Genomic DNA, 56,777 nt, shown 5'->3' on the forward strand with positions numbered 1-56,777 from the left:
CACCGCCACCACCACTGCTACACGCAGTGAGCACCACCATGGAAGCGGCCGCGACGGCCGGCCATCCTCTGCGCATCTCGCTCATCCTTCACGCTGATCTTCATTGGCTCGTGGAAGCAGCGACCGGTGACCGCAGGCGGCGCTCCGGGCTGTTGGACGCTTAACGTAGACGTCACATCCCGGCCATGTCCATAGACCGGTCAACACTGAAATACAGCGGTTTTGAAGGCATAAGGCGCTACAGAACTAAAACTTTACTTAACTTGATGACGGATTAGTCTCGTTACCGGACTGCGACCGCGCACCACTGGACAACGTTGTCAAAGCAAGCCAGAATCCACCCCGAGGCTAGTAACACTGCGTCACGGCCCCGAGCGGCCCCGAGCGATCCCGGGCGCGCAAAAGCCGCGGTCCCGCCCCCGGACGGACAGGGGCGGGACCGCGGCCGGGGGTGTGTCAGACCGTCCGGGTGAGGCGGTCGGCGAGGAGCTTGGCGAAGCGGGCCGGGTCGGCGAGGTCGCCGCCCTCGGCCAGCAGGGCGGTGCCGTAGAGGAGTTCGGCGCTCTCGGTGAGCGAGGGGTCCTCGGGGCGCTCCTCGTGGGCGGTGCGCAGGGCGGCGACCAGCGGGTGGTCGGGGTTGAGTTCGAGGATGCGGCGGGCGGGCGGGACGTCCTGGCCCATCGCCCGGTACATCTTCTCCAGGGTCGGGGTCAGGCCGTCGGCGTCGCTGACCAGGCAGGCCGGCGAGTTGGTCAGCCGGGTGGTGAGGCGGACGTCCTTGACGTCGGCGAGCGCCCCGCCCAGCCAGCCCAGCAGCGGCGCGTAGGAGCCGGCGTGCTCCGCGGGGACGTCCTCGGCGGGGAGGTCGACGGCGCCGCGGGCGACCGAGGCGAACTCCTTGCCCTCGTACGGGGGGACGCCCTCGACCCAGATCTCGTCCACCGGGTCGGTGAGCAGCAGCACCTCGTAGCCCTTGGCCCGGAACGCCTCCAGGTGCGGGGAGTTCTCGACCTGGGCGCGGCTCTCGCCGGTCATGTAGTAGATCTTGTCCTGGCCGTCCTGCATCCGGGCCAGGTAGTCGGCCAGCGAGGTCGGCTCCTCGCCCGCGGTGCTGGCGAAGGAGGCGACGTCGAGGATCGCCTTGCGGTCCTCGGCCGGGTCGAGCAGGCCCTCCTTGACGGCGGGGCCGAACTCCCGCCAGAAGGTGCGGTACTTGTCCGCGTCGCCGGTCATCATCTCCTTGACCGTGGCCATCACCTTCTTGGCCAGGCGGCGGCGGATCAGCTGGATGTGCCGGTCCTGCTGGAGGATCTCGCGGGAGATGTTCAGCGAGAGGTCGGCGGCGTCCACCACGCCCTTGACGAAGCGCAGGTGGTCGGGGAGCAGCTCGCGGCTGTCCTCCATGATGAACACCCGCTTGACGTACAGCTGGACGCCGTGGCGGCCGTCGCGCTGGAACAGGTCGTGCGGGCGGCGGGCCGGGATGAACAGCAGCGCCTCGTACTCGAAGGTGCCCTCGGCCCGCAGGCTGACGGTCTCCAGCGGGTCGGTCCAGTCGTGCGCGATGTGCCGGTAGAACTCCCGGTACTCCTCGTCCGCGACCTCGGCGCGCGGGCGGGCCCAGAGCGCCTTCATCGAGTTGAGGGTCAGCTCGCCGGCGCCGTCCGGTCCGGCGGTGCGGATCGGGAAGGCGATGAAGTCGGAGTAGCGCTTGACGATCCGCCGGATCGTCGCGGTGTCGGTGTAGTCGTGCAGGCCGTCCTCGCCGTCCTCGGGGCGCAGGTGGACGGTGACCGCGGTGCCCTCGGGGGCGTCCTCGACGGTCTCGACGGTGTAGGTGCCCTCGCCGGCCGACTCCCAGCGGGTGCCGGTGGGCTCGCCGGCCTTGCGGGTCAGCAGGGTGACCTTGTCGGCCACCATGAAGGTCGAGTAGAAGCCGACGCCGAACTGGCCGATCAGCTCGGCGGGTTCCTTGCTCTCGCGCAGCCGGCGCAGGGTCTCGGCGGTGCCGGAGCGGGCGATGGTGCCGATCAGCGCGACGACCTCGTCGCGGGTCATGCCGATGCCGTTGTCCCGGACGGTCAGCGTGCGGGCCTCCGGGTCGGTGTCGACGGAGATGTGCAGGTCGTCGGCGCGCAGCCGCTCCTCGGTGAGGCCGGCCAGCCGCCGCTTGTCCAGGGCGTCCGACGCGTTGGAGATCAGCTCGCGCAGGAAGACGTCCTTGTTCGAGTAGATCGAGTGGACCATCAGCTGCAGCAGTTGCCGTGCCTCGGCCTGGAACTCCAGCGTCTCGGTGCTCATGGGATCCTTTTCGCTCGGGGTGACGGTGCGGGTACGGGAGCACGCGCTCCGTGGCAATCTGGCACACCGGCGGCGGCCCGGACAAACGCCGACGGAGGAGCGCCGCCCCCGGGCCCGGTCCGGCCCGGCCGTGCCGGACGGGGCCTACCCGGACCGCCGGCGCGCGAGGTGGACGACGATGTCGGCGGTGATCCCGACCGTCTCCGGCAGGACGCCCGCGACCGCGTCGTACGCCTGCTGCCGCCCGGGCTCCGGCAGTTGGAGGTACGCCGAGACGGTCGACAGGTAGCCGAGGTAGTCGCGGGCGCTCATCGTCAGGCGCCGCTCGACGACGGCCTGCCGGACGTCGGCGAACAGCGGGGACCGCTGCAGCTCCGTCCCCGGCCACTGCAGTGGCGCGCCGGGAGCGGTCCCGTCGGGGGACGGCACGTCGTCGTTCGCCAGGAACGGCGCCCGGGCCGCGCGCACCGACTCCTCGACGGCCGGGTCGGCCAGTTGGACCGGGCCGCCGAACGAGGCGAATACGCCGCCCGGTTCCAGCAGCGCGGCCACCCTCGGCCACCGCCCCTCCGGGCGGGTCCAGTGCAGGGCCGCCGCCGCGTACACCAGGTCGTGGGGCCCGCACGGCCGCAGGTCCTCGAACGCGGCCCGCACGGTCGTCACGTGCGCGGGCGCGGTCCTGCCCAGTTCGGCCAGCATGGCGGCGTCGGGCTCCGTCGCCGTGACCGCGACCCCGCGCCCGGCGAACAGCCGGGTCGCCTTGCCCGTCCCCGCCCCGATCTCCAGCGCCGTCCGGACCGGCCGGCCCGCGTACGCCGCCACCAGGTCGAAGAGCTCTTCGGGGTACCCCGGCCGGAACCTCTCGTAGGCCTGCGCGATCGCGCCGAAACTCAGTGCACGGGTGGACATGCCGAGCATCCTGGCACGACCGGAGCGGACCGCGCCCGGCATTGACCCGGCGGCGCGGCCCTCCCCGGAACAGCGGCGCCGGGCCCGGGCCCGGAGGACGGCCGGAGCCGGGCCCGGCGGTCAGGCGTGGACGACCGGGGGACGGGCCCGGCGGTCAGGCGTGGGCGGCCGCGCACTCCGGGTGGCCCCAGCTGCCGCCGACCTTGCCGATCGTCTCGCCCTTGCCGTAGGAGCGCCCGCACGGGCAGCGGCCGGGGAACTTCGCGGCCAGCGTCCGGCCACCGCCGCCGCCCGAACTCCGCCTGGCCGCACCGCCGTTGGTCCCTCCGGAGGCGCTGCCGGACGACGTGGAGGAGCCGGACGCGGACGCGGTGCGGCGGGCGCGCGGGGCCGGGGCGGTCACCGGGTCGGGCACCGGCAGGTCGGCGGCGGTGCCGGCGGCGGCCTGCTGGGTGCGGGCGGCGTCGCTGGCGGCCTTGTCGGCGATGGCATTCAGCGGGTCGCCGTCCACCTGGTGGGCGGGCACGTAGACGAACGCGACGTCCCGGTCGGTGAGCAGCGCGTCGATCCGCTGGATCAGCTCCTGGTTGGCGACCGGCTTGCCCGCGGCGGTCTTCCAGCCGTTGCGCTTCCAGCCGTGCAGCCACTTGGTGACCGCGTCCCGGGTGTAGGTGCTGTCCAGCCGGACCTCCAGCGGCAGCGCCGGGTCGGTGGCCTCCAGTAGCCGTTGCAGGGCCGTCAACTCCCCGACGTTGTTGGTGTTCCGGCCCAGCGGACCGGCCTCCCAGCGCTGCGGGGCGCCGTTCCCGTCGGCGACCACGAAGGCCCACCCGGCCGGACCCGGATTGCCCTTGGCCGCTCCGTCGCAGGCGGCGATGACTCGTTCAACCATCCCCCGATCATGCCAGCCCCCGCCCACGACCCCCGACCGGCGGCCGCGGCGACCGCTACGACGGCCGCTGCGACGACAGGTCGGCCGGCAGGTCGGAGGCGTCCCGGTGCCGGGCGCTGCCCCACTCCCACAGGCTGTGCACCACCGGCTCCAGTGCCCGGCCCCGCGCGGTGAGCGTGTAGCCGACCCGCGGGGGCCAGCCGGGGGTGCGGTGGCGTTCGAGCACGCCCGCGCCGGTCAGCTGGGCCAGCCGCTCGGAGAGGACCTTGTCCGAGAGCGCGGGCAGCGCGGCGGACAGCTCCGAGTAGCCGGCCCGGCCGCGCCGCAGGAACTCGCGGAGCACCAGCGGCGTCCAGCGGCCTGCCAGTACCGCGAGCGTGACGTCCACCGGGCAGGACGCCCCGGCCGGGCCCGGTGGGACGAGTTCCTCCGGCGGACAGGGGGCCAGCGGCCCGGGCCCGTCCGGTGGTGCGTGCCCAACCGTTTGGTGAGTCACGGCGGCCCTCCCTAACGTCCCTCGGGCAACGTCCTGCCGGGCGGCGGCTCCCGCCGCCGTGCCCGTCCGTCCCGCGTCCCCCGGGGGTCCTCGTGCGTGTCCACCACCTGAACTGCGGTTCGCTCCGGAAGGTTCCCCCGCTCGGCGGGGCGGCGGGCGGGCCGCGGGCCGCCGTGTGCCACTGCCTGCTGGTGGAGACCGACGCGGACGGGCTGCTGCTGGTCGACACCGGCCTCGGCACCGCCGACCGGCAGGACCCCGAGGGGCGGCTGGGCGCCGACTGGACGGCCTACGCCCGGCCCTCCCGGGACGCCGGGGAGAGCGCGCTGCGGCAACTGGCCCGGCTCGGCCACGACCCGCGGGACGTCCGGCACGTCGTGCTCACCCACCTGCACCGCGACCACACCGGCGGGCTGCCGGACTTCCCCCGGGCCCGGGTGCACGTCCACCCCGCCGAGTACCGGGCCGCCACCGACCCGGCCGACCCGCACCACCGGCACACCCTCGACCGCTTCGTGCCCGCGCACCGGGCGCACGGCCCGCTGCTGGCGCCCGCCGTCGCCGACCCGCAGGAGCGGTGGTTCGACTTCCCCGGGGTGGCCCGGATCCCGGGCCTGGCCGGCGAGTTGCTGCTGGTCCCGCTGCCGGGCCACTCGGCGGGCCACGCGGGCGTCGCCGTCCGCACCGACGACGGCCGGTGGCTGCTGCACGCGGGCGACGCGTACATGTACCACGGCGAGATCGAGCGGACCCCGCCGCTGGCCCACCCCTCCTTCGCCCCGGTCCAGGACGGCGCGCAGACCGACGCCTCGGCCCGGCTCGCCGCCCTGGAACGGCTGCGCGCCCTGCGCCGCGACCACGGCGACCGGGTCGCCGTGGTCAGTGCGCACGACCCCTGGGAGTTCGCCCGCCTCTCCTCCTGAACTCCGCCGGCCCGGAACGGAGTTCAGGAGTCGGTGCGGCGGCGCAGGAAGCCGGTGGCGAGGACGCCCACCAGTACCAGGGCCGCGTTGACCAGGACGGCGAGCGCGACGCCGTCCAGTACCGCCGGGGCGGACGGGTGGGCGCCGGCCCGGGCGGCCACGATCGCGCTCATCACCGGGGTGCCCATGGTGATGCCGATCTGCTGGGTCATGGTGGCCAGGCCGGTGGCCAGGCCCTGCTCGCGGTCGGGCAGGCCGGAGGTCGCGGTGACCATGAAGCCGACGATCACGAACATGTTGCCGACGCCGCCGACGAAGGTCGCCGCCAGCAGCAGCCCCAGCGAGGAGTGGCCCTGGCCGAGCAGCAGCAGGGCGGCGGTCGCCGCGGCCTGCACCAGGCCGCCGGTCACCAGGGTGGTGCGGGTGCCGGTGGCGGCGATCAGCCGGGCGGCGGTGGCGCCGCCGAGCACGGTGCCCAGGCCCAGGACGCCGAAGGACAGGCCCGCCGCGAGGGCCGAGAAGTCCAGCACCTCCTGCAGGTAGAGGGTCAGCAGGAAGACCAGCGAGGTCTCGGTCAGGAAGGCGATCAGCCCGGCCAGGTTGCCCCACACCACGCTGCGCCGCCGCAGCACCGACAGCGGCACCAGCGGCGCCGCCGCCCGGCGCTCCACCGCCCCGAACACCAGCAGCAGCACGGCGCCCAGGGCCAGCGCGCCCAGCGCGAGCGGGTCGGCCCAGCCGGCCAGCCCGGCCCGGGTCAGGCCGTAGACCAGGGCGAGCAGGCCCAGGGTGACGGAGAGCGCGCCGGGCAGGTCCAGCTTCGGGCGGACGTCCGGGCGGCTCTCCCGGATCACCCCCGGGGCGGCCAGCAGCACCCCGAGCGCCACCGGCACGTTGACGAAGAACGCCCAGCGCCAGGACAGCAGGTCGGTGAGCACCCCGCCGAGGACCGCGCCCGCGGTGAACCCCGCCGACATCAGCGCCCCGTTCAGGCCCAGTGCCCGCTCGCGCAGCGGCCCCTCCGGGAACGAGGTGGTCAGCAGCGCCAGCCCCGCCGGGGTGACCGCCGCCGTGGCCAGGCCCTGCGCGACCCGGGCCGCGATCAGCACCCCCGGGCCGGTGGCCAGGCCGCCCACCAGCGAGGACACCCCCAGCACGGCCAGGCCGGCCAGGAACAGCCGCCGCCGGCCGAACAGGTCGGCGACCCGCCCGAACAGCAGCGTGAACCCGGCCGCGGACAGCGCGAACGCCGTCCCGATCCACTGCAGTTCGCCCAGCGGGAAGCCGAGGCCCGCGCCGATCGCGGGCAGTGCCACGTTCAGGATCGAGAAGTCCACCGCCAGCATGAACTGGGCGACCAGCAGGACCAGCAGGACGATTCGCTGACGACTCGTCAGTTTCCTTGCAGTGGTTGGTGATTGGAGTTTCGTCGCTTCGGCCGTCGCCATGGCGGGCCTCCCTCTCGTCGGGTTCTGCGGTGACGAGAAGGAGCCTGCACCGGCCCGGACGGCCCACCCAGACCCCTGCGGAAGGTAGCACCGGCAGGGATACCCGGCGGCGGTCACACCGGCGCCCCGCCCGGGCAGACTGGACGGCATGGAGACCACGACCGCACTCGGCGAGTTCCTGCGCACCCGGCGCGCCCAACTGCGCCCCGAGGACGCGGGGCTCACCCCGTACCCGGGGCGCCGGCGGGTGCCCGGGCTGCGCCGCGAGGAGCTCGCCCTGCTCGCCGGGGTCAGCGCCACCTACTACACCCGGCTCGAACAGGGCCACAGCGCCAACGCCTCCGACGGCGTCCTCGACGCCCTCGCCCGCGCCCTGCGGCTGACCGGCGACGAACGCGCCCACCTCTACGACCTGGCCCGCCCCGCCCGCCCCGGCCGCGCCCCGCAGCACCGGCCCGCCAGGGCCCGGCCCGCGACCAGGCAGCTGATCGACGCGATGCCGCAGGTGCCCGCCGCGGTGCTGGACCGCGGCAACGACGTACTGGCCTGGAACGCCCTCGGCCACGCCCTGCTGGCCGGCCACCTCGACCCGACCGCCCCCGACCGGCCCGCCGACCGCCCCAACCTGACCAGGCTGCTCTTCCTCGACCCGCACACCCGCGAACTGCACGCCCGCTGGGAGGAGGACGCCAGGACCGCCGTCGCCGCGCTCCGGCTCGCCGTCGGCCGCTACCCGGAAGACCGCCGGCTCGCCCAACTGGTCGGCCAACTCGCCATCCAGAGCCCGGAGTTCGCCGCGATGTGGGCCCGCCACCCGGTCCGCGACTGCGCCGTCGGCAGCAAGTCCTTCCGGCACCCGCTGGTCGGCCCGCTGGAGCTCCAGTTCGAGAGCCTCCCGCTCTCCGACGGCACCACCCACCGCCTCCTGCTGTACAGCGCCGCCCCCGCCAGCCCGTCCGCCGCCGCCCTCGCCCTGCTCACGGGGACGCTCGGGACGGGGACATTCGAGACGGGAACGCTCGGCGCGGGAACGCTCGGCGCAGGGACGCTCGGGACGGAGCGGGCGGCAGAAATCCCGGTCGGCCGGGAGTAGCGGAAACCGCGACGGCGGCCGTTCCCCGGGTGGGGCGGCCGCCGTCGGCGGTGCGGCGGGAGGGTCAGCCGATCCAGCCGTGGCTCTTGGCGAGCTGCAGCATGGCCGAGCGGACCTGGAGGATCTGGGTGCCGGTCAGCGAGGGGGCCGACTCGAGGAGGGCCTCGGTGACGTCGTCGAGGTAGTCGTCGGCGGCGAGCTGCTCGTCGTCGTCCACGGCGGTGCGCACCACGCGGTCGGCGGACGGGCCGGCCGGGGCGTTCAGTTCCGCGCCCGGGGCGAGCTGGACCGAGGAGGCCTTGGGACCGCGGTCGCCGTCCTCGATCTCGAAGACCACCGCCAGGCCCGTGCGAATGTAGGACTCCGGGATCAGCAGGTCGTTGACGTGCAGGAACACGTCCTCCCCGCCCTTGTCCGGAGCGATGAACCCGTAACCCCGCGAACTGTCGAACCGCACCACGCGACCGGCAACCATGCCAACCCCCAAAAAAACACCTTCCGGGCCCCTTGCCCGCAACCTGGGCCCGAGAATAGCCCTGTCCGCGCGGGCAAGGCGAACCCGCCGTTCGGAAGCCGGCAAGCGCGGTGTCACCGCCCGGCCGCCGGGGCAGCACCCCGCGCGGGTGCCACCTTCACCGGTGCACGTGCTTCACCGGTGCGCGTGCGATGACGGTGCGCGTGCGATGACGGTGGTGGTGGCAGCACCCCGTGCGGTCGCCGCAGCGCGGCAGCGGTCGTCACTCGCCCTGTCCGGCGCTGCCCACCGGGCCGATCTCCACCGGGTCGCCGCTGCCGTCCCCGGCGGGCAGCGAACCGGCGCCCGGCCAGGGCAGGGTGACCGAGTGGGTCTCGTCCGGCGGGGTCACGACCAGGCCGGTGATCCGGACGCCGGTGCCGCCCGTGTTGTTGGGCGGGTAGCTGATGCCGAAGTACGTCGACTTGCCGGCCTTCAGGACCGTCGACACGACCGGCTCGCCGGAGCGCTGCGCGGACAGCGTGCCCTCCCTGGCCTGCAGGTCGACGCCCGCGTACCCGGAGATCGTGCAGTCCTTGCCGCTGTGGTTCTTCAGTTCGACCACCACGGTGTTCTTGGCGTCGCCGGTGATGGTGTGGTCCGCGGCGGTGACGGTCAGGTCCGCGGTCAGGCACTTGGCGGCCTTCCCGGCCGCCGTACCGCCCGTCGTCGCGCCGGTCGACGTCGTACCGCCCTTCGGCGTGCCGCCCTTGCTCTGGCCCGCGCTCGGGGTGGCGACGGGTGCGACCGGGGCGGGGGTGGAGGTGGAGGTGGCCGCGGTGGTCGGGGCGGCCTGCGTACCGGTGTCCGTGCCGTCGTCCTGGCAGGCCGTGAGCGTGAGGGCGGCCGCGACGGTCAGGGTGGCGAAGGCGAGCTTGCGGACGCGCATGGCGGTCTCCTCGGGATGGGGCGGTGGTACCGGCTGGTCTACACAGCTCAGGACCCCCCGCCGTCCCGAACCGTTGCGCCCGCGCCGCCACCAGGACAGTGCTGTGACACACCCGCCCGCGAACCCCCACCACTCCGGCCGGCGCCACCCCCCTGACCTGCACCGATCCCATCCCGCGCCCCGCCCCGTCCCCCCTCCGGCCCCGCTGCGCCCGCCGGTACGGACCCGTGACCGGAAGGCACTTGACCCTGCAACAGTTGACTCCGGAACAGCTGACGCCAGGTCATCGGGCCGTCGGGCCGTCGGGCCGTCGGATCGGGCCGGGCAGGAGCTACGGCGCCCTCCCCCGGAAGGGGCGGTCCGCCCCGGAAGGGCTTCAGTCCTCGCGGGGGGCGCTCATGTCGCCGGTGGCGGGGATGCCCTCGGCGAGGCCGTAGCGCAGCAGGACGGTGCCGCGGGGGCTGGCGGCGGGCGGTTCGAGCAGGGTGACGTTGGTGGGGACGGCTCCCCCGTCGAAGACCTTCTTGCCGGTGCCCAGGACGATCGGGTGGACCCACAGGTCGAGGCGGTCGTAGAGCTTCTCCCGCAGCAGGGTCTGCACCAGATCGAGGCTGCCGACCACCGTCACCTGCTGGTGCCGCTCGCGCAGTTCGCGCACCGCGGCGGGCAGGTCCGGCCCGAGCAGCTCGGACCCGGCCCAGGTCAGCTCGGGCTTGCCGCGGGAGGCGACGTACTTCGGGATGCGGTTGAAGAGCTCCGCGAAGGGGTTGTCCCCGGCCTGCGGCCAGTAGGCGGCGAAGATGTCGTAGGTGCGGCGGCCGAGCAGCAGCGCGTCGGTGCCCTCGTAGGCGGCGTCGACCTGCGCGCCGGAGACGTCGTCGATCAGCGGGGCCTGCCAGCCGCCGAAGGCGAAGCCCGTCGGGTCCTCCTCGGGTCCGCCGGGCGCCTGGCCGACCAGGTCGAGGGTGGTGAACAGTTCGATGTGGACGAAGCCCATGGCGTGCTCCCGGGGAAGTGGGTCGGTGGTCCGGTCATGAGTGCAGACGGACCGGGACGGGCGAACTCATCGCTCCCCCGCCCGCGAATCCTCCGCGCCCGCGAATCCTCCGTGTCCACGGATCCTCCGCGCCCGCGAATCCTCCGCGCCCCGGTGCCCCGCACTCCGATCCTCCGGCCCGCAGGCCGGTCCGCGCACGCCCCGGCGCCCACCACCATCCGGGCCGGTCCGGTTCAGTCCGCTGCGCGGACGTCCTCGACCGCCTCCCGCACCCCGGGGTCCGGGTCGGCCGCGAGGGCGTCCAGCAGGTCGGCGGTGCCGGGAGTGGACCAGCGGGCGACCGCCCACACCAGCTCCCGGCGGACCCGGGGATCGGGGTGGGCGGCCAGCGGGGCCAGCGCCGGGACCGGTCCGCGGCGGCGCGTCCCGAACCAGTGCAGCGCGTCGAGCAGCGCCCGCGGGTCGCCCGGGTCCCCGGCCGCCGCGATCCGGCCGAGCAGCACCGGGACGGGCGGCGGCGGCCCGTCCAGCGGGTGCGGCAGCCGCTCGCGCAGCCGGCGCCCGCCGTACTCGCCGCGCACCCGGCAGCCGAAGCAGGTGCAGGGGCGGGTGCCGTGCGAGCCCGGCCAGTAGCGCCAGCCGGTGACCTGCGGGGCGCTGCGGATCCGGTGCACCTCGCCGGGCCGCACCGCCCGCGGCACGAACACCTCCCAGCCCTGCGGATCGTCCCGCCCCGCGATCAGCCGCACCGCCTCGACGGCCGACACCGGCCGGTGCCCGTCCCGCCGCCGCCCCGCGTAGTGCCCGGCCAGCACCGGCTGCCCGTCGTCCAACCGCACCTGCACCGCCACCATCCCGCCCCGGGTGCCGCGCCGCGCCAGTTCGCGCAGCCACTGGTGCGTCAGCGTGTACGAGGGCAGCACCGGGAAGCAGTACACCCCGCGCTCCCCGCCCGGCCCCCGGCTGTCCGCCCGGATCCCGGAACGCCGGATGCGCGCCGCGTCGGCCGCCGAGGTCAGGTGCACGAACATCGCCATGACCGAGCATGCTACGAGCCGGTAGCCTTCCGGGCTCGGACTTTTTCGGCGCACGGACGGGGAGCGGGCATGGGCGGGGACGGGTTGTCGTTGGAGCGCGGGCTGTCGCTGGAGGACGGGCGCGAGGTGGTGCTGCGCCTACCGGACGGGGCGGTGTCGGCGGCGGCGGGGGCGCCCGTGGTGCTGCTGCTGCAGCCGTTCGGGGCGTGGGACCGGGACGCCTCGCTGCCCGCCGAGGTGTCGGGGAACGGGCCGGTGCGGCTGTTCGCCGACCTGGGGGCGGCGCTGGCCGGGGCCGGGTACGCGGCGGCCTCGTTCGACACCAGGTTCGTCACCGAGGACCGCCGCGGCGGGGCGGGCTCGCCCCGGTTCACCTTCACCGGCCTGGTGGACGACGCGGTCCGGGCGGTGGAACTGCTGCGGGCGCACCCCGGGGTGGACGGCGGGCGGGTGGTGCTGCTGGGCGTGTCGATGGGGACGGACGTCGCGCTGGCCGCGGCCGAACGGCTGGGCGGCGAGACCCTGGCGGTGCTGGTCGCGCCGTGCTCCGAGGCCCGCCCGGTGCTCCAGCGCCACCTGGGCCTGGACCGGCGGCTGGAGTGGCTGCTGGCCGGCGGCTTCACCGGCCCGGACGGCACCGTCGACCTGGCCGCCGCGCGGCGCGACGTGCCGGGGCGCAGCGGCTGGTGGGAGGAGTTCGACCTGCCGGAGCGCCTCGGGTCCCGCGTCGACCCCGAGGTGCTGCACGCCGAGCTGGCCTGGGAGTACGACGCGTGGGAGCGCGGGGCGCTGGACGGCGCCGACGACTCGGCCCCCGCCTCGTTCTGGCGGGACTGGTACGCCCAGCCCGCCCCGTACCGCCGGCTGGCCGGGCTGCGCGGCCGGGTCGCGGTGCACGTGGGCGCCGAGGACTGGACGACGCCGCCCCGGCAGGCGCACCTGCTGCACCGGGCGGCGTCGGCGTACGGGCTGCGGTCGCGGCTGACGGTCCATCCGGGCCTGGGGCACCTGCTGTCGCCCCGCTCGGCGGCGGGGCTGCGCACGTACGGGCCGTTCGACCCGGGGTTCCTGCGGGACGTGGTGGGGTCGGTGGCGGAGGTGCTGGGCGGCGGCCCGCAGTCCGGCTGAGCGGGCTGCTGCTGCCGCCGCCGCTGCCGGGGCCGGGGCCGGCCGGACTCCGCCCGCGATGGATCCGGCTCCGGTCGGCGGTCACCGCCGGGCCGGGGCCCGCCCCGGCCGGCCGCCGTTCACCGCCCGCCCCGGACCGGGTGCGGCCAGCCGGGGACGTTCCGCACGTGGACGCGGTCGTCGCACCAGGCGCACTCCCACTCGCCGAGGTCGATGTCGTAGGCGAGGCGGCCGCAGTGCACCGGGATCGGCTGGCCGCCCAGGAAGGTGGTCCCCCAGTCGGCGCGCGGCAGGGTCGGGTTCGTTCGGGTGTCGGTCATGGGAGTCAGCGTGGCAGGGCGCACTGACGACGGGTCAGGTACGCGGCGGTCCCGGCGACCGGCGGTGCAGTCCGGCCGGCGGTGCAGTCCGGCCGGTGGTGCAGTCCGGTCGGCGGTGTAGTCCGGTCGGTGGGAGTTGTGGTGACACATTTCACCGTTCGCACGGTTCTGCCGGAGGGGGTCGGGAGTCTAGGTTCCTGCGACCAGGGGCATGAGTCCCCTTCGATCGCGGAACCCGTCCGGCACCACCTCCTCCGACGAGAGAGAACGAGCGATGTCTGGATACGACTCCTCCGTCCGCCCGCCCCAACAGGTCGGCGTGGTCGCCGAGTCCGTGCCCGGGGAGACCCGGGTCGCGGCGACCCCGGCGACGGTGCGCGGGCTGCTGGCCCTGGGGTACGGCGTGGTCGTCGAGTCGGGGGCCGGTGCGGCGTCCGGGTTCGACGACGCGGCGTACGAGGCGGCGGGGGCCGCCGTCGGGGACGCCTGGGCGGCCGAGGTGGTGCTGAAGGTGAACGCGCCGTCGACGGCCGAGGTCGGGCGGCTGCGCGAAGGGGCCGTGCTGGTGGGCCTGTTGGCGCCCGCGCAGCACCCCGAGCTGCTGGCGGCGCTGGCCGATCGCGGGGTGACGGCGCTGTCGCTGGACGCGGTGCCGCGGATCTCCCGGGCGCAGTCGATGGACGTGCTCAGCTCGATGGCCAACATCGCCGGGTACCGGGCGGTGATCGAGGCGGCGCACGCCTTCGGCCGGTTCTTCACCGGGCAGGTCACCGCGGCGGGCAAGGTGCCGCCGGCGAAGGTGCTGGTGGCGGGCGCGGGCGTGGCCGGGCTGGCCGCGATCGGCGCCGCGTCCAGCCTCGGCGCGATCGTCCGGGCCACCGACCCGAGGCCCGAAGTCGCGGACCAGGTAAGGTCGTTGGGCGGCGAATACCTGGCCGTGGAGGTGGCCCAGGAGGCGAGCACCGACGGGTACGCGAAGGCCACCTCGGCGGACTACGACCGGGCCGCGGCCGCGCTGTACCGGGCCCAGGCCGCGGACGTGGACATCGTGGTCACCACCGCGCTGATCCCCGGCCGGCCCGCGCCGAAGCTGCTGACCGCCGAGGACGTGGCGGCGATGAAGCCCGGCAGCGTGGTGGTCGACATGGCGGCCGCGCAGGGCGGCAACGTGGCGGGCACGGTGGCGGGCCGCACCGTCGTCACCGACAACGGCGTGACCCTGATCGGCTACACCGACCTGGCGTCCCGGCTGCCCGCGCAGGCCTCCCAGCTGTTCGGCACCAACCTGGTCAACCTGCTGAAGCTGCTCACCCCCGGCAAGGACGGGCGGTTGACGATCGACTTCGAGGACGTGGTGCAGCGCGCCGTGACGGTGGTCCGCGACGGCGCGACCACCTGGCCGCCCCCGCCGGTCGCCGTCTCCGCGGCGCCCGCCGCTCCCCCGGCCCCGGCCCCGGCGCCCGCGCCGGAGCCTGCCCGGCTCACCCCGGCCGTCCGGACCGGCCTGATCGGCGCCGGAATGCTCGCGCTGTTCCTGCTGATCGCCTTCGCCCCGGCCCAACTCGCCGAGAACTTCACGGTGTTCGCGCTGGCCGTGGTGATCGGCTACTACGTGATCGGGAAGGTCCACCACGCCCTGCACACGCCGCTGATGTCGGTGACCAACGCGATCTCCGGGATCGTGGTGATCGGCGCGCTGCTGCAGATCGGGCACGGCGGCGTCCTGGTCACCGTGCTGTCCTTCGTGGCGATCCTGCTGACCAGCGTCAACATCTTCGGCGGTTTCGCCGTCACCCGCCGCATGCTGAGCATGTTCTCGAAAGGCTGAGCCGAGATGACGTCCCTCACCGCCGCGCACGCCGCGGACCTGGTCGCCGCCCTGCTGTTCATCCTCAGCCTGGCCGGACTCTCCCAGCACCGCACCTCCCGGGCCGGCGTCGCCTACGGCATCGCCGGCATGGCCCTGGCGCTGGCCGCCACCGTCGTGGTCGCCTCCCGCTCGATCAGCGCGGGCGCCGTCGCGCTGATCCTGCTCGCCATGGCGCTGGGCGCCGCGATCGGCCTGTGGCGGGCCCGCCGGGTCGAGATGACCCAGATGCCGGAGCTGATCGCCGTCCTGCACAGCTTCGTCGGCCTGGCCGCCGTCCTGGTCGGCTGGAACAGCTACCTGGAGGTGGAGCGGCACGGCGCCGCCCAGAGCGCCGTCGCCGCCGACCTGCTGACCATCCACCACGCCGAGGTGTTCATCGGCATCTTCATCGGCGCGGTCACCTTCACCGGCTCGGTCGTCGCCTACCTGAAGCTCTCCGCCAAGATCGCCTCCCGCCCGCTCGTGCTGCCCGGCAAGAACGCCCTCAACCTGGGCGCGCTCGGCGCGTTCGCCGCGCTGACCGCCTGGTTCACCGCCTCCCCCGGCCTCGGCCTGATGGTCGCCGTCACCGTGCTGGCCCTGCTGCTCGGCTGGCACCTGGTCGCCTCGATCGGCGGCGGCGACATGCCGGTGGTGGTCTCCATGCTCAACAGCTACTCGGGCTGGGCGGCGGCCGCCGCGGGCTTCCTGCTCGACAACAACCTGCTGATCGTCACCGGCGCGCTGGTCGGCTCCTCCGGCGCCTACCTCTCGTACATCATGTGCAAGGCGATGAACCGCTCCTTCCTGTCCGTCATCGCGGGCGGCTTCGGCATCGAGGCGCCCGCGAGCGGCGACGCCGAACAGGGCGAGCACCACGAGATCCGGGCCCGGGAGGCCGCCGAACTCCTCGCCGCCGCCAAGTCCGTCATCATCACCCCCGGCTACGGCATGGCCGTCGCCCAGGCCCAGCACCCCGTCGCCGACCTCACCCGCCGCCTGCGCGAGCGCGGCGTCGAGGTCCGCTTCGGCGTCCACCCGGTGGCCGGCCGCCTGCCCGGCCACATGAACGTGCTGCTCGCCGAGGCCAAGGTCCCCTACGACATCGTCCTGGAGATGGACGAGATCAACGACGACTTCGCCGACACCTCCGTCGTCCTGGTCATCGGCGCCAACGACACCGTCAACCCCGCCGCCCTCGACGACCCGGCCAGCCCGATCGCCGGCATGCCCGTCCTCAAGGTCTGGGAGGCCGAACGCGTCATCGTCTTCAAGCGCTCGATGGCCTCCGGCTACGCGGGCGTCCAGAACCCGCTCTTCTTCCGCGACAACACCGACATGCTCTTCGGCGACGCCAAGCAGAGCGTCGACCAGATCCTCCAGTCCCTCGACGCCCCCGACCCGGCCCTCACCTGACCCCGGCCCCTGGCCCCACCCCGGAGGTGGGGCCAGGCCCACCCGGGAGTGGGGGCAGGCGCATGTCGGGCCGGGCGGCCGCTCCGTAGCGTCGGGGGTGTCAGCAGGACGGCACCAGCGGAGGAGTCCGGAGTCATGGCGGTCAGTGGGGGCGGGAGCCGTAGCGGGGACGTGTTCGGCACCGTGCGGATGTGGGTGGACCTGTTCGGGGCGGTCGGGGCGGTGGTGCTCGGGACGGTCGCCGCGGTGGCGGTGGCCGGGCTGCCGACCACGCCCTTCATGTGGGTGCGCGGGGCGGTGCTGCTCCTGCTGGTGGTGCTGCTGCGCCGGTACGTGGCGCGGGCCCGGGGCGGGGACGGTCGGGCCCGGGAGCGGTTGCGGAGGACGGCGACGGTGCTGCCGTTCGCGGTGGTCGGGGTCGACCTGCTGCCGGGGCTGTGCCCGGCCTGGTACGCGGTGCTGCAGGGGCTGTCGGTGCTGGCGCTGGTGCCGGTCGCCGTGCTGACCCGCCGCGGGAGGTGACCGCGGTGGGAGGATCGACCGCGACGGAGGGGGCGGGGACGGTGGCGAACGGGGTGCCGGGCCGGATCGTGGTGGGGCTGTGGCGGTGCGCGGTGCTGACCGCGCTGACCTGCCTGCCGGTGCTGGTGGCCGGGCCGGTGGCGTGGGCGGGCGGCTCGCTGGCGTACTCCTGGTCGGCGGGGATGACGGCGGCGCTGCCGCTGCGGGCGCTGGCGGTGGGCGGGGAGACGCTGCTGGTGCTGCTGTGGACGGGGGTGGCGCTGTGGACGGTGCACCCGTTCACCAGCCGCCCGCTGGCCGGGGCGGCCCGCCGCTGCGCGGCCCGCTGGCTGGGCCTGGAACTGGCGGTGGCGTACCGCAGGACCAGGCCGGTGGTCCGGATGGCGACCGGTTTCTGGTGGGACGGGCACGAGTACCACCGCTCCGAGCGGGAGGCCCGCCGCCGGGCCGCGGTGCACGCCCGGTACCACGACCCGCAACTGCACTGGGACGGGGTGTGGCTGCTGGGCGCGGCCGTCACGGTGCTGCCCGCCGCCGCGCTGCCGCTGCTCGCGCTGCTGCTCGGCGCGCTGCTGACGGCCGCTCACCCCGGGTACGGGCTGCTGCTGGTGGCGGCGGGGGCGGCGGCCGCGCCGTTCGGCTGGCGGGCGCTCGGCCCGGTCGGGCGCCGCCTGCTGGGACCGGTGGCGTCCACCCGGCTGGGCTGGCGGGTGGCCGAACTGGAGGCGATCCGGGCCGACCTGACGCAGACCCAGGCCGCCGAGCTGGAGCGGATCGAGCGCGGCCTGCACGACGGCGCGCAGGCCCGGCTGGTCGCGCTGGGCATGTCGATGGGCGCCGCCGAGCACCTGGTGGACCGCGACCCGGCGGCCGCCAAGCGGCTGCTCGCCGAGGCCCGGTCCGCCTCCGCGGGCGCGCTGGACGAACTGCGCGCGCTGGTGCGCGGCATCAACCCGCCGGTGCTGGTCGAGCGCGGCCTGGTCGACGCCGTCCGGGCGCTGGCCCTGGACGCCGCGGTGGAGGCCGAGGTGGTCAGCCGGGTGCCGGCCCGGCCGGAGCGGCCGGTCGAGGCGGCGCTCTACTTCGCCGTCGCCGAGCTGCTGACCAACGCCGCCAAGCACGCCCGCGCCACCCGCGTCCTGGTCGAACTCCACTACGAGGGGCGGACGCTGACTGCTACCGTCAGCGACGACGGGGTCGGCGGGGCGGCCGCCGCGCCCGGCTCGGGGCTGAGCGGCCTGGAGCGCCGGGCGGCGGCCTTCGGCGGCCGGCTCGACGTCGACAGCCCCGTCGGGGGACCCACTCGGATCACTGTGGCGGTGCCGTGCGAGTTGTCGTAGCCGAGGACCTGTTCCTGCTCCGGGACGGGATGGTGCGCCTGGTCGAGGCGTTCGGCCACACCGTGGTCGCGGCCGTCGACAACGGCCCGGCCGCGCTGGCGGCGCTGCTGGAGCACCGGCCGGACGTCGCGGTGGTCGACGTCCGGCTGCCGCCGGCCTTCTCCGACGAGGGCCTGCAGGCCGCGCTGGCCGCCCGCCGGGCGGTGCCGGGGCTGCCGGTGCTGATCCTCTCCCAGCACGTCGAGCAGCTGTACGCCCGCGAGCTGCTCGCCGACGGGCACGGCGGCATCGGCTACCAGCTCAAGGACCGGGTGCTGGACGCCGGGCAGTTCATGGACGCCGTCCAGCGGGTCGCCGACGGCGGCACCGCGCTGGACCCGACCGTGGTCGCCAAGCTGCTGGGCCGCCCGCTGCGCGCCGATCCGCTGGCCGCCCTCACCGAGCGGGAGCGCTCGGTGCTGGCGCTGATGGCCGAGGGCCTGTCCAACGCGGCGATCGGCGCCCGGCTGTTCCTCTCCGAGGGCTCGGTCGGCAAGTACACCACCGCGATCTTCGGCAAGCTCGGACTGGTCGGCGACGAGGACACCAACCGCCGGGTCCGGGCCGTCCTCGCCTACCTGGACGCCGGCCGCGCCGCGTAGCGGCGGTCGGGCGCCGCCGGACCGGCCTCCGGGCCCGGGCGGGTCACTTCGGGACGGCGGCGGGCCAGTCGGCCTTGACCACGGCGAGGGCGGTGACCAGCTCCTGCTGGGTGGGGAAGGACGTGGTGCCCTCGACCGTCGGGAGCCGGTCGGCGAGGGCGCGGTCCAGGGTGCCCTCGTGGGCCATGGCGTCCATCAGGACGGGGCGCGCGTAGTCCACGAGCCGCAGGTTCTGGCCCTCGTCGGAGATCAGGTACTCCTCCCACAGGCGGGCCGCGGCCGGGTGCGGGGCGTCCTTGTTGATGGCCTGCGCGTAGTACTGGGCGAAGCTGCCGTCGAAGGGGATGGACACCTTCCAGTCCACGCCCGCGGCCCGGAGCCCGTCGACGTGCTGGAGGTTGAGGAAGTCCCACTCCACGCTGATCGGGGTCTGGCCGGCGGCGATCGCGCCCACGCTGGAGTTGGCGTGGTTGAAGTTGCCGATCCGGTTGAGCTCGGCGAAGAAGTCGATGCCCGGCCGGATGTCGCCGAACGAGCCGCCGTTGGCGAGGGCGACCGCGTACACGGCGGCGAAGGCCGACCCGGCGCTGGTGGGCTCGCCGGTGAGCGCGACCATGCCCTTGTACTGCGGGTCGAGCAGTTCGGCGAAGGACTCCGGGCAGTTCTTCACCCGCTTCGCGTCGCAGCCGATGGCGACGAAGCCGCCGTAGCTGTTGTACCAGCGGGCCTTGTGGTCCTTCTGGAAGCCCGGGATCCGGTCGTAGCTCGCGGTGCGGTACGGGGCCAGCAGCCCCTGGTCCGCGGCGGACTGGGCGAAGGAGTCGCCGAGGTCGAGGACGTCGGGCGCGCGGTCCTGGCCGCGGTAGCGCTTCATGTCGTCGATCTCCTGCTGGCTGGAGCCCTCGGGGTTGTCGTTGACGACCTTGATCCCGTACTTCTTCGAGAAGCCGTCCATCAGTCCGCCGTAGTTCGCCCAGTGCGGCAGCAGGGTGGTCGTGTTGAGCTGGCCCTCGGCCTTCGCCTGCCGGATCAGTTCGTCCATCCCGCCCACCGCCAGGGCCGAACCGGCCCGCGCCGCGGGGACGGGGCCGACGTCCCGCTGCCCGCAGGCGCCCAGTCCGGCGGCGGCGACGACCAGGCAGGCGGCGAACAGGGCGGCCCGGCTGCGGCGGACAACGGCCATGGTGCCTCCACGGTGCGCAAGCGGGCGGTCGGCCGCCGGGCGGGCCCGGGTCGTCACGTTCCGTGCCGGAATCCCGTCCGCGGTGACGCTGAGTTCATCCTACTCGTCGGCGTCCCACCCGTCGTCGTCCCACTCGCCGAGCAGCGCCTCCCCCAGCGCCTCCTCGCCCGGGGCTCCGCTGCCGTCGAGCGCCTGCGAGGACCAGATGGTCTTGCCCCGGGCCGAGTAGCGGGTCCCCCAGTGCCGGGCGTACCGGGCGACCAGGAAGAGGCCGCGGCCGCCCTCGTCGGTGTCCTTGGCCCGGCGGATGTGCGGGGCGGTGCTGCTCCCGTCGGAGACCTCGCAGATCAGGGTGCGGGTGTGCAGCAGCCGGACCCGGATCGGCTCCTTGCCGTAGCGGACGGCGTTGGTGATCAGCTCGCTGAGGATGAGCTCGCTGCCGAAGGAGACCTCGTCCAGGCCCCACTCCGCGAGCTTGCGGGCGCAGGCGTTGCGGACCGGGCCCACCGCCGCGGGGTCGCTCGGCACCTCCCACTCGGCCACCCGCTCCTGGTCCAGCAGCCGGGTCCGGGCGACCAGGAGGGCGATGTCGTCCTCCTGCCGGCCCGGTGGCAGGCCGTCCAGCACGGCGGCGCAGACCTCCTCCGGCGACCGGTCCGGCCCGCTGACGGCGCGGCCCAGGGACTCCAGCGCGGTGTCCAGGTCGCGGGTGCGGCTGCCCAGCAGCCCGTCGGTGTAGAGCACCAGCCGGGAGCCCTCGGGCACCGTCACGGAGGCGGTCTCCACGGGCAGGCCGGCGCCCAGGCCCAGGGGCGGGGAGACCGGCGGGCGCAGGAAGACGACCTTCCCGTCGGGGTGCACCACGGCCGGCGGGGGGTGGCCCGCGGTCGCCGCGGTGACCTGCCCGGAGACGGCGTCGTAGATCACGTACAGGCAGGTGGCGCCGGTGATCGCGGGGACGTCGTCGGCGCCGCCGGGCGCGGAACCGGGACCGTCCGGAGCATCGCCGTCCGGGGCCTCGGGACCGTCCGGGGCGTCGGGGCGGTCCGGGGGGTCGCCGTCCGGGTGGTCCCCCTCGTCCTGGACGTCGATCCGGGCGACCAACTCGTCGAGGTGGCCGAGGAGTTCGTCCGGCGGCAGGTCGAGGGCGGAGAAGTTGTGGACGGCGACGCGCAGGCGGCCCATGGTGGCCGCGGCGTGCAGGCCGTGGCCGACCACGTCGCCGACCACCAGGGCGACCCGGGCGCCGGGCAGCGGGATGACGTCGAACCAGTCGCCGCCCGCGCCGGCCGGCGCGGGCAGGTAGCGGTGGGCCACCTCCAGCTCGTCCTGCTCCGGCAGGGCCCGGGGCATCAGGCTGCGCTGCAGGGTCACCGCCATGGTGTGCTCGCGGGTGTAGCGCCGGGCGTTGTCGATGCACGCGGCGGCCCGGCCGGCGACCTCCTCGGCGAAGGAGAGGTCCTCCCGGTCGAAGGGCGGGGAGCCGCCGGCCCGCCAGAAGTTCACCAGGCCCAGGACCGTTCCGCGGGCCTGCAGGGGCACCACCACCAGGGAGTGCAGGCCGGAGTCGAGGATCCGCCCGGCGCGCTCGGGGTCCTGGGCGCGCCAGCCGTCGGAGGCGGCGAGGTCCGGCTCCAGCACGGACCGCCCGCTGCCGATGCCGGCCGCCATCGGCGTGCTGTCCACGAAGTGGATCAGACGGCCGACTGGGTACAGCGGGTGGTCCTCGGTGAGGCCGGCGACGGCCGTGCGGCGCAGTCCGGAGGCGTTCCCGTCCACCTCCTCCCCGTGCAGCACCGGGTCGCGCAGCTCGACGGTGACGACGTCGGCGAACCCCGGGACGGCGACCTGCGCCAGTTCCTCGGCGGTGCGGGTGACGTCCAGCGTCGAACCGATCCGCATCCCGGCGTCGTAGAGCAGCCGCAGCCGCTCCCTGGCCACCTCGACCCGCCCGGTCAGGGCCTGCAGCTCGGTGGTGTCGCGCAGGGTGACCACGTTGGCGCGGTGCACGCCGAAGGGCGTGGTGGACCGCTTGTTCAGGGCCAGCAGCCGGTCCCCGGCCTGGTGCACCTCGTCGTTGGCGATCCGGTCCGAGTCCAGCAGTTCGGCGGTGCGGGGGTCGAGGCCCAGGTCGCGGACGCGGCGCCCCTCCGCCTCCGCCCGCAGGCCGAGCAGGCGCCGGGCCTCGTCGTTGGCCAGCAGCAGGCGGCCGTCGCCCCCGATGATCAGCACGCCCTCGCGGACCGCGTGCAGGACGGCGTCGTGGTGCTCGTACATGCGGGTCATCCCGTCCGGTCCCAGGCCGTGGGTCTGGCGGCGCAGGCGGCGGCTGATCAGGGCCGTGCAGCCCGCGGCCAGCGCGACCGCGACGCCGGCGACGGCCAGGAACACGGGCAGCTGCCGGTCGACCGCGTGCTGCACCGACTCGACCGTGACCGGGGCCGACACGATGCCGACCACCTTGCCCGCGGCGTCCTCGACCGGCACGGCCGAGATCACCGAGGGGCCCAGCGCTCCCCGGAAGGTCCGGGTGAAGGCGTGGCCCTCGGCGGCCTGGGCGTACGGGCCGATGACGTGCTTGCCGATCTGCGACGGGTCGCTGTGGGTGAGGGTGATGCCGTCGAGCCTGTACACGATGAGGGCGTCGACGCCGGCCGCCTTCCTGGCCTCCTCGGCCAGCGGCTGCAGCGTCGCGGTCGGGTCGGGGCCCTCCAGGGCCTGCGGCAGCCCCGGGGCGTGCGCGAACGCCTGGGCGGCGGCGATCGAGCGGTGCCGGGCGTCGGCGGTGGTCTCCCGGCCGGTCTGCAGCACGACGGCCGCCAGCGCTCCGACGATCAGCAGCAGCACCAGCAGCAGCTGCAGGAGGAACATCTCCCGGGCGAAGCTGCGCGAGGCCCTCCGGCCCGGCGGGCGGGACGGCCGGTCCTGCGACGTGACCGACTTCGGCCTCATACACCCCATTAATCCCGCTCGGTGAGCATCTGGCAAGAAAATTCACCGAGGGTGACCGGGCACCCGGGCAGCGGGGAGGAGGGGCCGGGAGGAGAGCTCGTGGACGGCGCAGCCCGCCGCCTCGAAGCGGAGCGCGGTGGCGCGGGCCTGCTCGTCGTCGGGCGAGAAGACGAACGGGCCGGGGATCACCACGGCCGAGACGCGTCCGGCCGCGGCGGCGGCCAGCAGGGCGTCCAGGGCGGTCAGCGGGTCGTGCGGGTCGCGGCCGTTGTCCATGAACACGGTGGCCTCGCCCAGCCCGGCGTCCAGGGCGTAGCGGCTGAGCACGCCCCAGAAGTCCAGCAGGAGGCCGGCGTCGTGCGGGTGGCAGCGCAGGTAGATGGCGGTGGGGCGGCTGGCGGTCGGGCGGGTCCTGGCGTTCATGGCTGCTCGCCTCCGGGAGGTCCGGGCGGGGGCCGCGGGTCGGGCGTGCGGCCCGGGTGGGGCGTCGGCGGCGGGCCGGGGAGGCGGCCGCCTCGGGCTCCGACGGCCGGGCGGGAGGGCCTCACCCGGCGGGACCGGCAGCGGGTGTCCGGAGCCGCCGGGCCTGGCGCGTCCGGACGCGGTGCCACGTATCCGACTCCTGCGGGAGCATCCGCGTCAAGGGGGAGAAAAGGGGCGATACCGGCTTGTGACGTCCGGTACCGGAGGCACCGTCGCTGCTCGGCGGTGCCGTCGGGTGGCGGCGGTCAGGAACCGCCCGGCCGGACCAGGCCGGTCTCGTAGGCGATGACCACGAGTTGGGCCCGGTCGCGGGCGCCGAGCTTGGTCATGGCGCGGTTGACGTGGGTCTTGGCGGTGAGCGGGGTGACGAACAGCCGCTCGGCGATGTCGTCGTTGGACAGGCCGGCCGCGACCAGCGCGACCACCTCCTGCTCGCGGGCGGTGAGCACGTCCAGCCGGGGCAGCGCGGCGCGCCGGCCCGGGTCGGGCTGGGCGAGGAAGCGGCCGATCAGGGCCTTGGTGGCGGCCGGGGAGAGCAGCGCGTCGCCGGCCGCCACGAGCCGGATGGCGTCCAGCAGTTCGGCCGGGTCGATGCCCTTGCCGAGGAAGCCGCTGGCCCCGGCGCGCAGCGCCTCGGCGACGTACTCGTCGTTCTCGAAGGTGGTCAGGACCAGGACCTTGACGCCGGCCAGGTCCTCGTCGGCGGTGATCAGCGCGGTCGCGGCGAGGCCGTCCAGGTCGGGCATCCGGATGTCCATCAGGACCAGGTCGGCGCGCAGGCTGCGGGCCAGCGCGACGGCCTCCCGGCCGGTGCCGGCCTCGCCGACCACCTCCAGGTCGGGGGCGGAGTCGATCAGCAGCCGGAAGGTGCCGCGCAGCAGCGCCTGGTCGTCGGCGAGCAGGACGCGGACGGTCATCGGTGGGTCCTCTCTCCAGCGGACGGTGGTGGACGGTGACGGGCGGCGGCCGGTCACGCCCCGCAGCTCTTGCGGCCGCCGCCCGTGGGCAGCGGCAGGGCGGCGTGGACGCGGAAGCCGTGGCGGGGGCGGGGGCCCGCGGTGAGGGTGCCGCCGGCGGCGCGGGCGCGCTCGTGCATGCCGATCATGCCGTGCCCGGTGCCGTCGCCCGTCCCTCCCCCGTCCTGCGCGCCGCGGCCGTCGTCCTCGACGGTGACCTGCAGCAGGCCGGGGGCGAAGTCGAGGCGGACCTTGGCGGTGGCGGGACCGGCGTGCTTGTGGGTGTTGGTGAGGGCCTCCTGGATGATCCGGTAGGCCGTCAGGTCGGTGATCGGCGGAAGCCCGTCGGGCTCTCCGGCGCGTTCCACGGCGACGTCCAGGCCGGAGTGCCGGAAGGCGTCGAGCAGGTCGTCGAGCCCGGCCAGGCCGGGGGCGGGTTCGCGCGGCGCGGCCTGGTCGCCGCTGTGGCGCAACAGGCCGACGGTGGCGCGCAGTTCGTCGAGGGCGGCGCGGCTGGTGTCGCGGATGCGTTCCAGGGCCTGGTAGGCGTGCTCGGGGTCGGTGCGCATCAGGTGGTGGGCGACGCCCGCCTGGGCGTTGACCAGGGTGATGTGGTGGGCGACGACGTCGTGCAGTTCGCGGGCGATCCGCATCCGCTCCTCGGTGACCCGGCGGCGGGCCTCCTCCTCGCGGGTGCGTTCGGCGCGTTCGGCCCGTTCGACGGCGGAGGCGAGCAGTTCGCGGCGGCTGCGGACGGCGTCGCCGATCGCCACGGACAGGCAGGGCCAGGCGATCAGGCCGAGGTTCTGCGGGAGCTCCTCCAGGCCGGGGCGGACGATCAGCGCGGTGAGGGTGAGCGCGGCGGCGGCGCAGCAGCCGGTGCGCCAGGCGGTGCGCCGGTCGGTGCGGGTGGCGACGGCGTACAGGGCGACGCCGACGGCGAACATGGAGATCCCTAGCGTCTCCGGGCGCGGCCCGGGCGTGAACGGGATCAGCACCAGTTCGGCCACGCCGACCACGACGGTGGCCGCGGCCACCGGCACCGGCCACCGGCTGCGCACCAGCAGCGGCAGGCAGGAGCCGAGCAGGAACAGCAGGTACGCGGTGACCGAGGCGCCGCGGTGGTAGGCGGTGGCGGCCGTGACGGGCGCGGCGATCAGGAAGCAGGCCAGCGCCACCGCCACGTCGACGCGCCGCGGACGTCCGCCGCACCACCGCCTGAGCATCTCCGTCATTCGCACTCCTTCACCGTACGCAGTTCCGTGGCGCGCAGCGGGGCCCGGCCGGGGTCGGTGACCGGCCGGGCCCCGCTGCGGGGAGGGGCGGGGGAGGGTCAGCGGCGGGCGTCCGCGAGTTCGGGTTCCCGGACGGGGGCCGGGTCGGGCTCGCCCTCGACCGAGACGTGCGGCAGCAGGCGGTCCAGCCAGCCGGGCAGCCACCAGTTCGCGGCCCCGAAGCGGTGCATCAGCGCGGGGACGAGCACCATCCGCAGCACCAGCACGTCGAGCAGGACGGCCAGGGCCAGGCCGAGCCCGAACTCGGCGATCATGCGCTGGCCGCCGAACAGGAAGGCGGCGAACACGCAGGCCATGATGACGGCGGCGGCGGTGATGACCTGGCCGGTCTCGCCGTGGCCGACCCGGACGGCGCGGTGGTTGTCGCGGGTGTGGGTCCACTCCTCGTGCATCCGGCTGATCAGGAAGACCTGGTAGTCCATCGAGAGACCGAACAGGATGGCGATGATCATCACGGGGGCGAACGCCTCGACCGGCCCGGCCGCGCCCGCGCCGAGCGCCTCGGAGCCCCAGCCCCACTGGAAGACCGCGACGATCGCGCCGAACGCCACGCCCATGGTCAGCAGGTTCATCACCACGCCGATCAGCGGCACCAGCAGGCTGCGGAAGGCCACCATCATCAGCAGGCAGCCCAGGCCGACGATGATCGCGATGAACACCGGCAGCTTGCCGATCAGCACGTCCGCGAAGTCCGCGGCGGTCGCGGTGGCGCCGCCGACGTGCACCCGCAGGCCGGTGCCGGCCTCGGCGTCCGGGACGGTGTGCTCGCGCAGCTCGGTGATCAGGTCGGAGGTCTTCGCGGACTGCGGGGAGGTGGTGGGCACCACCTGGACGATGCCGACCCGCTGCCCGTCCTGCATCGGCGCGGCGGCGACCCGGGCGACGCCGTCCAGGCCCTTCAGCTCGGTGACCAGGGCGGTGAGCGCGGCCTTGTCGGCCGGCCCGGGGGCCTCGGCGACCAGCAGCAGCGGGCCGTTGGAGCCGGGGCCGAAGCCCTTCGCCATCAGGTCGTACGCCTGCCGGGAGGTGGTGGTCTTCGGGTTGTTGCCCGCGTCCGAGCTGCCCAGGCGCAGCGACAGCACCGGCAGCGACACGGCGAGCATCAGCACCAGCGCGACCAGCGCCTTGCCGGTGGGCCGGGCCTGCACCCTGGCGGCCCAGCGCGGCCAGAACCCGGTGGTGTGCTCCTCGCCGGGGCCCTGCGCGGCCAGCCGGCGGCGCTGGGCGCGGGAGAGCACCCGCAGGCCCAGCATGCCGAGCAGCGCGGGCAGCAGGGTGATCGCGGCCAGCACGGTCAGCGCGACGGTGAGCGCGGCGGAGATCGCCATGCCGTTCAGGAAGCCCATGCCCAGGATCAGCATGCCGAGCAGCGCGATCACCACGGTCAGACCGGCGAACAGCACGGCCCGGCCGGAGGTGTTCAGCGCCTTCGCGGACGCCTCCTGGACGCTCAGGCCCGCCATCAGGCCCTTGCGGTGCCGGTTGACGATGAACAGCGCGTAGTCGATGCCGACGCCGAGGCCCACCAGCACGCCCAGGGTGGGCGCGACCGAGGCGATGCTCATGCCGTGGCTGAGCAGCCCGGTGCCGATCACGCCGGTGCCGACGCCCGCGACGGCGGTCAGGATCGGCAGCGCGGCGGCCCAGGCGGAGCGGAACACCAGGGTCATCACGACCAGCGCGGCGACGATGCCGATGATCTCGCTGAGGCCGCCCATCTCGGTCTCGGTGTTCTGCACGGCCTGCCCGCCCAGTTGGACGTCCAGGCCGTCGGTGCGGGCCTGCTTCGCCAGGTCGATCACGTGCTGGACGTCGGCCTTGGGGACGGCCCGCGCGTCGCCGGTGAAGACCACCTGCGCGTACGCGGTGGTGCCGTCGGCGCTGATCTGCTGGGCGCCGCGCTCGGTGTACGGGCCGGACACCGAGGCGACGGACGGGCTGTGCGCGATGGTGTCCAGCGCGGCGGTCATCCGCTCCTTGACCGCGGGGTCGTTCACCGTACCGGTCGCGGTGTGCCACACCACGGTGTCGGTGTCACCGGCCGCGGCGGGCATCTGCTCCTTCAGCAGTTCCAGCGCCCGGCTGGACTCGGTGGCGGGCATCGCCATGCTGTCGCTGTACTTCGTGCCGACGGCGCCGGAGGCCGCGCCGAGCCCCACCAGCAGGCCGAGCCACAGCAGCACGGTGACGAGCCGGTGCCGATGGCACCAGCGGGCGAGAACGGACATGCGCGCTCCAGGATTCGGCCTTCTCCGGTCTCCTCCACCCTCCGCCGCGAGCCCGCCCGCCGTCGTCCCCCGCCCGCAGACACCCGCCGTACCGCACCCGCGGTACCCGCCCCCGCCCCCTACCGCACCCGCGGACGTCCGGGGACCGGTCCGGGCCGCTCCGCGGTGGCTCCGCCTACCGCGCGGCGGCCGGGGATCCGGGGCGAGCCGGGGATCCGGGGCGGGGACTGATCGGCGTGAGCACGCCGAGGCGGTCCTCGATCTCCTGGGCGGCGGCCAGGCACAGGTCTTCCCGGAACGCGCGCCCGACGACCTGCACGCCGGACGGCAGTCCGTCGCCGGTTCCGGTCGGTACGGCGACCGCGGGTACGCCCACGAAGCTGGTCACCGTGCACAGGCGCATGCCCATGGCGACCCGTTCCCGCCCCGCTTCGTCGCGCGACTCCAGTCCCGGCTCGACGGGCGGCTCGGTGAACACCGGGCCGAGCAGCAGCGGGTACGCGTCGAGGAATTCCGCCCACGAGCGGCGGATGCCGAGCCAGGTCCCCATCAGTTTCGTGAGTTCGGCGGCGTCCGCGGGCGGAGTCTTCTCCATGGCCATCCGGATGAAGCGGTCCCCGCCTTCGCCGAGCAGTTTCCGCACCACCGGCCAGGTCGGCGCGAATTCGGTCACGGTGATCCGGCCGTACGCGTCGAGCGCCTCGTCCAGCCGCGGGACGTCCGCGACCTCCCGTACGTCGTACCCGGCGTCGCGCAACGCGTCCGCCGCCGCCGCGACGGCCCCGCGGACGGTGGGGTGGACGCCGTGGCCTCCGGGGTCGGCGACGACCGCGACCCTGACCGGCCCCGGCAGCGGTTCCCCGTAGAGGGGCACGGGTACGGCCCGCGGGTCGCGCGGGTCGGTCCCGGCGAGCGCCTCGTACGCCAGCCGCAGGTCGGCGACCGTACGGGCCAGGGGCCCGTCGGTGACCAGCATCTGCGAGGCCGGCCCCGGGTCGTCGGGGCCGAGGACGCGGTGGTCGGCGGGGAACCGCCCGGTGGTCGGCTTCAGCCCCGTCACGCCGCAGAACGAGGCCGGGATCCGGACGGACCCGCCGGAATCGTTGCCGAGTCCGAGCGCTGCCATGCCGGTGGCGACGGCCGCTCCGTCACCGCCGCTGCTGCCGCCCGGGGTCCGGCTCCGGTCCCACGGGTTGACGGTGTCGCCGAACAGCTCGCTGCGGGTGTGCATCCCGGCCAGGACCAGGGTGGGCATGTTGCTGTGGCCGATCGGTACGGCTCCCGCCGCGCGGAGCCGGGCCACCGGGAGGGCGTCGGCCGGAGCCACCAGGTCGCGGAAGCGCGGCGTTCCGAACGTGGTCGGCACCCCCTCGACAGCGGTGGTCTCCTTCACCGTGAACGGCACGCCGGCCAGTGGCCCGAGTTCTTCGCCCGCCGCTCGCCGCCGGTCCGCGTGCGCCGCGGCCGCGCGGGCCCGCTCGGCCATCAGCTGCGTGACCGCGTTGACCTGCGGGTTGACCTCGGCGATGCGGTCCAGGTGGCTGTCGACCAGCTCGACCGCCGATATCTCCCCGCCTCGGACCGCCTCCGCCTGAGCGGCGGCCGTCATCGCCCACAGGGCGTCCTGCCTGATCATCGCGTCTCCCATCCCCGTCCCGTCCCCGTGCCGAAGTGCTCGTGGCCGACACCCTAACCCGGAACTGATACGATCGTATCGGAATAAGGAGGCTGCCCGAGCATGCCCAAGCAGGTGGACTACGAAAGCCGGCGCCGCCGGATCGCCGAGGCCGTCTGCCTCCTCGCCGACGAACACGGGCCGCAGGGAGTGAGCATGCGCGACGTCGCCGCCCGCGCACAGGTCTCACTGGGCGCCGTCCAGCGCTGCTTCCGCAACAAGGAGGAGATGCTCCTCTTCGCCGTCGACCACGTCGGCGAACGCATCACCGAACGCGTGAGGACCCGCCTGACCGCGAGCCCGGCCCAGTCGGCCGCCACCGCTCTGGGCCACGCGGCCGACGAGATCGCCCTGCTCCGCGAAGAACACCGCGCCGAAGCACGGATCTGGCTCGCGTTCATCGCCCAGGCCGCCGTCAGCGAGTCACTCGCCGACCCCCTGAGAACCGGCTACACGGCCCTCCAGGACCTCCTTACCCGCCTCATCACCGAGGCCGCCGACAGCGGCTCGGCCGACGAACGCCCCACCCCACCCGACCCCCGGCGCGAGGCCCGCACCCTGCTCGCCCTCGCCGACGGCCTCACCACCCACGTACTCATCGGCCACTTGACCGCAGCGGAAGCCGAGGAAGTCCTGCACACGCACCTGACCGGCCTCTGGGAACGCCTCGGCACCACCACCCGCCCCCGAAAGACCGCCTGACACCCAGGACACCCATCGCCCCGCGCGTACCGCGCCCACTGCACCGAATCACCAGGGCCGGGGGAGCAGCCACGGGCACAGCGCGGAAGAATTCCGCCACACCGCCCGCCGCCACCCGACCACTACCGGCCTCAAGGCCGCCGGGCTCCGGCTCACCGCAGCCGGATTCGCGGACCGGATCCGCTCCGACCCGCAGACGGCCACCGACCACCACGACCACCACGACCACCACGGCGCTTGCGCGCCACTGCACAAGAACACCCTGTCCGGCCAGGGCCCGGCCCGTGCACAGGTCCGCCGCGACGGGGTCGGCGCGCTCCAGCAGCGCCGCGATGCCGCACCTGCGCGCAGGGAACGCACTCCGCCCCTACCGCACCCACTCAGATACCGCCGAACTCCCCACGCCCTGCCGCCGCCGCGAACGCGCTCCACGCGGCGGGCGAAACCGCCAGGTTCAGATCGAGAGAATCCGGCACAAGCTCAAGCACCTGGTCGGCCTCGGCGTCCTCGCGGAGCCCGAACCCGGCTTGTTCGCCCAGCGCCGTCCATAGCTGCCGGCCACCGGCCCGCCGCCGGGCTCGCGGCGGATCGCTAATGGCCCGTCGTGCGGAGCCACCGCAGCGTTGCGACAAGCTCTTCGCCGAAGTCCTCGCAAAGCGTGAGCAACTCGCGTCCCACGGACGAGTCGAGCAGCCCATCGGAATCGGGAAGGGTGCGGAGGGCGCCGTGGCACGCGGACTCGACCGCGAAGTTGCGTGAGGCGAAGTAGCCCTCGCCGCTCGTCCGGTTCGCCAGGCCAGCGAGGTACTGGTGGTGCGCGTCCTCCAAGGGATGGGAGTAGAACGAGCCCTCGATGAGACCGTCCAGGTAGCCCGCCAGACCGGACGACAGCTCGACTACTCGTTGGGCCTCGTCCAAGCCTGGCGTGTCGAGCAGCTCGCCGAAGGCCCACAAGCCCCCGACGATTTCCAGTTGGAAGAGCTGGACCGAGTCCGGGTCGACTTCCGACTCGAAGAGCGGGGCCGTGCACAACTCGGTGAATGCCTGACCGTAGGCGTAGTTCGACTGTTCCCCAGGAGGTTCCGCTGCCAGTCGGAACAGCGACTCCAGCACATGCGGGTCGACGCCCCAGTCCGCATCCATTTCGAACGCCAGTACCGGTGCACGCCACCGCCACAGTGCCAGAGCGGCGGCCTGACGCAGGCGAACGGGCTTCAGGTCAGCCAACCCCTCGTTCAGTGCCACGTCGGTGCGTCACCCTTCTGATCGCCGTGCCCCTGGCCACTGTAGAAGCTGGCGAAGGGACCGCGTGATCTTCCGAGCCGTGGCCGACTCAAGCCCGCAGGCGAAGCTGGACATACCGGCTCAGAACGCCCTCTCAGGTTGCGCAAAACTCCCCGCGCCCGGCTGCCGCCGCGAACGCGCTCCAGGCAGCGGGCGAGACCGCCAGGACGGGACCCTGCGGGTCCTTGCTGTCCCGTACCAGCACGACGCCGTGCGAACCCGTCAGGTTCAGGGCCGGCTGAACGCAGTCTCCGCCGTTGCTGTCGCTGTACGAGCTGGACTTGAACCACGCGATCGACCGGAGCGCATCGGCGTTGGAACGCTGCACAGACATGGGGTTGACCAGTCCTTCCCGACTCGATTGCGAACCGCTCAGATGCCGCCGAACTCCCCGCGCCCGGCTGCCGCCGCGAACGCGCTCCAGGCAGCGGGCGAGACCGCCAGGACGGGACCCTGCGGGTCCTTGCTGTCCCGCACCAGCACGACGCCGTGCGAACCGGCCAGGTTCAGGGCCGGCTGGACGCAGTTCCCGCCGTTGCTGTCGCTGTACGAGCTGGACTTGAACCACGCGATCGACCGGAGCGCATCGGCGTTGGAACGCTGCACAGACATGGAATTGACCAGTCCTTTCATGACTCGGCAGATCAGCGCGGCCGAATCCGGAACGGAGAGCACCTGACCGCGAAACCAATCATAGGCGCGGGAGTAGCGGGCGATCTCGCTTGGATCAGTAGTGAAGTGACCGGAAGTCAGGCTCTCGGAGTAGAGGTGACGCTGGCCGTTCGACATGGTCAGCAGGGTGAACGAGGTACCAGCCGGGGCGCGTTCGCCAAGCTCCATGGGGGCGACTTGGATCACGATGTTGGGCCGTCGCATCAAGGCCAGCAGGTGGTCAAGTTGACGGTGCATCACCTTGGCTCCGCCCACCGTGCGCCGGATCACCGATTCGTCGAGGACGACGGAGAGCCGAGGCCCGTCGTCGGCCAGGAAGCGTGTCTGGCGACTGATTCGAGCGGCAACTCTCGCCTCGATCTGTGCGGGAGCAGGTTTGGTCTGTCCTCGCTCGAAGATCGCCGCCGCATAGCCGGGCTCCTGGCACGCACCCGGAACCAGGCCGACGGCGTACTCCAGCACCTCCTCCGCCTGCGCCTCCCGCTCGGCGAACACCTGGAACCACTCGGGGTGCGCCACCTCCCGGTACCAGCCCACCCGTTCGTAGGCGTTGGTCAACAGCCCTTCCGCACCAACGAGTTGGTCGATGCGGCGGACCATCTCCACGGCCGGCACCCGTTCGCCCGACTCGAAGCGGCTGATGAGCGAGGGGTCGCAGTGCACCTCGCGGGCCAGCCCGGCCTTCTTGAGGCCGGCCTTCTCGCGCAGTTCCCCCAGCAGCCAGCCGAACGCGGCCGGGGTCATGTCCGTCGGGCTTCCGGTTGCTTCCCCCGTGCGACGCGCCAACCCCGCTCCCCAGTTCGATCATGACAGCTCGTCAGTGTCACGCCTCTCCGCCTGTTCACGGTACCGCTTTCTGCCGATGCTGGTGACGCACCGAGGAGAACACAGAGACAGGCGGTAACCGTCATGGGAAACTCCCTGCTCGACCGGCTGGAGCGGCAGGACCGGGCTTTCGCGTACAAGGTGCGCGACGGCCTCCGGGACGCCCTCGGCTCGGCGGGCCTCAGGCTGCCCTCACTGGGGGTGGAGCGGAGCGTCACCGGCGCGCACCTGGTGCAGTTGGGCGGGGTCGCTCCGGAGGTGGCGAGCGAGTTGGCGACCCTGGTGTGGGCGGGCGCGCCCTACGTGCGGGCCGTGCGGGGCGGGGAGTTCGCCGAGATCGCCGGGGCCGTCCGGGCGTACGGGCAGGGGGAGTTGCTGGTCGACACGGGGACCGGGCGGCTGGGCGGGTTCTCCCACGTCGACGGGCGGGGAGCCCTGGTGCTGGTACCGGCGGACGGGGGCGCGCCCTGGTCGGTGGGTCGGGGCGCGGTGCGCCATGCCACCTGCGCGGATCTGGGCGCCGCCTCGTGAACGACGCGTTACGGCAACGGACTTGGGAGATCGCCGAGCAGCTCTCCCGGGCCGGCGGCGGCGGGGAGGCCCGGCTGACCACAACTTTCCGTCCCCATAAGGGTGTTCACCCGCCAGGCTGACCGCAAGGGACCGGGGACGACCGTGCAGGACGTCGCGGACGAGCCGGCGGGCGTGCTGCTCTCCTTCGCCGCGGACGTCCGGCTGCTGCCCCCGGACCGCTTCGAGCCCCTGCTGCGCGACGTCGAGGGCCTCCCGGTGACCGCCGCCCTGGACGGCACCGCCCCCCACCGGCGTGTCCCCGGCCGCCTCCACCGGCGTGTCCCCGGCCGCTGCCGCGCCCTGATACCGCCCGGGCGGGGCGGGCGGTCCGTCAGTTGTGTGGCCGATCATCGTACTCCGTTCGGCGAACGTTCAGGAAGCAGTCCCTGACCGCGTGGGGTCAAGTCCCTAAGGTCTCCTTCGGTTACGGAGGAAGGGACTCATGGACACACTCCTCGCGGTCCGGGCCCGGGGCGTCACCAAGCGGTTCGGTGACGTCATCGCGCTGGACGGGGTCGACCTGGAGGTCGCGCAGGGCCGGATCCACGGCCTGGTGGGGCCCAACGGGGCGGGCAAGACGACGCTGCTGGGGCTGCTGCTGGGGCTGGCGGCGGCCGACGGGGGCAGCCTGGAGATCCTGCGCACGCCGGTCGGCCGGGCCCAGGCCGCCCCCGAAGGGGTGGCCGGGTTCGTCGACGGGCCCGGTCTGTACCCGGCCCTGACGGCCCGGCAGAACCTGGCCGCGCTGCGCGGCCGGGACCGGCGGGGCGCGGGCATCGACGAGGTGCTCGACCAGGTCGGGCTGACCGACGTCGCCGACGACCGGGCGGCCGGCTTCTCGCTGGGCATGCGCCAGCGCCTCGGGCTGGCCGCCGCGCTGCTCGCCCGGCCCCGGCTGCTGATCCTGGACGAGCCCTCCAACGGGCTGGACCCGGCGGGCAAGCGGCACGTGCACGGCGTGCTGGAGCGGCTGGCGGACGACGGCACCGCCGTGGTGCTCTCCAGCCACCGGATGGACGACCTGGAGGCGCTCTGCTCCGAGGTCACCGTGCTGGCCACCGGCCGGGTGGTCTTCTCCGGCCCGCTGGGCGAACTGGCCGCCGCGAACCGCGAACTCGACTACCGGCTGCTCACCTCCGACCCGGCCGCGGCCCGCCGGATCGCGGCCGGCACCGACGGCGTCCGGACGCTCGGCGACGGGCCGGCGGCCCGGCTCCGGCCGGACGACGGCCGGCTGGTGCTGCGCGCCCCGCTGGACGCCCTGGACGCGCTGGTGGCGCGGCTGGTCCGGGAGGGCGTCGCGGTGCGCGAACTGGCGCCCGTGGTCTCGCCGTTGGAGGCCGCCTTCCTCGCCCTCACCGACCAGCAGCAGGAGGCGGGCCGATGACCGCGACCACTCCCCCGGCCACCGGAGCCGCGACCACCGCAGACACCGGGGTCGCGCCGCCCGCCGTGCCCGCGCCGCCCGCCGTCCGCCCGGTGCCGGTGGCCCGCGCCTACCGCTTCGAGCTGGTGAAGCTGGTCGCGCAGTGGCGGATCCGGCTGCTGGTGCTGGCCTGCTGGCTGGCGCCGGGGCTGTTCGTGGCCGCGGTGGGGCAGCAGAGCACGCTGCCCACCGACACCCTGTTCGGCCGCTGGATGCACGCCACCGGGTGGGCCGGGCCGCTAGTGGTGCTGGGGTTCGCGGGGAGCTGGGCGCTGCCGCTGCTGACCGCGGTGGTGGCCGGTGACGTGTTCGCCGCCGAGGACCGGCTGGGCACCTGGCGGCACCTGCTGGTGGCGGTCCGCTCGCCGCGGCGGATCTTCGCCGCGAAGGCGCTGGCCAGCCTGACGGTGCTGGTGCTGCTGGTGGCGGGGCTGGCGGTGTCGGGCGCGGTCGGCGGGGTGCTGGCGATCGGCGACCACCCGCTGGTGGGCCTGGACGGGCACCTGCTGGCGCCCGGGGACGCCGCGCTGCGGGTGCTGCTGGCCTGGTTGTGCGCGCTGGCGCCGACGCTGGCGCTGGCCGGGATCGGCCTGCTGGGGTCGGTCGCGCTGGGGCGCTCCCCGATGGGGCTGCTGCTGCCCGCGGTGGTGGCGCTGGCGGTGCAGTTGGCGCAGATGATGCCGCTGCCGGTCGCGGTGCGGATGGCGCTGCCGGGCTACGCGTTCCTGTCCTGGAACGGGCTGTTCACCGGCCCGGTGCAGGCGGGTCCGCTGCTGATCGGGGTGGCGGTGTCGCTGGTGTGGGCGGTGGCGGCCACGGCGCTGGCCCGACTGCTGTTCCTGCGGCGGGACTTCACCGGTCCGGGGCACGACGGGTCGGGCCGGCGGGCGCTGCTGCTGGGGGCGCTGCCGCTGGCCGGGCTGCTGGCGGCCACCGTCGGGGTGCTGGCGCCGCTGACCGGGGGGACGGGCTCGGGCGTCGACCAGGACAAGGTGCAGCGCGCGGTGGCCACCGCGTTCGGGCACCTGTACCGGCTGCAGAGCGCCGAGTTGAACCGTCCGGACGTCACCGAGGAGCAGTTGGCGGTCGGCGCGTCCTGCGACAAGGGCAGCACCCTGGTCGAGCCGGAGGGGCCGGGCAACGACTGGCGCTGCACCGTCACCTGGCACCTGCCGGACGTGGCGGCCACCGGCACCGCGGTCTATCAGCTGGACGTCGCCCCCGACGGGCGGTTCGTCGCCGACGGCGACGGGCCGAAAGAGGTGAACGGCTACTTCCTGGTGCGCACCGCCACCGGCGACGCACCGAACCCGCTCTGGCAGTTCGACGGGAACGTCGAGCTGCTTCCGGCATCATCGAAGGGATAGCAGCATGCAGGTCACACGTCGCCGCGTCGGCGCCGAGCAGCAGCCGGCCGGGCTCCCCGGCCACCGTCCGCTCCGGGGGCGCAGCCGCCGCCGGACCCTGCTGACCGCCACCGCCACCGCGGTGGTGCTGGCGGCCGGCTCCGGGGTCGGCTTCGCCCAGGGCAGCCCGTTCGGCGAGAACCGGGTCGGCCAGGTCTACGAGCGGGGCCGGCTGGTCTCCGACAACCAGTACGTCGACCCGTACGGCGAGCGGCTGGTCATCGACAACGGCAAGATCATGTCGTCCACGGTGAGCCCGGACGGCAGCCACCTGGCGGCCGCGGTCGCCGACGGCGGCGCGGCGCTGGCGATCGTGGACGTGCGGAACTGGAAGGTGCAGCAGCTGGTCGGCAGCGCGGCCACCTCGGTGCCGCGGATCGGCAGCAACAGCGTGGGCCAGGAAGGCCCGACGTACTCGCCGGACGGGAAGCAGCTGTGGCTGGGGCAGCCCGACGGCTACACCCGGTTCGACGTGAACCCGGACGGCAGCGTCGCCAACCCGGTGGTCGTGAAGATCGCCAAGTCCGGTTCGCAGCAGGCCCTGGTGGCCGGGCTGGTGTTCTCCGCGGACGGCTCGACCGCGTACGCGGCGGTCAACGGCCAGAACCGGGTGGTGGCGATCGACACCGCGAGCGCCACCGTCAAGCAGAGCTGGGCGGTGGGCATCGCGCCGCGCGGCATCGCCCAGGCCGGCGGCAAGCTGTACGTCAGCAACGAGGGCGGCCGCCCGGCCAAGCCCGGCGAGAGCACCATCAACTCCTACGGCACCCAGGTCCCGGCCGACCCGGACACCGGCGCCACCACCACCGGCACGGTCAGCGTGATCGACCTGGCGGACCCGTCGGCCGCTCCGGCCAGTGTCGACGTCGGCCTGCACCCGACCGCGGTGTACGCCAAGAACGGCGCGGTGTTCGTCACCAACACCGCGACCAACAGCGTCTCGGTGATCGACACCCGCAACGACAAAGTCGTCCAGACCATCGCCACCCGGCCGTGGTCGGAGGCGTCGATCGGCTACGAGCCCAACGCGGTGACCCTCACCGACGACGGCCACCTGCTGGTGACGCTGGGCCGAGCCAACGCGGTCGCGGTGTACCGGTACGCGGGCCCGCAGGAGCCGGCGAGCTACGTCGGCCTGCTGCCGACCGACTACTTCCCCTCCGGGATCTCCTCCTCCGGCAAGGACGTCCTGGTCGCCAACACCCGCGGCATCGACGCCCGCCGCCCGACCACGGCGGCCGGCCACGCCACCCACGACACCACCTCCAGCGTGGTGCGCTTCACGCTGCCCAGCGACAAGGAGATCCGCAAGCAGACCGCCAAGGTCTTCGCGCAGAACAACTGGACCCGCAACGCCGCCGAGGCCGCCACCGGCAAGAAGGCCAAGGCGGTGCCCGTCCCGGAGAAGATCGGCGACCCGTCGACCATCAAGCACGTCTTCCTGCTGGTCAAGGAGAACCGGACGTACGACCAGGTCTACGGCGACCTGCCGCAGGGCAACGGCGACGCCTCGCTGGCCCAGTTCGGCGCGAACGTGACGCCCAACCAGCACGCGCTGGCCGAGCAGTTCGGGCTGTACGACAACACGTACGACATCGGCACCAACTCCGCCGAGGGCCACAACTGGCTGATGCAGGCCGACAATCCGGAGTACACCGAGTCCTCGGCCGGCGAGTACCTGCGCAGCTACGACACCGAGGACGACTCGCTGGGCCACCAGGCCAGCGGCACCCTGTGGAGCGGCGTCCAGGCGGCCGGGCGCAGCGTGCGGGACTTCGGGGAGTTCCACCAGTTCCTGGCCAAGCCGGCCGGCGCGAGCTGGCAGAACCTGTACTGCGACACGAAGAACATGCAGGCCACCGGCGCCGGTTCGGCCTACCAGCTGGTCTCCTCCTCGCCGATCCCGTCGCTGAACAAGGTGTCGGTGCCGGCCTTCCCGAAGTTCGACACCAGCGTCCCGGACGTCTACCGGGCGCAGATCTGGAAGCAGGACTTCGAGCGGAACGGCCCGGCGAACCTGAACATGCTGTGGCTCTCCAGCGACCACACCGGCGGTCCGGCCAACGCCGCCGCCCAGGTCGCGGACAACGACCTGGCGGTCGGGCAGATCGTCGACGAGATCACCCACAGCCCGTACTGGAAGGACTCGGCGATCTTCGTCGTCGAGGACGACTCGCAGGCCGGCCTGGACCACGTCGACGGCCACCGGGCGCCGATCCAGATCATCAGCCCCTACGCGCAGCACGGGGCGGTGGACAGCCGCTACTACTCGCAGATCAACCTGGTCCGCACCATCGAGCAGATCCTCGGGGTCAAGCCGATGAACCAGAAGGACACCGCGGCCACCCCGATGACCGGGGCGTTCACCCGCACCCCCGACTACACGCCGTTCACCGCGCTGCCCAACCGGACCTCGCTGACCAACGGCCTGGCCACCGCGCCGTCCTGCGGTCTGGACGTCCCGGCCCCGCAGGCCGCGACCGCCGCCGCCGCGCCGACCGGGGCCGTCCCGGCGGCCGCCGCGGAGGTGGCCGCGAAGTGGTCGGAGTGGAAGAAGCAGCAGCGGCTGACCGGCACCGACGCGGCGCCGGACCGGGCCAACCCGGCCCAGATGAACCACCTCACCTGGTACGAGGCCCACGACTGGGCCACCCCGTACCCGGGCGAGCGGACGGTCCTCGCCCCGGCGGACGTCCCGGGCGCCTACCTGCCCTCCGCGGAGCTCGACGGCTGACCCGTCCCCGCCCAGCCCCGTCCCCGCTCCGGTGGAACTGCCCGCCGCACCGTCCCAGGTGCGGCGGGCAGTTCCGTTCGGGCGGGCCTCGCCGTGCAGAGAGTAGGCGGCGGCCGCGCGCCCCGTCAATGAAAAGTACCGATATTCGATCGGAAACTCCTGCCGTCCGGACGCTCCGGCGTTTTCCCAGCCCATCCGGCCCGGGGCGACGGCAAACCTGACGATTCGTCCAACTTCTGCTGCGTGCAGCCTTATTGACTGGGGCGGATTTCCGGCACTAGCTTCTTGGAAGTTCGATCGAGATTTCGAAACTTTCGAAATATCTGACGTCCCTTCCCCACCCCCAGCACCCCCGCACCAAGGAGTTCGCTGTGAAGCTACGCCGTCAGCTCGCGGCCGCCGCCGCCACCGCCGCCGTCCTCATGCTCGTCCCGTCCGCGGTCGCGGCCGCCGGCGGGGAGAAGGGCCGGGCCGACGACTCGCTGCGGGCCCTGGGCGCGCGCCAGGACCTGCGGATCGGCACCGCCGTCGACGACGCCCACCTCGGCAGCGACGCCGCCTACACCAAGATCGTCGCCGACCAGTTCTCCGTCGTCACCGCGGAGAACGCCATGAAGTGGGAGTCCGTGGAGCCCACCCGGGGCACCTACGACTGGGCCGCCGCCGACCGCCTGGTCCGCTTCGCCCAGCAGAACGACCAGAGCGTCCGCGGCCACACCCTGCTGTGGCACAACCAGCTGCCGTCCTGGCTCACCACCGGCGTCGCCGACGGCACCATCGGCACCGCCGAACTCCGCGACATCCTGCGCAAGCACGTCACCGACGAGGTCACCCGCTACCGCGGCAAGATCTGGCAGTGGGACGTCGCCAACGAGGTCTTCGCCAACTCCTGGGACCCCAACCCGCTGCCCAACGGCCTGAACGGCGACGACTTCTGGATCAAGAACCTGGGCGAGGGCGTCATCGCCGACGTCTTCCGCTGGGCCCACCAGGCCGACCCCAAGGCCCTGCTGTTCTACAACGACTACAACATCGCCGGACAGGACGGCACCAACGCCAAGTTCCAGGCCGTCCACGACTTCTTCGCCAAGCTCGTCGCCCAGGGCGTGCCCGTCAACGGCATCGGCGAGCAGGGCCACCTCGACACCCAGTACGGCTTCGACGCCCAGCGCTTCCAGGCCGACCTCCAGTCCTACGGCGACCTCGGCCTGAAGGTCGCCGTCACCGAGGCCGACGTCCGCACCTTCGTCAACAACTCGACCGAGCAGGTCCCGACCAGCCAACTGGCCGCCTTCGCCCAGCCGTTCGAGTTCTCCGAGATGCTCAAGGGCTGCCAGCTGGTCCGCCAGTGCATCTCGTTCACCGCCTGGGGCGTCTACGACGGCGACTCCTGGATCCCCGGCACCTTCGCCGGCACCGGCTACGGCCTGCTCTACGACGTGGCCATGAAGCCGAAGCCCGCCTACTACGCCCTCCAGCAGGACCTCGCCCTCGCCGCGGGCAACGCCCGCCACAACGGCAAGTAACCCCCTTCCCCACCGACCGGCCCGCCGGAGCGCCCACCCCCACGGGGCGCCCGGCGGGCCCCTTCACGCCGGGCCGGGCTCCGGGCCGCCGGCCCCCGGCCGCAGGAGGTCCAGCGCGTCCAGGGCGAGGTAGGCCGCGGCGGTGTCGGTCAGCCCGCCCCTGCGGAGCACGCGGGTGCGGAACTCCTCCAGCGGAAGGGTGACGACCTCGATGAACTCGGTGCGTTCCGGGGCCGGTTCGGCGACCTTGACGCAGTCGGTGGCGAAGAAGGCGAAGCGCCGGACGTCGGAGTAGGCGTCGTGCCAGTACGGTCCGGCCGCGCGGACCTCGCCCCGGTAGCCGGTCTCCTCCAGCAGTTCCCGGGCGACGGCGTCCAGCGCCTCCTCGCCGGGTTCGAGGAAGCCGCCCGGCAGTTCGTGGAGCACGCGGTCGGGTCCCGGGCGGTACTGGCGGGCGAGGACGACGCGGCGGTCGGGGGTGAGGGCGAGCACCGCGCCGGCCGGGCGCTCGCGCTTGAGGTAGAACTCCTCCCTCCGCCCGTCGGGCAGCACGTAGTCGACGCGTTCCACGGACCGGCCGAACCTGCTGAAGACGGTGGTGCGTTCGGTCGCGTGCCACGGGGCGGTGGTGTCGGTCATGCCCGGACTGTACGGCGCCGGGTGGTCCCTCGTCGCCGGTGGCCGCGGTCCGCACGGCTGGAGCACGCCCGGCCGCGGCCCTCCGGGGAGTTCGGGGAGGGACGCGGCCGGGGTGGTGGTGCGGGTGGGAGGGGTCAGGCGGTGCGGAAGGCCGCGTGGAGGTGGCGGGTGTGGTCGAGGGTGCGGGTCGGGCCGTCCAGGTGGACGGTGGCGGTGAGGCGGGGGTCGGTGCTGGAGGCGGCGATCCGCAGTTCCAGGGCGCCGGGTTCGACGGTCCGGCGGCCGTCGCGGCCGGTGAAGGAGGCGAGGTCGGCGGGGACGGTGATCTCGACGCGGGTGTGTTCGCCCGCGTCCAGGGCGATCCGGCGGTAGCCGATCAGGCGCTGCACCGGCTGGACGACGCTGGCGACCGGGTCGTGCAGGTAGAGCTGGACGGTCTCGCTGCCGGCCCGGTCGCCGGTGTTGCGCAGGGTGAAGGAGAGGGTGAACGCGCCGTCGGTGGGGGCGAGTTCGTTCTCCACGGCCAGCTCGCTCCAGTCGAAGGAGGTGTAGCCGATGCCGTGCCCGAAGCCGAACGCCGGGGTCGGGTCGGTGCTGGAGACCTCGCTGGGCCCGGCGAGGCGGGCGGCCAGGTAGGTGGAGGGCTGCACGCCCGGGCGGGCCGGGATGCTGACGGGGAGCCGGCCGGACGGGTTGACCCGGCCGCTGAGCACGGCGGCGACCGCCTCGGTCCCGGCCTCGCCGGGGAAGAAGGTCTGCACCAGGGCGGCCGCCTCGGTGACGGCGCGGCCCAGCGCGTAGGGGCGCCCGGCCAGCAGCACCGGGACGACGGGCTTGCCGGTGTCCAGCAGCGCGTCGAGCAACTGCCGCTGCACGCCGGGGAGTTCGAGCAGCTCCACGTCGCAGCCCTCGCCGCTGGTGCCGCGCCCGAACAGGCCGGCCCGGTCGCCGAGCGCGACGATCACCACGTCGGCCCGGCGGGCGGTCTCGAGCGCCTCGGCGAACCCGGAGGTGTCGGTGCTGTCGATGCCCGACCCGGCCGCCGTCCAGATCTCGCTGCCGGGGAACTCGGCCGCCAACGCCTGGCGCAGCGTGGGCAGTTCGATGCCGACCGGGGTGTCCGGGTGCTGGCTGCCGACGTGCACGGGGAAGGCGTAGCAGCCGAGCACCGAGGTCGGGGTGTCCGCGTTGGGGCCGATCAGCGCGATCCGGCGCGGGGCGCGCAGCGGCAGGGTTCCGTCGTTGCTGAGCAGCACCACGGCCCGTTCGGCGATCTCCCGGGCCAGCTGCCGGTTCTCCGGCCGGTCCAGGTCGACGGTGCCGCGCAGCGCCCGCGGGTCGTCCAGCGGCCGGCCGGCCAGCACGGCGGGGACGGCCTGCCAGTCCTCGTCGAGCAGGCCGAGTTCGGCCTTCTGGGTCAGCACCCGGCGCAGCGCCCGGTCGATCAGCGCCTCGGGGACGGTGCCGTCCTGGACGGCCCGCAGCAGCGGTTCGCCGAAGGTCTTGACGGTGGGCAGTTCCACGTCGACGCCGCTGTCCAGGGCGAGGGCGGCGGCCTGCGCCCAGTCCCCGGCGACGCCGTGCAGCAGTTTGAGGAAGGCGATGCCGAAGTAGTCGGCGACCACCGTCCCGTCGAAGCCCCAGGTGTCGCGCAGCAGCCCGGTGAGCAGTTCGCCGTCGGCGGCCGAGGGGACGCCGTCGGTGTCGGTGTAGGCGTGCATGACCGAGCGCGGGCGGCCCTCGCGGACGGCCATCTCGAACGGCGGCAGGATGACGTCGGCGCGCTCGCGGGCGCCCATCCCGACCGGGGCGAGGTTGCGTCCGGCGCGGGAGGCGGAGTATCCGGCGAAGTGCTTGAGGGTGGCGACGATGCCCGCGGACTCCAGGCCCTGCACGTAGGCGGTGGCCACCGTGCCGACCAGGTACGGGTCCTCGCCGATGGTCTCCTCGACCCGGCCCCAGCGGGCGTCGCGGACCACGTCCAGGACGGGCGCCAGGCCCTGGTGGACGCCGACCGAGCGCATGTCGCGGCCGATCGCGGCGGCCATCTCGCGGACCAGGTCGGGGTCGAAGGTGGCGCCCCAGGACAGCGGCACCGGGTAGGCGGTGGCGCCCCAGGCGGCGAAGCCGGCCAGGCACTCCTCGTGGGCGAGGGCGGGGATGCCGAACCGGTTGGCGGCGGCGATCCGCTGCTGGCTGCGGGCCAGCGAGAGCGCGCCGAGCGCCGGGTCGACCGGGACGGTGCCGAACGGGCGGGTCAGCTGGCCCAGGCCGTTCGGGAGCAGGTCGTCGAGGTCGGGCGGCTCCTCCATGTCGTGCTGGTGCGGGGCGACGTCGCCGCCCTCGTCGGAGGCGCCGACCCAGAGGCCGACCAGCTGGCCGAGCTTCTCGGGGAGCGTCATCTCGGCGATCAGGGCGTCCGCGCGCTCCGCCGGGGTCAGCGCGCGGTCGCGCCAGCGGGAGGCGGAGGGGGCGGTGGGTGCGGCCGGGTTCGTCTCGGCGGCCAGTTCGGCGGTCATTTCGGCGGTCACTTTCCTCCGACGCCCATGAGGCCCTGGACCAAGGCGCGACGGGCGAACAGGTAGACGATGAAGATCGGGAGCATCGACAGCACGACGGCGCTGAGCAGGCCGGGCACGTCGACGCCGTGCTCGGTCTGGAAGTTGTACAGGCCGAGGGTGATGACCTTGGTGCTCTCCGACTGGGTGAGGATCAGCGGGAACAGGAAGCCGTTCCACGCCTGGAGCGCCGAGAAGACCACGATGGAGGACAGGCCGCCCTTGGACAGCGGCACGACCATCTGCCAGAACACCCGCCAGGGGGTGGCACCGTCCATCGCCATGGCCTCGTACAGCTCGTTGCTGATGTCGCGCATCGCACCGGTCAGCACCAGCGTGCACACCGGCAGGCAGAACGCCGCGGTGGGCAGGATGATGCCGATCAGGTGGTCGTACAGTCCGGCCTTGCTGATCACGTAGAACATCGGCACGATCACGGCCTGGGCGGGGATCGCCAGGCCCAGCAGGAAGATCCGGAAGACCGTGCTGATGGTCCTGCCCTGGGCCCGGACGATCGCGTAGGCCAGCGGGGGCACGACGAGCAGCACGATGGCGACCACGCTCACCGTGACGATCACGGTGTTGAGGAAGTCCTGGCCGAAGCCGTTGGAGAAGTCGTCGACGTAGTTCTTGAGGGTCAGGTGCTCGGGGAAGCTGAGCGGGCCCTCGGAGGAGTAGCTGGAGCGGGTGCGGAACGTCGAGATCAGCAGGACGTACAGCGGGAAGCCGACGACGACCAGCCAGACCAGCGAGCCGAGCCCGGCGAGGTAGTTGGGACGCCTGCGCATCACAGTCCCTCCGTCGTGCCGCGCATCTTGTCGTAGCCGGAGAGCCGGACGACGGCGAGCGAGATCAGGGTGGCGACCACCACGAGGACCAGCGCGATGGCCGAGCCGGAGCCGAAGTCGAAGCTCTTGAAGGCCTGCTGGTACATGTAGAAGGCGCTGTTGGTGGTGTCGGTGCCCGGGCCGCCCTGGGTCAGGATCAGCACGGTGTCGAAGGTGGTGAGGCCGCCGACCAGCATCAGGATCACCGAGGTGATCATGGTGTTGCGCAGCTGCGGCAGGGTGATGTGCAGGAACTGCCGGACCTTGCCGGCGCCGTCGATGGACGCGGCCTGGTAGAGCACCTGCGGGATCGCCCGGGCGCCGCCCTGGTAGAGCAGGGCGTGCATCGGCGTCCACTGCCACATGCCGACGAAGGTCAGCACGGCGATGGCGCCGCTCTGCGAGCCCATCAGGTTGCCGTCCCCGAACAGCCACTGCATCTGCGAGGGGACGCCGAAGTTGGGGTCGAGGATGGCCCGCCAGACCACCGAGATCGCGGTGGCGGACAGCAGCAGCGGGATGAAGAAGACCGCGGACAGCACGGCCCGGTTGCGCTGGTGCCCGGCCGCCCACACGCCCAGCAGGATGCTGACCGGGGTCTGCACCACGACGCCGGCCACGGTGAGCACCAGGGTGAGCCAGATGCTCTGGGTCATCACCGGGTCGTGCAGCAGCTTGGTCCAGTTGTCCAGGCCGTTGAAGGTGGGGGCGCCCACGCCGTCCCAGCTGGTGAAGGACAGCACCGCGACCAGCACCAGCGGCAGGAGCGCGAACAGCAGGAAGAAGACGGTCGCGGGAACCGCCCAGACCAGGCCCGGGCGGGTCACCCCGACACCGGCCCGGCGTCCGGCGCGCGCGCTGCGGCCGGACCCGGACCCGAGGGAGGAAGTACTCATGGAGTTTCGTCTCAGGAGGCGGGCAAGGCCTGCATGGCCTTGATGAAGCCGTCCACGTCGAGCTTGCCGTTGAAGAACTGCTGCACGGCGGTGTGGATGGGCGTGGTGGCGGCCGGCGGGTACGCCTGGTCCCAGGAGAGCTGGAACGACGGGGCGGCCTTGACCAGGTTGTACTGGTACTTCGAGTAGTCGGGGCTGGCCGAGGTGTCGAGGAACTGCTCGGTGTTGGTGGTGGTCGGCAGGTTGCCGATGGCCAGCTGGGCCTTCACGAACTCGTCGGAGTACATGAGCTTGAGGAACTCGGCGGCTTCCTTGGGGTGCTTGGTCTTCTTCAGCACCGAGTAGAAGTTGTTGGTGTTGCCGACCACGTCCGCCGGGTCGCCCTTGCCGCCGGCCACGGCCGGGAAGTTGCTGTAGCCGAGGTCGTTCTTGGCGAAGTCCGGGTTGGCGTCCTGCTGGGTGGCGTACGCCCAGGAGCCCATCAGCTCGAACGCGGCCTTGCCCTTGGCCAGCAGCGCCGGGGAGCCGCCGTCGGTGAACTTCACCGAGTCGAAGTTGGAGCCGAACGCGCCCGCGTCGACCAGCTGCTTGAGCATGCCCAGCGCCTTCTTCGACTCCGGGCTCTCCCAGGCGGTCTTGTCGCCGGACAGCGCCTTCTGGAACAGGTCGGGGCCGGCCACCCGGTCGAAGACGTACTCGTACCACATCAGGGTCGGCCACTGGTCGCCGCCGCCGAGCGCGAACGGGGTGACGCCCTTGCCCTTGAGGACGGTCACGGCGTTGAGCAGCTCGTCCCAGGTCTTCGGGACGCTCAGGCCCGCGTCGGCCAGCACCTTCTTGTTGTTGAACAGCAGCACCGGCTGGGTGCCGCGCATCGGGATGCCGTACGACTTGCCGTCGATCACCGCGGTGTTGAACACCGAGGGGAGGAAGTTGCTCTTCAGGCCCGGGTCCGAGGCGATCATGTCGTCCAGCGGGAGCAGCAGGTCCGCCTTGACGTAGGGCTGGATGCTGCCGCCGCCCCAGTTGAAGAAGATGTCCGGGGCCTGCGGGGTGTTGATGACGGTGTTCAGCTTGGACTGGTAGTCGGCGCCGGGGATGGTGTCCAGCACGACCTTGACCTTCGAGGTCTTGTTGAAGGTCTCGACGATCTGCTTCTCGACCTTGTTGCTGGCGTCGCCGTAGACCAGCACGTGGATGGTGTTGGAGCCGCCCGCGGCGGTGGAACCGCTGCTGCAGGCCGTCACGCCCACCGTCGCCAGGGAAAGGCCGAGGGCCACCGCGAAAGCGCGTCTCTTCATCGGAGAGTCTCCTAAAGTTTCGAGCCAAGTCCCGAAATAACTGCCTGGCCCGGACGCTAAGTTGCGAGCATGTTGCGGGTCAACCCCTCGTACCGAGGGTTACTGAAGCGTGATCCGGGGCTGGACCCGCACCGCCCGTGCCCTATGCTGCGTGCATGGAAAAGGGCGATGAACTGGGACGAGTCACCCTCGCGGACGTCGCGAGAGAGGCCGAGGTCTCCGTTTCGACGGTTTCGAAGGTTCTCAACGGACGTACCGACGTCTCGGCGTCCACCCGCGGCCGGGTCGAGCGGGTCCTGCGCGAGCACGACTACCAGCGCGCCGCCCGCAACGGCGGCGAGGCGCCGCTGATCGAGATCGTCTTCCACGAGCTCGACAGCCTCTGGGCGATGGAACTCCTGCGCGGCGTCGAGACCGTGGCCAACGAGCACGGCGCCGCCGTGGTGGTCGCCCACAGCGGCTCCCGGCACGCCCCCGGACCCGGCTGGATCGACGCGGTGCTGCGCCGCCGGCCGCTCGGCGTGGTGCTGGTCTTCTCCAGCCTCCCGCCCGAGCTCAAGCGCCAACTCCGGGCCCGCTCCATACCGTTCGTCATCATCGACCCGGCCGGCAACCCCGACCCGGACATCCCCTCGGTCGGCTCCGCCAACTGGGCCGGCGGCCTCGCCGCCACCCGGCACCTGATCGAACTCGGCCACCGCCGGATCGCCATCGTCACCGGCCCCGAGGACACCCTCTGCTCGCTGGCCCGGCTCGACGGCTACCGCTCGGCCATGTCGATGGCCGGCCTCGACATCGACCCCGCGCTGATCGCCTTCGGCGACTTCCACGCCGAGGGCGGACTCGCCCGCGCCAAGCAGCTGTTGGAGCTGCCCGACCGGCCCACCGCGATCTTCGCCGGCAGCGACCTGCAGGCCCTCGGCGTGATGGAGGCCGCCCGGGTCTGCGGCCTGCGGGTGCCCGAGGACCTCTCCGTGGTCGGCTACGACGACCTGGACATCGCCCAGTGGACCAGCCCCGCGCTGACCACCATCCGCCAGCCGCTGCGCGAGATGGCCGAGCAGGCCACCCGGCTGATCCTCGCCCTGCGCAGCGGCGAGGCCACCGCCGCCCCCACCCGCCTCGAACTCTCCACCACCCTGGTGGTGCGCTCCAGCACGGTGGCGCCCGGGCCCGCGGCGTCCTGAGCCGGGGCGTCCTGAGCCTGGGCGGGACGGGCCTCGGCGTCCTGAGCGGGGGCGGGACGGGCCTCGGCGCCCCGGCCGGGGCAGCTCTTCGAAACTTTCGACACTTCCCGCCCCTTGCCTCGCTGACCTCGGCGGACTAATTTGTAGCTTGCCATTGCAAATGGGAACGGCCGTACGCCGGGCGCCCCGCACCGACCCCCTGGGGGTGCACCGATGACGACCACCGACCCGACCGGAACCGACCCGACCGGCACCGGCCCGCTGACCAACTGGGCGGGGAACCTCGCCTTCGGCGCCCGCGCCGTCCACCGGCCCCGCAGCGTGGACGAGCTGCGCGAACTGGTCCGCCGCAGCGACCGCGTCCGGGCGCTGGGCAGCGGGCACTCGTTCAGCCCGGTCGCCGACACCGCGGGCGACCTGGTCCGGCTCGACGGCCTGCCCACCCGGATCGAGATCGCCCCCGACGCCCGCAGCGTCACCGTCTCCGCCGCCACCCGCCACGCCGAACTCGCCACCGCCCTGCACGCGGCCGGCCTGGCCCTGGAGAACCTGGCCTCGCTGCCGCACATCTCGGTGGCCGGCGCCACCGCGACCGGCACCCACGGCTCGGGCGACACCCGCCGCTCGCTCGCCGCCGCCGTCCGCTCCCTGGAGGTCGTCGGCGCCGACGGCGAACTGCGCACCACCGCCCACCCCGGCGCCATCGTCCACCTGGGCGCGCTCGGCATCGTCACCGCGCTCACCCTGGACGTGGTGCCCGCCTTCGACGTCCGGCAGTACGTCCACACCAGGCTCGCGCTCGCCGACTACGCCGCGCACCGGGACGAGATCCACGCCGCCGGGTACAGCGTCAGCCTGTTCACCGACTGGGGCTCGGACACCGGCCGGGTCTGGGTCAAGCAGCTCGACGACGGCACCCCGCCCGCCGCCGTCCCCGGCGCGCGGCCCGCCGCCCACCCCGAGCACCCGGTGCCCGGCATGCCCGCCGCCACCTGCACCCCGCAGCTGGGCGTCCCCGGCCCCTGGCACCAGCGACTGCCGCACTTCCGCCCCGAGTTCACCCCCAGCAGCGGCGCCGAGCTCCAGTCCGAGTACCTGCTGCCGCGCGCCGCCGCGGGCGCCGCGATCGCCGAACTGCGCTCGCTGGGAGCACAGTTGGCGCCGGTGCTGCACATCTCCGAGATCCGCACGGTCGCCGCGGACGACCTGTGGCTGAGCCCCTCGTACGGCCGCGACTCGACCGCCTTCCACTTCACCTGGAAGCCCGACCCCACCGCCGTCGCCCCCGCCCTCGCCGCCGTCGAACGCGCCCTGCTGCCGCTCGGCGGCCGCCCGCACTGGGGGAAGATCACCCTCGCCGACCGCGCCACCACCGGCTACGAGCGCCTCCCCGACTTCCTGGCGCTGCGCCGGGAACTCGACCCGGCAGGCAAGTTCGCCAACCGCTTCACCGAGCAACTGGCCGGCGCCGCCCGCTGATCCGCCCCGCCCGCCCTGTTCCCTCCCCACCCCCACCGCTTCCGCCGACCGGGCAGCCCCCCGCTTCGCCGCCCGGCCGACGGCGCCCGCCCCTGCCCGCCGCCCCCGGACACCCGGTCGCGGCGCGGCGGCGGACGGGCCGGTCGGCCGTCGGCCCGCAACGACGCGGAACCAGCCGACGGCCGATCCGAACTCCCGCCCGGCAGCCGGGCCTTGGCGCGCAGAGACCGCCCGGCGGCGAGCCCCCGGGCGGCAGAGCGACATGACGACATGGCGGCATGGCTGCGCACGGCTGTACGGCCGGGGCATGGCGGCAAGCCTTCGATCAGCCGGGCCGACCGGCCGGTGCCCCGGCCCGGGCCGCCGGGCCCACCGCCACCGCCGACCACCGCCCGTCCGGTCAGCGGACCGCTGGTTAGGATGCGGCGCAGACACGGCAGCAGAGCAGAGCGCAGCACGGCACGGCACAGGGGGCACCGGTGGGGAGCGGCAGTCGCGGCAGGGGTTTCCTGGGCCTCTTCCGGCGCCGGCGCGCGGACGAACTCGCGCAGATCGACGCCGAGATCACCGCCTTCGGCGAGGCGCTCGCCCGGTACGAGTTCACCTCCGCCCTCCCCTCCGGACCGACCGCGGACGAGACCGCGAACGAGACCGCGAACGAGGCAGCGGACGAGACCGCGCTCGCCGACTACGGCCGCGCCCTGGACGCCTACGAACGCGCCAAGCGGGACTTCGTCGGCGACCGCGACCGCGCGGACGCCGAGGACGTCGTGCGCGCCCTGGCGGAGGGGCGGCACGCGCTCGCCCGCGCCGAGGCCCGGCGGACCGGCCGGCCGGTGCCGGACCGGCGTCCGCCGTGCTTCTTCGACCCCCGGCACGGCCCGGCCACCACCGAGTTCCCGTGGTCGCCGCCCGACGGCGTGACCCGCCCGGTCCCGGTCTGCGCGGCCGACGCCGCCCGCCTCTCCGACGGGCTGCCGCCCGCCACCACCGCCCGCCACCCGAACCGGCGGCCGTCCCGGGCCGCCCGTCCCCCGGCGCCCCGCCCCGCAGCCGTCCAGCCACCCCCGGCAGTCGGGGCCGGCGCTCCCTGGCGGCCGTACAAGACCCCGCCGCCCGGCACCAGGACGGCGCACCGCGCCGAGGGCCGGGGCGAGCGCGAGGTCAGGCTGCACCGGCCCGATCCGGCCGAGCCCGCGCTGCTGGTGATCCGCTCGTCCTACGAGGGCGAGGTCCACCTCGTCGACGGCGCCGGCGGGTCCGGCGGCAGCACCCTGGTCATGCCGCACGCGCTGGAGCGGACGATGGTGCTGCTGCCCCCGGACGGCGGCGAGCACGTCCGGTTGCGGGTGGAGAAGCGGGGGCCGTGGCAGCTGTGGCTGCAGTCGCTGGAGCACGTGCCGGTCCTGGAGCGGAGCCTCTCCTTCAAGGGGCGGTACGTCTTCCGCCACGAGGGCGGGCCGGCCGCCATCCGGTTCAGCCACCGCGGCAGCGGGTCCTGCTGGGTCGAGGAGCTCACCGGGGAACTCACCGCCGGGGCCCGGCTGGTGAGCGGGAAGGGCACGTGCGACCTGACGGGGGAACTCCCGGGGCCGGGGCTCTTCCGCGTCCGGGCGAACCACGACTGGAGCCTCACCCGCCGGACCTGACCACGCGTCAAGCCTGACCACGCGTCAAGCCTGACCACCCGTCGACGGGCACCGAACGCCGGACGCCGACCGGCACCGGGCGTCCCGCCGCACCGGCCACGCCCGCCGCGCCCGCCACACCCGCCGCACCGGCCGAAAGGCGATCGGCGCCGATCGGTCGCGCCCGCGCCGCGCCCGGACCGCGCGTTCCGCGCCGCACCGGTCGAATCACCCGCCTTTTCCGGCCGACCGCAGGGCCGCTTCCGGGCATCATTACCGGCGCCGATCGAATATCGGCAGAAAGTTTCAACCGGAACATTGACACCCGAACTGCCCGGGTCAAAACTCTTCGCAGTCGGCCGTCGCCGACTTCCCCCCAGTCGAGCCGGGTCGCCGGTTCCATCCGCCTCCCGGGCTCCCCAGCGAACCACGAGGAGTCGCACCCCCATGCGCATCGCCAGTCTTTCGCCGCGCCCGCTGATCGCCGGGCTGGCCGTCGTCGCCACCGCGGCGGCCGCCCTGACCGTCTCCGCCGTCGATCCGGCCCCCGCCCGGGCCGCCACCTGCACCGGCTACGTCGGGCTCACCTTCGACGACGGCCCCTCCAACGACCACACCCCGGCGCTGCTGAACGCCCTCAAGCAGAACGGGCTGCGGGCCACCGTGTTCAACGAGGGCCAGTTCGCCGCCTCCTACCCGGCCCAGGTCCAGGCCGAGCTGGCGGCCGGGATGTGGATCGGCAACCACAGCTACACCCATCCCCACCTGGTCCAGGAGAGCCAGGCCCAGATGGACTCCGAGGTCGGCAACACCCAGTCGGCCATCGCCAACGCGGGCGGCGGCACCCCCAAGCTGTTCCGCCCGCCGTACGGCGAGACCAACGCGACCCTGAAGGCGGTCGAGGCCAAGTACGGCCTGACCGAGGTGATCTGGGACGTCGACTCGCAGGACTGGAACGGCGCCAGCACCGCCGCGATCGTGCAGGCCGTCGGCCGGCTCGGCAACGGCCAGGTCATCCTGATGCACGAGTGGCCCGCCAACACCCTGGCGGCCATCCCGCAGATCGCCCAGAACCTGGCCTCCCGCGGCCTGTGCGCCGGCATGATCTCCCCGCAGACCGGCCGCGCCGTCGCCCCCACCGACAACGGCGGCGGCACCGGCGGCGGCACCGGCGGCGGCACGGGCGGCGGGACCGGTGGCGGGAGTTGCACCGCCACCCTCTCCGCCGGCGCCTCCTGGAGCGACCGCTACAACCTCAACGTCGCCGTCACCGGCTCCAGCACCTGGAAGGTCACCGTCAAGGTGCCCAGCCCCGAGAAGGTCAGCTCCACCTGGAACACCAACGCCACCTATCCCGACGCCCAGACCCTGGTCGCCACCCCCAACGGCGCCGGCAACAACTGGGGCATGACCATCATGAAGAACGGCTCCACCACCTGGCCCACCGTCAGCCCAGTAAAAAGGAAAAGCGGCGGATGGAATTCACCGGCGCGGGCCATTCGGTGCACCGCACCACCGCTCCGCCGGGAATTCCTCCGCTCCTGCCGCACCGGGCCGCCGGCCCCGGCCCACCCCTCCTCGGCTTCGAAAGTTTCGACCACCTCTTGCCGAAAATTGTGCCGCATACCCCGGCCGGACGCCATCGAAAGCGCCCGATCCGCGTTCGACTCCCCGCGCCACCCCTCGGCAAATTCCGCGCTGACCAGCAGAGTTGCTCACGCGCCTGCCACAGCCCGGCGATCGACGCATTCGGAAATCCTGTCGAAAGAGTTGACAGCCCGTCGGGGGCCGCCCAACACTGGCGCCGTCGACAAGTCCGTACGGCCGCGGATCCAGGCCGTGCCCGCCAACCTGCGCCCGGTGCAAGCCTGTTGACGACGGACCGGGCCCGGCGCAGAGCGGCATCCCCCACCCCCACCCCTCGCAGAACGGATCTCGACCCGTGACCCTCCCCCACCCCAAGAGCGCCGGCCGCCTGTCGCGGCTGGTCCGCACCGCCCGCATCCTCCCGCTGGCCGCCGCGGCGGTCGTCCTGCTGCCCGGCACCGCCGACGCGGCGACCATCAGCAGCAACCAGACCGGCAACGACGGCGGGTACTTCTACTCGTTCTGGAGCGACGGCAACGGCTCGTCCTCGATGTCACTGAACGGCGGCGGCAACTACAGCACCTCCTGGAGCAACGTCGGCAACTTCGTGGCGGGCAAGGGCTGGAGCACCGGCTCGCGCAACCCGGTCACCTACTCGGGCACCTGGAGCACCAACGGCAACGCCTACCTGTCGCTGTACGGCTGGACCACCAACCCGCTGGTCGAGTACTACGTGGTCGAGAACTACGGCTCCTACAAGCCCACCGGCACCTACAAGGGCACCGTCACCACCGACGGCGGCACCTACGACATCTACGAGACCACCCGCTACAACGCCCCCTCCATCGAGGGCAACAAGACCTTCAACCAGTACTGGAGCGTCCGCCAGTCGAAGCGGACCGGCGGCACCATCACGGTCGGCAACCACTTCGACGCCTGGGCCCAGCACGGCATGAACCTCGGCAGCATGAACTACGAGATCCTGGCCACCGAGGGCTACCAGAGCAGCGGCAACTCCAACATCACCCTCGGCTCCTCCACCGGCGGCGGTGGCACCGGTGGCGGCGGCACGGGCGGCGGTGGCACCGGCGGGAGCTGCACCGCGTCCCTCTCCGCGGGCGACTCCTGGAGCGACCGCTACAACCTGAACGTCTCCGTCACCGGCTCCAGCAACTGGAAGGTCACCGTCAAGGTCCCCTCCCCGGAGAAGGTCAGCGCCACCTGGAACACCAACGCCAGCTACCCCGACGCCCAGACCCTGGTCGCCACCCCCAACGGCGCCGGCAACAACTGGGGCATGACCATCATGAAGAACGGCTCCACCACCTGGCCCACCGTCAGCGGCCGGTAGCGCACGGGCATCGTCTGTCCCGGGGCGAGCCGGGTGAGCTCGGTGATCGTGAGGTCCTCGTCCGCGATACCGCGGAAAGAGCTGCCGTCGGCGGTCTCCACGTCGAGCATCAGGACCACGCGTGGACTGCCGTCGCTGCTGACCTCCCGCCAGTCGACGAGAACGCCGAACGCGAGCTCCCCCGTGCGCAGTTCCGCACTGCGCCTGCGGGCCTCACTGCTCAGGAGCGGGTTCGGGACGACGCCCGGGAAGTCGGGCCCGACACCGAGCGACTCCCGGCTCAGGTCGGGCCTGAGCTGCGCCACCAGATCGTTGAGCTTCTCGCTCGGACCGAGCCTCCCACCGAACATCCTGCTGAAGATCCTGCCGAACATCCTGGCCCCTCCCCCGCGCCGGTGCCGGAGTCCCGGCCCGGCGCTCCGCCCTCCGCGCGATTCTACGGCGCGGCCGTTCCCGGCCGGCCGGGGCCGAGGAGGGTCCAGGGCTGGGGGCGGGCGAGGGCCAGGTGGGGGCGGCGGGTGGCCCAGTGGTGGACGGAGGCGGCCATGGCGGTGGCCGGGTCGGGGACCTTCCAGGTGGGGGTGAAGGGGCGGCGCATGCTGGTGTAGCTCTGGAACATGGCGAGGAGCTTGACGGCCTGGCTCTGGATCGGGGAGAGGTACTGGTCGCAGAGCGGGAGGAAGAAGCGGTTCCAGCTGTCGACGGGGACCAGCGGCGGGCGGGCGACGGGGGCGGCGCCGTGGGCGGCGCGGAAGTCGTTGAGGGTGGTGCAGATGACGTCGAGCAGGGTGTCGAGGTCGAGGCTGTCGGGTCCGGCGGCGATCACCTCGGTGCGGGGCCGTTCGGGCGGGGCGTCCAGGACGGCGGCGGTGAGGGCGGCGGCCACCTCGTCGACGGGGCTGATCTCGGCGTGGCCGGCCGGGTCGCCGACGACCACGGCGGCGGTGCCGGAGACCAGGGCCTGGAGCATGGTGTAGGGGCCGGAGAAGCGGGCGATCTCGCCGGTGGCGCGGCGGCCGACGACCAGCGGCGGGCGGACCAGGGTGAGCGGGCCCGGGTGGTGGGCGCGGGCGAGGTCCTCGCAGCGGGCCTTGGACCACTCGTAGCCGTTGCGGTAGCCCTCGAACTCGTTGCCGCGCAGGTCCTCGGGGTTGCGGTCGCCGCCGACGTACGCGGTGGAGACCTGGACGAGGTGGGTGTCGCGGTCGGCGAGGGCGAGGACGGCGCGCAGCGGGTCGAGGTTGGCGGCGGCGGCCTGGTCCCGGCCGAGGGTCCAGCGGGTGCTGGCGGCGGCGTGCACGACGACGTCCCAGTGGCCGGTGAGTTCGGCGGGCGGGGGTTCGGTGCCCATCCGCCAGCGGACGGTGTGCTCGCCGCGGCGGGAGACCGGGACGAGGTCGAGCGGGCGGCCGTGGGCCGCGGCGGCGGCCCGTAGCTGGTGGGCGAGTTCGGTGCCGACCACTCCGGTCGCCCCGGTGAGCAGGACTCGCATTGCTTGGCTCCATCCGAGGGGCGGGGTCAGGTCGGGGGTGCGAGCACCAGGCAGGCGTTCTGGCCGCCGAAGCCGAAGGCGTTGGAGAGCACGGGGGCGGGGGCGACGGCGCGCGGGGTGCGGTGGACGAGGTCGAGCAGGTCGGCTTCGGGGCTGGCCCGCAGGTTGGCGATCGGCGGGACGAGTCCGTCGGCGGCGCAGCGCAGCGCGAGCGCGGCGGCCAGGGCCCCGGCGGCGCCGATCAGGTGGCCGGTGACGCCCTTGATCGCGGTGACGGGCGGCGGTTCGGCGCCGTAGCAGCGGGCGACGGCGCGGGCCTCGGCGCGGTCGCCGGGGACGGTGGAGGTGCCGTGGGCGCTGATGTGGCCGATGTCGGCGAGGGCGAGTCCGGCGTCGGCGACGGCGGCGCGCATGCAGCGGGCGGCGAGCTCGCCGTCCTCGTGCGGGGCGGCGATGTGGAAGGCGTCGCAGTTCTCGGCGTACCCGGCGATCTCGCCGTGGATCCGGGCGCCGCGGGCGCGGGCCGCCTCCCAGCGTTCGAGGACGAGGACGACGGCGCCCTCGCCCATCACGAAGCCGTCCCGGTCGGCGTCGAACGGGCGGCTGGCGAGGGCGGGTCGGTCGTTGCGCAGGGAAAGCGCGCGCATCCGGGCGAAGGAGCCGAGCACGACGGTGCTGACGGCGGCGTCGACGCCGCCGGCCACCGCGACGTCCAGTTCGCCGTGCCGGATCCGGCGGGCGGCCTCGGCGAGCGCGGTGCCGCCGCTGGCGCAGGCGCTGGAGTAGGTGGTGCAGACGCCCTGGAAGCCGTGGCGCAGCGCGACCCGGCAGGCGGGCGAGTTGGCCATGGTGCGCGGGACGGTGTGCACGGGCAGGTCGCGGGGGCGGTGGACGTACCCGGCGGTGGCCTCCTCCATGCTGGTGAGGCCGCCGATGCCGGTGCCGATCTGGACGCCGATCCGCTCGCGCGGCTGTCCGGCGGGCAGTTCGGCGTCGGCGAGCGCGTCGGCGGCGGCGCACAGCAGCAGCCGGGCGGGGCGGTCGATCTGCCGGGCCTCGCGCCGGCTGAGGTACGGCTCGGTGTCGAACTCCGGTACCAGGCAGGCGATGTGGACGGGCAGGCCGGCTTCGACGAGCCGGTCGAGGCGGGTCGCGGCGGGCTTGCCGGCCAGGACGGCGGCGTACGCCTCGTCGAGG

47 protein-coding genes and 1 pseudogene (1 of these 48 running past the window's edge) are annotated in these 56,777 nt (G+C 73.7%); 20 read left to right on the plus strand and 28 right to left on the minus strand.

Features of this window, described 5'->3' with window-relative positions:
• Positions 1–456: 456 nt before the first annotated feature.
• The 4 genes from htpG to IH44_RS0107605 all read right to left on the minus strand — a co-directional run bounded on the left by htpG (position 457) and on the right by IH44_RS0107605 (position 4,490).
• On the minus strand, positions 457–2,301 hold the full coding sequence (gene htpG / locus IH44_RS0107590) for a molecular chaperone HtpG (RefSeq protein ID WP_030458644.1): 1,845 nt from the start codon (positions 2,299–2,301) through the stop codon (positions 457–459).
• A gap of 144 nt (positions 2,302–2,445) precedes the next feature.
• On the minus strand, positions 2,446–3,210 hold the full coding sequence (locus tag IH44_RS0107595) for a trans-aconitate 2-methyltransferase (protein WP_030458645.1): 765 nt from the start codon (positions 3,208–3,210) through the stop codon (positions 2,446–2,448).
• A gap of 154 nt (positions 3,211–3,364) precedes the next feature.
• On the minus strand, positions 3,365–4,102 hold the full coding sequence (locus IH44_RS0107600) for a ribonuclease H (RefSeq protein WP_030458646.1): 738 nt from the start codon (positions 4,100–4,102) through the stop codon (positions 3,365–3,367).
• A gap of 55 nt (positions 4,103–4,157) precedes the next feature.
• Entirely contained in the window at positions 4,158–4,490 is a 333-nt protein-coding gene (locus IH44_RS0107605; RefSeq protein WP_063759563.1) for a helix-turn-helix domain-containing protein, read from the minus strand.
• 200 nt (positions 4,491–4,690) lie between these two features.
• On the opposite strand from IH44_RS0107605, the gene IH44_RS0107610 reads away from it, so the two are divergent.
• On the plus strand, positions 4,691–5,521 hold the full coding sequence (locus IH44_RS0107610; RefSeq protein WP_030458648.1) for an MBL fold metallo-hydrolase: 831 nt from the start codon (positions 4,691–4,693) through the stop codon (positions 5,519–5,521).
• Between the two features lie 23 nt (positions 5,522–5,544).
• Here the strand turns inward: IH44_RS0107610 and IH44_RS0107615 are convergent, their stop codons facing one another.
• Positions 5,545–6,969, minus strand: a complete 1,425-nt coding sequence (locus tag IH44_RS0107615; RefSeq protein WP_035954311.1) for an MFS transporter — start codon at positions 6,967–6,969, stop codon at positions 5,545–5,547.
• A 148-nt stretch (positions 6,970–7,117) separates the two neighbouring features.
• Between IH44_RS0107615 and IH44_RS0107620 the strand changes: the two genes are divergently transcribed.
• Positions 7,118–8,062, plus strand: coding sequence for a helix-turn-helix domain-containing protein (locus IH44_RS0107620; protein WP_063759564.1), 945 nt, complete (start codon positions 7,118–7,120; stop codon positions 8,060–8,062).
• Positions 8,063–8,126: 64 nt separating this feature from the next.
• Here the strand turns inward: IH44_RS0107620 and IH44_RS0107625 are convergent, their stop codons facing one another.
• The 4 genes from IH44_RS0107625 to IH44_RS0107640 all read right to left on the minus strand — a co-directional run bounded on the left by IH44_RS0107625 (position 8,127) and on the right by IH44_RS0107640 (position 11,499).
• Positions 8,127–8,537 (minus strand): cold-shock protein, encoded by a 411-nt coding sequence (locus IH44_RS0107625; RefSeq protein ID WP_030458651.1) that lies wholly within the window; start codon positions 8,535–8,537, stop codon positions 8,127–8,129.
• Between the two features lie 262 nt (positions 8,538–8,799).
• Positions 8,800–9,465 (minus strand): DUF4232 domain-containing protein, encoded by a 666-nt coding sequence (locus tag IH44_RS0107630; protein WP_030458652.1) that lies wholly within the window; start codon positions 9,463–9,465, stop codon positions 8,800–8,802.
• A 376-nt stretch (positions 9,466–9,841) separates the two neighbouring features.
• A complete protein-coding gene (locus tag IH44_RS0107635) occupies positions 9,842–10,462 on the minus strand; it encodes a dihydrofolate reductase family protein (RefSeq protein ID WP_030458653.1) in 621 nt (206 codons plus the stop codon).
• Positions 10,463–10,695: 233 nt separating this feature from the next.
• Positions 10,696–11,499 carry a HEAT repeat domain-containing protein gene (locus IH44_RS0107640; RefSeq protein ID WP_030458654.1) on the minus strand — a complete coding sequence of 268 codons (804 nt, stop codon included), beginning with the start codon at positions 11,497–11,499 and terminating at the stop codon, positions 10,696–10,698.
• Positions 11,500–11,568: 69 nt separating this feature from the next.
• Here IH44_RS0107640 and IH44_RS0107645 point away from each other — a divergent pair, with 69 nt between their 5' ends.
• Positions 11,569–12,627, plus strand: a complete 1,059-nt coding sequence (locus IH44_RS0107645) for a S9 family peptidase (RefSeq protein ID WP_030458655.1) — start codon at positions 11,569–11,571, stop codon at positions 12,625–12,627.
• A gap of 119 nt (positions 12,628–12,746) precedes the next feature.
• Here IH44_RS0107645 and IH44_RS0107650 read toward each other — a convergent pair whose 3' ends face one another.
• Positions 12,747–12,947: a hypothetical protein gene (locus tag IH44_RS0107650; protein ID WP_030458656.1), complete on the minus strand. Its 201-nt coding sequence runs from the start codon at positions 12,945–12,947 to the stop codon at positions 12,747–12,749.
• Between the two features lie 274 nt (positions 12,948–13,221).
• Here IH44_RS0107650 and IH44_RS0107655 point away from each other — a divergent pair, with 274 nt between their 5' ends.
• The 5 genes from IH44_RS0107655 to IH44_RS0107675 all read left to right on the plus strand — a co-directional run bounded on the left by IH44_RS0107655 (position 13,222) and on the right by IH44_RS0107675 (position 18,715).
• The gene (locus IH44_RS0107655) at positions 13,222–14,775 is read left to right on the plus strand and encodes a Re/Si-specific NAD(P)(+) transhydrogenase subunit alpha (RefSeq protein ID WP_030458657.1); all 1,554 of its coding nucleotides are present in this window, start codon (positions 13,222–13,224) and stop codon (positions 14,773–14,775) included.
• A 6-nt stretch (positions 14,776–14,781) separates the two neighbouring features.
• Positions 14,782–16,212, plus strand: coding sequence for a Re/Si-specific NAD(P)(+) transhydrogenase subunit beta (gene pntB / locus IH44_RS0107660; RefSeq protein WP_030458658.1), 1,431 nt, complete (start codon positions 14,782–14,784; stop codon positions 16,210–16,212).
• A 135-nt stretch (positions 16,213–16,347) separates the two neighbouring features.
• Positions 16,348–16,734, plus strand: a complete 387-nt coding sequence (locus tag IH44_RS0107665) for a hypothetical protein (RefSeq protein WP_030458659.1) — start codon at positions 16,348–16,350, stop codon at positions 16,732–16,734.
• A 5-nt stretch (positions 16,735–16,739) separates the two neighbouring features.
• A complete protein-coding gene (locus IH44_RS0107670; RefSeq protein WP_232794855.1) occupies positions 16,740–18,074 on the plus strand; it encodes a sensor histidine kinase in 1,335 nt (444 codons plus the stop codon).
• On the plus strand, positions 18,059–18,715 hold the full coding sequence (locus IH44_RS0107675; protein WP_030458661.1) for a response regulator transcription factor: 657 nt from the start codon (positions 18,059–18,061) through the stop codon (positions 18,713–18,715). The genes IH44_RS0107670 and IH44_RS0107675 overlap by 16 nt, the downstream gene beginning before the upstream one ends.
• Positions 18,716–18,758: 43 nt before the next feature.
• Here the strand turns inward: IH44_RS0107675 and IH44_RS0107680 are convergent, their stop codons facing one another.
• The 7 genes from IH44_RS0107680 to IH44_RS0107710 all read right to left on the minus strand — a co-directional run bounded on the left by IH44_RS0107680 (position 18,759) and on the right by IH44_RS0107710 (position 29,448).
• Positions 18,759–19,898, minus strand: a complete 1,140-nt coding sequence (locus tag IH44_RS0107680) for an ABC transporter substrate-binding protein (protein ID WP_051816656.1) — start codon at positions 19,896–19,898, stop codon at positions 18,759–18,761.
• 99 nt (positions 19,899–19,997) lie between these two features.
• Complete coding sequence (locus IH44_RS0107685; RefSeq protein WP_030458663.1) at positions 19,998–22,769, minus strand: SpoIIE family protein phosphatase/ATP-binding protein; 2,772 nt, start codon at positions 22,767–22,769, stop codon at positions 19,998–20,000.
• A 123-nt stretch (positions 22,770–22,892) separates the two neighbouring features.
• Positions 22,893–23,273 carry a hypothetical protein gene (locus IH44_RS0107690; RefSeq protein WP_030458664.1) on the minus strand — a complete coding sequence of 127 codons (381 nt, stop codon included), beginning with the start codon at positions 23,271–23,273 and terminating at the stop codon, positions 22,893–22,895.
• A gap of 305 nt (positions 23,274–23,578) precedes the next feature.
• Positions 23,579–24,250 carry a response regulator transcription factor gene (locus IH44_RS0107695; protein WP_030458665.1) on the minus strand — a complete coding sequence of 224 codons (672 nt, stop codon included), beginning with the start codon at positions 24,248–24,250 and terminating at the stop codon, positions 23,579–23,581.
• A gap of 53 nt (positions 24,251–24,303) precedes the next feature.
• Complete coding sequence (locus tag IH44_RS0107700; protein ID WP_035954316.1) at positions 24,304–25,524, minus strand: sensor histidine kinase; 1,221 nt, start codon at positions 25,522–25,524, stop codon at positions 24,304–24,306.
• Between the two features lie 98 nt (positions 25,525–25,622).
• Positions 25,623–27,812, minus strand: coding sequence for an MMPL family transporter (locus IH44_RS0107705; RefSeq protein ID WP_030458667.1), 2,190 nt, complete (start codon positions 27,810–27,812; stop codon positions 25,623–25,625).
• 175 nt (positions 27,813–27,987) lie between these two features.
• Positions 27,988–29,448, minus strand: a complete 1,461-nt coding sequence (locus IH44_RS0107710) for an amidase (protein ID WP_198544963.1) — start codon at positions 29,446–29,448, stop codon at positions 27,988–27,990.
• A 102-nt stretch (positions 29,449–29,550) separates the two neighbouring features.
• Between IH44_RS0107710 and IH44_RS0107715 the strand changes: the two genes are divergently transcribed.
• Positions 29,551–30,189 carry a TetR/AcrR family transcriptional regulator gene (locus IH44_RS0107715; protein WP_030458669.1) on the plus strand — a complete coding sequence of 213 codons (639 nt, stop codon included), beginning with the start codon at positions 29,551–29,553 and terminating at the stop codon, positions 30,187–30,189.
• 591 nt (positions 30,190–30,780) lie between these two features.
• On the opposite strand, the gene IH44_RS0107720 is transcribed toward IH44_RS0107715, so the two are convergent.
• The 3 genes from IH44_RS0107720 to IH44_RS0107730 form a co-directional block, all read right to left on the minus strand.
• Positions 30,781–31,434, minus strand: coding sequence for a hypothetical protein (locus tag IH44_RS0107720; RefSeq protein ID WP_030458670.1), 654 nt, complete (start codon positions 31,432–31,434; stop codon positions 30,781–30,783).
• A gap of 133 nt (positions 31,435–31,567) precedes the next feature.
• Positions 31,568–31,807 (minus strand): DUF397 domain-containing protein, encoded by a 240-nt coding sequence (locus IH44_RS0107725; protein ID WP_051816657.1) that lies wholly within the window; start codon positions 31,805–31,807, stop codon positions 31,568–31,570.
• 38 nt (positions 31,808–31,845) lie between these two features.
• Positions 31,846–32,889, minus strand: coding sequence for a Scr1 family TA system antitoxin-like transcriptional regulator (locus IH44_RS0107730; RefSeq protein WP_051816658.1), 1,044 nt, complete (start codon positions 32,887–32,889; stop codon positions 31,846–31,848).
• A gap of 165 nt (positions 32,890–33,054) precedes the next feature.
• Between IH44_RS0107730 and IH44_RS0107735 the strand changes: the two genes are divergently transcribed.
• The 6 genes from IH44_RS0107735 to IH44_RS0107760 all read left to right on the plus strand — a co-directional run bounded on the left by IH44_RS0107735 (position 33,055) and on the right by IH44_RS0107760 (position 40,635).
• The gene (locus IH44_RS0107735) at positions 33,055–33,501 is read left to right on the plus strand and encodes a hypothetical protein (RefSeq protein WP_030458673.1); all 447 of its coding nucleotides are present in this window, start codon (positions 33,055–33,057) and stop codon (positions 33,499–33,501) included.
• 144 nt (positions 33,502–33,645) lie between these two features.
• Positions 33,646–33,933 carry a hypothetical protein gene (locus IH44_RS0107740; protein WP_157852185.1) on the plus strand — a complete coding sequence of 96 codons (288 nt, stop codon included), beginning with the start codon at positions 33,646–33,648 and terminating at the stop codon, positions 33,931–33,933.
• A 52-nt stretch (positions 33,934–33,985) separates the two neighbouring features.
• Positions 33,986–34,930, plus strand: coding sequence for an ABC transporter ATP-binding protein (locus tag IH44_RS0107745; protein WP_030458675.1), 945 nt, complete (start codon positions 33,986–33,988; stop codon positions 34,928–34,930).
• Entirely contained in the window at positions 34,927–36,336 is a 1,410-nt protein-coding gene (locus IH44_RS0107750) for an ABC transporter permease (protein WP_081966778.1), read from the plus strand. The genes IH44_RS0107745 and IH44_RS0107750 overlap by 4 nt, the downstream gene beginning before the upstream one ends.
• 4 nt (positions 36,337–36,340) lie before the next feature.
• Entirely contained in the window at positions 36,341–39,109 is a 2,769-nt protein-coding gene (locus IH44_RS0107755; RefSeq protein WP_030458677.1) for a bifunctional YncE family protein/alkaline phosphatase family protein, read from the plus strand.
• Positions 39,110–39,480: 371 nt separating this feature from the next.
• Positions 39,481–40,635 (plus strand): endo-1,4-beta-xylanase, encoded by a 1,155-nt coding sequence (locus IH44_RS0107760; RefSeq protein WP_030458678.1) that lies wholly within the window; start codon positions 39,481–39,483, stop codon positions 40,633–40,635.
• A 63-nt stretch (positions 40,636–40,698) separates the two neighbouring features.
• Here the strand turns inward: IH44_RS0107760 and IH44_RS0107765 are convergent, their stop codons facing one another.
• The 5 genes from IH44_RS0107765 to IH44_RS0107785 form a co-directional block, all read right to left on the minus strand.
• Positions 40,699–41,274, minus strand: a complete 576-nt coding sequence (locus tag IH44_RS0107765) for an NUDIX hydrolase (protein WP_051816659.1) — start codon at positions 41,272–41,274, stop codon at positions 40,699–40,701.
• Between the two features lie 134 nt (positions 41,275–41,408).
• A complete protein-coding gene (locus IH44_RS0107770) occupies positions 41,409–43,793 on the minus strand; it encodes a glycoside hydrolase family 3 N-terminal domain-containing protein (protein ID WP_030458680.1) in 2,385 nt (794 codons plus the stop codon).
• Between the two features lie 8 nt (positions 43,794–43,801).
• Positions 43,802–44,620, minus strand: a complete 819-nt coding sequence (locus tag IH44_RS0107775; protein ID WP_030458681.1) for a carbohydrate ABC transporter permease — start codon at positions 44,618–44,620, stop codon at positions 43,802–43,804.
• Positions 44,620–45,555, minus strand: a complete 936-nt coding sequence (locus IH44_RS0107780) for a carbohydrate ABC transporter permease (RefSeq protein WP_030458682.1) — start codon at positions 45,553–45,555, stop codon at positions 44,620–44,622. Before IH44_RS0107780 ends, IH44_RS0107775 begins: the two co-directional genes overlap by 1 nt.
• Positions 45,556–45,566: 11 nt before the next feature.
• A complete protein-coding gene (locus tag IH44_RS0107785) occupies positions 45,567–46,856 on the minus strand; it encodes an ABC transporter substrate-binding protein (protein ID WP_030458683.1) in 1,290 nt (429 codons plus the stop codon).
• 155 nt (positions 46,857–47,011) lie between these two features.
• Here IH44_RS0107785 and IH44_RS0107790 point away from each other — a divergent pair, with 155 nt between their 5' ends.
• The 5 genes and pseudogenes from IH44_RS0107790 to IH44_RS0107810 all read left to right on the plus strand — a co-directional run bounded on the left by IH44_RS0107790 (position 47,012) and on the right by IH44_RS0107810 (position 54,088).
• Positions 47,012–48,043 carry a LacI family DNA-binding transcriptional regulator gene (locus tag IH44_RS0107790; RefSeq protein ID WP_030458684.1) on the plus strand — a complete coding sequence of 344 codons (1,032 nt, stop codon included), beginning with the start codon at positions 47,012–47,014 and terminating at the stop codon, positions 48,041–48,043.
• A gap of 213 nt (positions 48,044–48,256) precedes the next feature.
• On the plus strand, positions 48,257–49,522 hold the full coding sequence (locus tag IH44_RS0107795; protein ID WP_051816660.1) for an FAD-binding protein: 1,266 nt from the start codon (positions 48,257–48,259) through the stop codon (positions 49,520–49,522).
• A 479-nt stretch (positions 49,523–50,001) separates the two neighbouring features.
• Positions 50,002–51,171, plus strand: coding sequence for a hypothetical protein (locus IH44_RS42490; protein WP_030458686.1), 1,170 nt, complete (start codon positions 50,002–50,004; stop codon positions 51,169–51,171).
• Between the two features lie 426 nt (positions 51,172–51,597).
• Positions 51,598–52,602: pseudogene (locus IH44_RS49350) on the plus strand (polysaccharide deacetylase family protein); the annotation flags it as partial.
• A gap of 523 nt (positions 52,603–53,125) precedes the next feature.
• Positions 53,126–54,088: a glycoside hydrolase family 11 protein gene (locus tag IH44_RS0107810; protein WP_369794914.1), complete on the plus strand. Its 963-nt coding sequence runs from the start codon at positions 53,126–53,128 to the stop codon at positions 54,086–54,088.
• Here the strand turns inward: IH44_RS0107810 and IH44_RS44015 are convergent.
• From IH44_RS44015 to IH44_RS0107820, 3 genes are all read right to left on the minus strand, one after another.
• A complete protein-coding gene (locus IH44_RS44015) occupies positions 53,977–54,462 on the minus strand; it encodes a hypothetical protein (protein ID WP_232794856.1) in 486 nt (161 codons plus the stop codon). The two genes, IH44_RS0107810 and IH44_RS44015, sit on opposite strands and share 112 nt — an antisense overlap.
• A gap of 62 nt (positions 54,463–54,524) precedes the next feature.
• On the minus strand, positions 54,525–55,580 hold the full coding sequence (locus tag IH44_RS0107815) for an SDR family oxidoreductase (RefSeq protein ID WP_030458689.1): 1,056 nt from the start codon (positions 55,578–55,580) through the stop codon (positions 54,525–54,527).
• A 26-nt stretch (positions 55,581–55,606) separates the two neighbouring features.
• On the minus strand, positions 55,607–56,777 hold the 3' portion of the coding sequence (locus tag IH44_RS0107820) for a beta-ketoacyl synthase (RefSeq protein ID WP_030458690.1). Its footprint extends 83 nt past the window's final position; 1,171 of the gene's 1,254 nt are visible here — the last part of the coding sequence; its start codon lies beyond the right edge, outside the window — the gene reads right to left on this strand; its stop codon occupies positions 55,607–55,609.

Source organism: Kitasatospora sp. NRRL B-11411 (genome assembly GCF_000721345.1).
Lineage (GTDB): Bacteria > Actinomycetota > Actinomycetes > Streptomycetales > Streptomycetaceae > Kitasatospora > Kitasatospora cineracea.

Excerpts from the sequence above, each read along its gene's own strand:
- IH44_RS0107775 (WP_030458681.1), bottom strand. The coding sequence starts at position 44,620 with ATGCGCAGGCGTCCCAACTACCTCGCCGGGCTCGGCTCGCTGGTCTGG.
- htpG (WP_030458644.1), bottom strand. The coding sequence starts at position 2,301 with ATGAGCACCGAGACGCTGGAGTTCCAGGCCGAGGCACGGCAACTGCTG.
- pntB (WP_030458658.1), top strand. The coding sequence starts at position 14,782 with ATGACGTCCCTCACCGCCGCGCACGCCGCGGACCTGGTCGCCGCCCTG.
- IH44_RS0107640 (WP_030458654.1), bottom strand. The coding sequence starts at position 11,499 with ATGGCGATGTTCGTGCACCTGACCTCGGCGGCCGACGCGGCGCGCATC.
- IH44_RS0107690 (WP_030458664.1), bottom strand. The coding sequence starts at position 23,273 with ATGAACGCCAGGACCCGCCCGACCGCCAGCCGCCCCACCGCCATCTAC.
- IH44_RS0107705 (WP_030458667.1), bottom strand. The coding sequence starts at position 27,812 with ATGTCCGTTCTCGCCCGCTGGTGCCATCGGCACCGGCTCGTCACCGTG.
- IH44_RS0107710 (WP_198544963.1), bottom strand. The coding sequence starts at position 29,448 with ATGATCAGGCAGGACGCCCTGTGGGCGATGACGGCCGCCGCTCAGGCG.
- IH44_RS0107665 (WP_030458659.1), top strand. The coding sequence starts at position 16,348 with ATGGCGGTCAGTGGGGGCGGGAGCCGTAGCGGGGACGTGTTCGGCACC.
- IH44_RS0107770 (WP_030458680.1), bottom strand. The coding sequence starts at position 43,793 with ATGACCGCCGAACTGGCCGCCGAGACGAACCCGGCCGCACCCACCGCC.
- IH44_RS0107785 (WP_030458683.1), bottom strand. The coding sequence starts at position 46,856 with ATGAAGAGACGCGCTTTCGCGGTGGCCCTCGGCCTTTCCCTGGCGACG.
- IH44_RS0107615 (WP_035954311.1), bottom strand. The coding sequence starts at position 6,969 with ATGGCGACGGCCGAAGCGACGAAACTCCAATCACCAACCACTGCAAGG.
- IH44_RS0107625 (WP_030458651.1), bottom strand. The coding sequence starts at position 8,537 with ATGGTTGCCGGTCGCGTGGTGCGGTTCGACAGTTCGCGGGGTTACGGG.
- IH44_RS0107700 (WP_035954316.1), bottom strand. The coding sequence starts at position 25,524 with ATGACGGAGATGCTCAGGCGGTGGTGCGGCGGACGTCCGCGGCGCGTC.
- IH44_RS0107600 (WP_030458646.1), bottom strand. The coding sequence starts at position 4,102 with ATGGTTGAACGAGTCATCGCCGCCTGCGACGGAGCGGCCAAGGGCAAT.
- IH44_RS0107695 (WP_030458665.1), bottom strand. The coding sequence starts at position 24,250 with ATGACCGTCCGCGTCCTGCTCGCCGACGACCAGGCGCTGCTGCGCGGC.
- IH44_RS0107815 (WP_030458689.1), bottom strand. The coding sequence starts at position 55,580 with ATGCGAGTCCTGCTCACCGGGGCGACCGGAGTGGTCGGCACCGAACTC.
- IH44_RS44015 (WP_232794856.1), bottom strand. The coding sequence starts at position 54,462 with ATGTTCGGCAGGATCTTCAGCAGGATGTTCGGTGGGAGGCTCGGTCCG.
- IH44_RS0107630 (WP_030458652.1), bottom strand. The coding sequence starts at position 9,465 with ATGCGCGTCCGCAAGCTCGCCTTCGCCACCCTGACCGTCGCGGCCGCC.
- IH44_RS0107595 (WP_030458645.1), bottom strand. The coding sequence starts at position 3,210 with ATGTCCACCCGTGCACTGAGTTTCGGCGCGATCGCGCAGGCCTACGAG.
- IH44_RS0107655 (WP_030458657.1), top strand. The coding sequence starts at position 13,222 with ATGTCTGGATACGACTCCTCCGTCCGCCCGCCCCAACAGGTCGGCGTG.
- IH44_RS0107735 (WP_030458673.1), top strand. The coding sequence starts at position 33,055 with ATGGGAAACTCCCTGCTCGACCGGCTGGAGCGGCAGGACCGGGCTTTC.
- IH44_RS0107745 (WP_030458675.1), top strand. The coding sequence starts at position 33,986 with ATGGACACACTCCTCGCGGTCCGGGCCCGGGGCGTCACCAAGCGGTTC.
- IH44_RS0107620 (WP_063759564.1), top strand. The coding sequence starts at position 7,118 with ATGGAGACCACGACCGCACTCGGCGAGTTCCTGCGCACCCGGCGCGCC.
- IH44_RS0107765 (WP_051816659.1), bottom strand. The coding sequence starts at position 41,274 with ATGACCGACACCACCGCCCCGTGGCACGCGACCGAACGCACCACCGTC.
- IH44_RS0107730 (WP_051816658.1), bottom strand. The coding sequence starts at position 32,889 with ATGACCCCGGCCGCGTTCGGCTGGCTGCTGGGGGAACTGCGCGAGAAG.
- IH44_RS0107715 (WP_030458669.1), top strand. The coding sequence starts at position 29,551 with ATGCCCAAGCAGGTGGACTACGAAAGCCGGCGCCGCCGGATCGCCGAG.
- IH44_RS0107725 (WP_051816657.1), bottom strand. The coding sequence starts at position 31,807 with ATGTCTGTGCAGCGTTCCAACGCCGATGCGCTCCGGTCGATCGCGTGG.
- IH44_RS0107750 (WP_081966778.1), top strand. The coding sequence starts at position 34,927 with ATGACCGCGACCACTCCCCCGGCCACCGGAGCCGCGACCACCGCAGAC.
- IH44_RS0107795 (WP_051816660.1), top strand. The coding sequence starts at position 48,257 with ATGACGACCACCGACCCGACCGGAACCGACCCGACCGGCACCGGCCCG.
- IH44_RS0107685 (WP_030458663.1), bottom strand. The coding sequence starts at position 22,769 with ATGTTCCTCCTGCAGCTGCTGCTGGTGCTGCTGCTGATCGTCGGAGCG.
- IH44_RS0107635 (WP_030458653.1), bottom strand. The coding sequence starts at position 10,462 with ATGGGCTTCGTCCACATCGAACTGTTCACCACCCTCGACCTGGTCGGC.
- IH44_RS0107755 (WP_030458677.1), top strand. The coding sequence starts at position 36,341 with ATGCAGGTCACACGTCGCCGCGTCGGCGCCGAGCAGCAGCCGGCCGGG.
- IH44_RS0107680 (WP_051816656.1), bottom strand. The coding sequence starts at position 19,898 with ATGGCCGTTGTCCGCCGCAGCCGGGCCGCCCTGTTCGCCGCCTGCCTG.
- IH44_RS0107790 (WP_030458684.1), top strand. The coding sequence starts at position 47,012 with ATGGAAAAGGGCGATGAACTGGGACGAGTCACCCTCGCGGACGTCGCG.
- IH44_RS0107650 (WP_030458656.1), bottom strand. The coding sequence starts at position 12,947 with ATGACCGACACCCGAACGAACCCGACCCTGCCGCGCGCCGACTGGGGG.
- IH44_RS0107645 (WP_030458655.1), top strand. The coding sequence starts at position 11,569 with ATGGGCGGGGACGGGTTGTCGTTGGAGCGCGGGCTGTCGCTGGAGGAC.
- IH44_RS0107780 (WP_030458682.1), bottom strand. The coding sequence starts at position 45,555 with ATGAGTACTTCCTCCCTCGGGTCCGGGTCCGGCCGCAGCGCGCGCGCC.